Consider the following 56,800-nt stretch of genomic DNA (forward strand, 5'->3'; position numbering starts at 1 on the left):
TCTTAATTAAAAGGCAAAAATTTCTTGTAGCGGGTTGTCACCGGTGGAGCGTTGGTACTGGGGCCCCCGCCGCCGGCGACTTACCTCGAATACGAACTGGGTAATACTCCCCTGCAAACTGTAATTGGTAAAAAGTGCGTGGATAAATTTATAGAAGCCTCCATAAGGTAGATGAATCAATCTTATGGGGGCTTCTATCGTTTATGTCAATCGAAATATTGCCGTGCGGATCGTTGGTACTGCGGCCATTGTTGTCGGAAATTTGCCTATGGCAAATATAGAATAATGGCGTTATAATAAATAGATAACGGATTTTTAGATGGTAAAATGAGGTGAAACTTTTGCGCACTTATATAAAGAAGCTGGTGGCAGCGGGTTTGGCCATGACGTTTTGGTCGGCTCAGATTGCGCCCAGTATGGCGATGGACCCTATTATGACGCATGACCAAGTCAAAGAGGGGATGACGGGAACAGCGTATACCGTTATCGACAGTTCGGGGCAGCTTCGGGACTTTCAGGTCGATATTGTTGGAACCGTAGATAACGGCAAGGGCTCTGAGCCGATGATCATGGCTAAGGCTTCGGGGCCGGTTATTGCTCAGACCGGTGGTATTTTGCAGGGAATGAGCGGAAGTCCCGTGTATATTGATGGATATCTGGTCGGCGCGGTAGCGGCGGGCATCAAAGAAATGACCCCGTATACCTTCTTTATTACGCCGATTGACCGGATGACGCCGATTTGGCAGATGCCGGACCGCAAAAACAAGACCCGCCTGCATCCGATTGATATCAAGAAGGCTGCTGAGACAGCGGCTAAGAAAAAAGCCGATAAGGAAAAGCTGGCCAAAGAGCGGGCTGAAAAAAAGGACGGCAAAGTCTATGGTGATGAACTCATTGCCCGGGCTATGGAAGCGGTAAAGGCCGACAAGGAAAAGGCGGAAAAGGATAAACAGGCAAAAGCGGAAAAGAAACCGGTGGAGACGGCGGCGGATAAAGCCGTACCGAAAAACGTTATGTATTTTGCCGGGTTCAATCAGTCGAGCCTGGATTTCCTCAAACACCAGCTGGATCCCAAGGGGACTATGGAATTTTTGCCCATGGGGGCACCATCGGCAGCGGATGCCCATAAGACGGTGTATGACGCGACCTTGAAACCCGGTCAGGCTGTGGGCGTTGCCGTAGCTTATGGCGATTTTGCCATTGGTGCAACGGGAACGGTAACCGCGGTGGACGGCAAAAAGGTGCTGGGCTTTGGCCATCCCTTCCTGCATCGCGGCAATGTCAATTACTTTATGACCGATGCCCAGGTGGTGGGAACCATCAGCGGCCAGAGCAACGGCATGAAGATTGCCAATATCGGCAACATCATCGGCCGCATCAATCAGGACCGGGCCACGGGAATTGCTGGCGTCCTGGGAACTTTCCCCACTGTGGTGCCCATCAAGGTTAAGGTCACGGATAAATCCCTGGGCCGGGTGGAAGAATACGGCGCCCGCATTGCCTATGATGAGGACTTCCTGTCGCAGGTAAGTGGCGGTATTGCCTATGCGGCCCTGAGCAAGACGGCGGACGATGTCAGCGCTGGTACGGCGGAAGTGGGCTTCACCATTCGCACCAATGCCGTGCCCGGGGGCAAAGTTGAGCGTAAGAACATGTTCTACAACGCAACGGATGTCGGGCAGATTTCGATGGCGGAACTCATGCAGGCCATGAACGTCATTACGGCCAATAAAGAACAGGAATCGGATATCCTCGACGTGCAGGTAAACATCGACGTGGAGGCTGAACGCCGGACGGCTTCGCTGATTTCGGCAGTTCCAGACAAAAAGACGGCAAAACCGGGCGAGACGGTGCGGTTCACCACCATCATCAAGCCTTACCGCCGTCCGAAGGAAACGGTGATTATCCCCTATACGATTCCGGAAAACCAGCATTCGGGAACGCTGAACCTCGATATCCGCGGTGGCGGACTGGTTCCGGCAACGGCTCTGATGGTACTCCAGCAGTCGGGGGTTGATGTGGTCAACGAAGATGAAGCCAAACAGACTACTGCTGACAAGCTGAAGAAGCTGCAGGAAAGCGGCCGCAACAATGAAATCATCATTTCGCCGAGCCAGGTACAGAAACAGCTGACGCCGCGGGAGCAGCGCCGCATTCTGCGCGAGACCCGGGAACGCTTGAAAAACAAGGAACACAAAGTAGACCTGCTGGGTGAGAATGCCAAACGTCAGACGGGAAAAGCGAGATATACAACGAAGTATATTATCGAAAATGTGGTGCATTCGACACTTCAAATTGAGAGAAAGTAACCCAATACTATTGTCATAAAGCCGATATGATGGTAAACTATGTGTTGATGCTTTAAAAAAAGCATGACTATAGGAGGATAACGAACTTAATGGAAAAGTTGATTATACATGGGGGTAACCGACTGGAAGGCCGGGTTAAAATCAGCGGAGCCAAAAATGCTGTCCTGCCGATTATTGCGGCGACACTGCTTGGTCAGGATTCCCCAAGCCTGCTCGATGAAGTGCCGGCACTGGAAGATGTTCATACAATCACGGAAGTATTGAAAAAACTTGGCGTTAAGGCGGAATTTGATTCGTCTAAACACCAGCTCAAAGTTGACAGTACCGTTATTGGCAGCTGCGAAGCTCCCTATGACTTGGTGCGTAAGATGCGCGCCTCCTTCCTGATTATGGGGCCGCTGTTGGCTCGTTGTGGTCAGGCAAAGATTTCCCTGCCGGGGGGCTGTGCTATCGGCACACGCCCCATCGACCTGCACCTCAAGGGATTTGAGGCGCTGGGGGCGGAAATCAATATCGGTCATGGCTTTATTGAAGCTAAGGCACCAGAGGGCCTCAAGGGCGCAAAAATCTATTTGGATTTCCCCAGTGTTGGTGCTACGGAAAACATCTTGATGGCCGCTTCCATGGCTGAAGGTCAGACCATCTTGGAGAACCCGGCTCAGGAGCCGGAAATCGTGGATTTGGCAAATTACCTCAACGTCATGGGCGCAAAAATCCGTGGCGCAGGAACCAACGTCATCAAGATTGACGGTGTGCCAAAGCTCATGGGTTGTGATTATACCATCATCCCGGATCGCATCGAAGCGGGCACCTACATGGTGGCTGCGGCGATGACCAAGGGGGATGTCTACATTGAAAATGCCATCAGCGAGCATTTGAAACCGGTTATCGCGAAGCTTAAGGAAGCCGGCGTGACGATTGAAGAGGATGTCAATGGCATTCGCGTAGCTTGCGATAAGCGCACGAAGGCAGTGGATATCAAGACCATGCCGTATCCAGGTTTCCCGACGGACATGCAGGCGCAGTTCATGGCACTGCTCACGGTATCGGAGGGCTCGGGCCTAGTGACGGAAACAGTCTTTGAGAACCGCTTCATGCATGTGGATGAGCTCAAACGCATGGGCGCAAATATCAAGATTGATGGCCGTACTTCGGTGGTCGAAGGCGTGGAAACGCTGATGGGCTGCCAGGTTAAGGCAACCGATTTGCGGGCTGGTGCCGCAATGGTGCTGGCAGGTCTCGTGGCTGAAGGCGAGACCCAGGTGGGTTATATCCACCATATTGACCGCGGTTATGATAATCTCGTGGCGAAGCTCGTCGGGCTTGGTGCCGATATCTGCCGCGTAGATCAGTAAGTTATTTTTGGTTATCAAGTGTTGGATGCAGGCCATCCAACACTATTTTTATAACACTAAGTTAGAAAGACTTATGCAATTGTGTATTACAGGAGGCATTTTATGAGTACCAGATTTGAAGTTCCGCTGGAACTCGCACATATCCAGCTAAAGAACCGTGTAATCCGCTCGGCTGTGCACAGTTTCCTGGCTAGTCCTGACGGTTATATGACGGATGCTGAATATGGGATGTATGAGACCCTGGCCCAAAATCAGGTGGGCATGATTATCACGGGGCACTGCTGTGTGGATGAGCTGGGCAGAGCGAATCCTGAGCAGGTGAACATCTATGATGACTGCTATACAGACCAATTCCGCCGGGCGGTGGAAATCGCCCATCGGGAAGGGGCAAAATTTGTCCCGCAGATTTCCCATGCTGGCCCCCGGGCAATCGATAATGAGGATCTGGCTGATGTCGTCGCCCGACCTTTGAAAAAGGACCGGGAGGCCAGAGCCCTGACCTTGGAAGAAATCCATCATATCGAACAGTGCTTTGTGAAGGCGGCGAAGCGATTGCAGTCTGCAGGCGTGGACGGCGTCCAGCTCCATGCGGCCCATTCCTATCTCCTGTCGCGCTTTATTGACCCGACCTTTAATCAGCGCCAGGATGAGTATGGCGGCAGTGTTGCCAATCGCTTCCGCATGACGGAAACTATCATTCGCGGCATCAAAGATGCCTGCGGAGAAGCCTTCCCGGTGCTGATTAAAATTAACCTCGATACGAAGCATGAGGATGCGGCTGGCTATCATGATGACATGGTCTGGATTTTGAACCGCTGTCATGAGCTGGGGGTAGAGTTGGTGGAACTCTCCGGTGTGGATTTTATCAATCAGCCGAAGACGGCGACCCTCTACTACCTGGAAGAGGCGGCCCGCCTTAAATCCTTGGTTCCGCAGCAGCCCATGAGTTTAGTGGGTGGTGTACGTTCTCTGGCGGATATGGAAAAGGTTCTGGCAAAGGGGCTGGATGCTGTATCCTTGGGACGGGCGCTGATTGCCGAGCCGGATTTTTTGACGAAATCCCTGGATGGTGCCGAAAAGTCAATCTGCGTGTCCTGCAGCCGCTGCTTTGTTCTGCCTCATATGCACCCGGGAATTCGCTGCGTCTGGGCCTGGAAGGCGGCCAAGGCTCGTCAGAAGAAGCAGCAGGAAAAGTCTGCCGAGTAAGGACGAAAGTTAATATTATTTAGAAAATTACTTCTTAAAGTTTACAAGTTGACACATGAAATAGATGGTGTTAAGATACATTTCATAAGAAATGTCCCATTGCAATGGCGCAATGAACGTGGAATATGATTTTGTATCTTACTGAATATACAAATGTATCCCGTCTGCATCTTGCGATGCGGGCGGGATACATTTGTGTGTTATAGAAAGAGGGATTATGATGAATGGTTTGACTCTGGTGGGAATCGCCATCGTCGTATTTGTGGCAGCTTATGCTGGTTATGGACGTTGGCTGGTCAAGACCTGGGGGATCGATCCGAAGGCCAAGACGCCGGCGGTACAGTACGAAGATGGTCAGGATTACGCGCCGGCTTCCCGGTTTACGGTATTTTCACATCAGTTTTCGTCGATTACTGGTGCTGGCCCGGTGACTGGCCCGATTATCGCGGCAATGTTCGGCTGGGCGCCGGCCCTGTTGTGGCTGCTGATTGGCGGTGTATTCTTTGGAGCGGTTCAGGACTTTACCGCCCTTTACGCTTCGGTCAAGAATAAGGGAAAATCCATGGGCATGCTAATCGAGCAGTATGTTGGCAAGACGGGCCGCCGCCTGTTCCTGCTGTTCTGCTGGCTCTTTACCCTGTTGGTTCTGGCTGCCTTTGCGGATATCTTGGCTAACACCTTCAGTGCTGTTACGAAAACAGGCGCCCAGAATATGCCGGGGGCTCAGGCCGCATCTATTTCCATGCTCTACATTTTCGTCGCCATGGGGTTTGGCGAGTATATTCGCCGCTTCAATCCCTCCGGTGCTGTGAAATTCGTCATTGCCGTGGTGCTGGTTATCGCGATGTTTGCTGTTGGCATGAACTTTCCCCTTTACTTCGATGCTCAGACCTGGCGCTATGTGACCTTTGGTTATTGCTTTATCGCTTCGGTTTTGCCCATGTGGCTGCTCATGGAGCCCCGTGACTATCTGTCCTCCTTCCTGCTTTTGGGTATGGTGGCTGGCGGTGTCATCGGCGTGGTAGTTGCCAATCCCGCCATCAATATGCCGGCTTTCGTTGGCTTTGAGGTAAACGGCCAGTCGCTGTTCCCGATCCTCTTCATCACCATTGCCTGCGGTGCGGTTTCGGGCTTCCACAGTCTGGTTTCTTCGGGGACGTCCTCTAAGGCCGTAGCCAATGAGACGGATATGCTGCCGGTTGGTTATGGTTCGATGCTGGTTGAGTCGCTGCTCGGTGTGGTGGCGCTGGTTATCGCCTGTGCCGCTGCCAGCAATGGCGTTCTGCCCAAGGGAACGCCATTCCAGATTTTTGCTGATGCTGTCGGTGGTTTCTTCCAGATGTTTGGCTTGCCGGTGGGAGTATCTGCCTGTGTCATCACCATGTGTGTATCGGCGCTGGCTATGACCACCATCGACTCGGTGGCCCGCATTGGCCGCATGTCCTTCCAGGAACTCTTTACGCCCAGTGAAGGGGAGAAGCCCAATGCGCTGGAAAGTCTCTGCATGAATACCTATTTTTCGACGATTATCACGCTGGTATTGGCCTTTATGCTCTGCCTGGCTGGCTATATGAATATCTGGCCGCTGTTTGGTGCTGCCAATCAGCTGCTGTCCGCCCTGGTGCTGATTTCCCTTTCGGTATTCCTTCGCACTACGGGGCGCAAGGGCTGGATGCTCTATGTGCCGATGACCTTTATGTTCTTCGTAACCATGACGGCGCTGGTCATGAGTGTGATGGGCATTGTCACGAAGCTTCAGGCTGGTACCTTTGTGGTCATGGTTGACGGCTTGCAGCTGGTACTGGCGCTGGCACTTATGACGCTGGCAGTTCTGGTGGTCAAGCACTGCGGCAAAGAATTCATCAGTGGCAAGGCAGAGTGCCCGCAGACTGAGTTATAAATAAACTTACGATTATCCCTGTTGTTTATTCCCAAAAGTCAGAATCCCCCGAGTGTTTGCGAGGCGCTCGGGGGATTCTTTTGTTTGGGATGGGGACAGCCTTGCATATCTGGCGAGGGTCTGCTAAAATTATATTGTTGCGGTTGTAGCTCAGATGGATAGAGCGTCCGCCTCCTAAGCGGCAGGTCGTGAGTTCGACTCTCACCAATCGCACCATATCGCAAGCTGGTCCTGAGGATTTCCTCGGGACTTTTTTGTTGCTGGCAGGATTGGTTTGGAGTCATATGTCCTTTTCTTGGCGAAAAGATTTCTATACAATACTATACAGTAAGAAACGATAGAAAATCGGAGGGGGATTTATGGGAAAGACTCTGAAGGTGAACGCAGCCGATGTTATTATTGCTGGTCTGTCTGCTTTGGCAGGGCTGGGGGCTTTGCTTCATTTGCCCGTTTGGGCAATCTTTATCGGGTGGGCTTGGTATATCGCCTTGGGAAATAAAAAGAGCGCTATTCGGGATGGGGGCGTTACGGCGGTTATGGCCGCGGTGCTGGCTCTGTCCGCCATTGTGCTGACGGATGCGCTGCAATCCTTTATGCAGCCGATGGCGGCTTCGATGGCAGCGGTGTTTGTGGCGATTCTGCTGTTGATGATTTTCCTGAAACTGCCGGTGTTTACGTCATCGCTGGTGGCTTTCAATTCCTTTTCCTGCATCTTTGCAGGGTATTATCTTCAGGCCTTTCCAGTGCAGGAGTCCTATTTTTTGAGCCTATTGGTGGCCTTTGTATGGATCACTGGGGCAAATGTGCTGGGCCTGCTGCTGGGGCATATCAATGCCACGTTGATTGCCTGGGTGCAGCGGGGGTGGAAGTCCTCACCGGAGACAGCCTCGGAATAATGGGGGATTTTTTGCCGGGAATGCTTTCCATCCCTGGCAAAATGTAGTATAATATCGAAATCATACAGTGTTTTTCTGTGTGCATAAATTCGTTGATAACAGACAAAGTTTTCTTTGTCTGTTTTCTTTTTGCATCTTTAAGGATTTATTTTTTATTGTTTGGGAAGTGTTTTTAGGAGGCATGTATGGATTTCTTATTCCTGGCGCTGGTGCTCTATGTGATGGGCGCCATGACGATGCTTTGGCCGAAGCGGCTGGAGATGGCAGCCCATGCAATTGGCATGGTGCTGGCAGCTGCCGCTAGTGCATTGACGTTTCTGGCATCGGCGACGTATCTTGGTACTATGTGCGGGTGGGGAGTACCCGCGGGCCTTACTTTGGGACGGTTTGGCTCACTGATGAATATCGGCTGGAGCGGTTATACGCTGGTGGCTGATGGTTGGAGTGCAGCCTTCTTAGTCATCACGGGATTAGCTGGCACCATCATCAGTTTGTACGGCGTGGATTATGGCAAGGCTTATCGCGGTACGGGTATCCGGGCGCTTTCGGGGCTTTGGAACTTGTTCCTGGCTTCGATGGTGCTGGTGCTGATGGCTGGCGATGCATTTACCTTTATCCTGGCCTGGGAGGTCATGGCGTTGGTTTCTTTCCTGCTGGTTAATCACGAGAGCAAGAAGAAGGAGACGGTTCATGCGGCTTACCAGTATATGGTTATGACCCATCTGGGAACGGCGGCCATCCTCATCGCCTTCTATCTGATTGGCAGCCATTCCCCAAGCCTGCTGTTTTCGGACTTGGCCCATAATACGCTGGAAGGGCCACTGCGTCATGTGGCCTTTGCTGCGGCCTTTATCGGTTTTGCGTTGAAATCCGGTTTGATGCCGCTGCATGTCTGGCTGCCCAATGCCCATCCGGCAGCGCCGAGCCATGTGTCGGCGCTGATGAGTGGCGTTATGCTCAAGGTGGCAGTCTATGGCTTTGGCCGTTTTGTCTTTTATTTCCTCGGCATGGAGATTTTTGCCTATGGCCTTATCGTTATGCTGGTGGGACTTTTCTCGGCGTTCCTTGGCGTGCTCTATGCCTCCATGGAAAAGGATATGAAGCGAATCCTTGCCTATTCTTCGGTGGAGAATATGGGAATCATCTTTGCCACCTTTGGTTGTGGCATGCTGCTGGTGCAGACGGGGCATGGCACGATGGCCATGGTGGCCTTCACGGCAGTGCTGGTTCATTCCCTGAGCCACAGCATCATGAAGGGACTGCTGTTCATGAGTGCCGGAGCTGTCATGCATGCGGTTGGCAGTAAGAATGTGGAGCTTATGGGGGCTTTGGCGAAAAAGATGCCGGTTACGGCCCTCTTTACCCTTATCGGTGCCATGTCCCTTTCCTCGCTGCCCTTTACGACGGGCCTTGTCGGTGAATGGATGGCCCTGCAGAGCTTTGTCACCCTGGGCTGGCAGACGGGTACCCAGGAACTTAGACTGCTGGTCATCGGGGCCTTTGTGCTGCTGGGGCTTACTGGGGCCCTGGCATTGGGGTGTTTCGTCCGCCTTTACGGCGTGGTCTTCCTGGGCCGCCGCCGTTCGGCGCTGGTCTTGAAGGCGCATGAGATGCCGTTTTTCATGCTGCTGGGCATGGGGCTTGAGGCGCTCTTGATTCTCGTGTTGGGTATTTTCCCGATGCCGATGGTGCAGCTTATGCAGGCATCTCTTACCGGCGGCATGATGGCGTTGCCTATGGTCAGCACCGACGCGGTGGTCTGGAATGGTATCGGCGATTTTGCCAATGCGGCATCTTATTCGGCCTACAGCCCCTTTATGCTGCTGATGCTCGCCCTTATCGTTACGGCTGTCCTGGCTTTTGTCCTTGAGGGCAAGGGTCTCTACGTCCAGAAAGATGTGACCTGGAACTGCGGTACGGTGCCAACCCGCCGCCAGCAGTACACGGCAACGGGGTTTTCGAAACCTTTGCGCCGGGCCTTTGATTTTATCCTGAAACCGCGCAAGGAGCGCACCTTCCTCAAGAAGGAGCATGCGTATTTCGGCCGCTCGGTTCATTACAATTTGTTTATTCCGGATCAGTTCACCGAGAAACTTTATGTTCCGGTGCAGCATCTGATGGTCCGCCTGTCTTCGCTGCTGCATCTTTTGCAGCAGGGAAGCGTCCGCCTTTATATTGGCTATACGATGATTGCCATGGTGGCAGTTTTGATTTGGGGGGTGATGTAAGATGGTCTATATGGCACAGAGTTTAGGCGTTGGCCTTGCCCAGGCGCTGCTCTTGTTGGTGTTCGCACCCTTTATCGTTGGTCTTATCAATAAGACCAAGGCTATCTTGCAGAAACGGCGGGGGGCCAGCGTCCTCCAGGAGTACTTTGACCTCTGGAAATGGTGGCGCAAACCTGTTATCATCACGCCCTATACGAGTAAAATCTTTATCCTTGCCCCGGCGGTTTATTTCGGCACGACCCTGATGGCGGCGGCAATGGTTCCGGGGCTTTTGGTCAGCATGCTGCAGGCAGGCAGTGCCGGCCTCAGCATGGGGGATGCCTTTGTCTTTGTCTATCTGCTGGCACTGGGGCGCTTCTTCATGACGCTGGGGGCCATGGATTCGGCTACGGCCTTTGGCGGTATGGGATCCTCCCGTGAGGTGTATATTTCGGTATTGGTTGAGCCGGCGGTCATGCTGGCGATTCTCGTCAATGCCATGCGCTATCAGTCCACGACCCTTACCCGCATGGTCATTGATTTCGATACGTTCTACTTCACGGTTCCGGCGGTGCTGACCTGTGTGGCCTTCTTCCTGGTCATGCTGGCGGAGAACAGCCGCTTGCCAGTGGATAATCCCGACACCCATTTGGAGCTCACGATGATTCATGAGTGTATGACCCTGGAGTATTCGGGACGCTTGCTCGCGCTTATCCATTTGGGCAGTATGCTGAAAATCCTGATTTTCCTCGTGCTCTTTAGCACGTTATACCTGCCGCTGGCAATTCCCGTGGCCTTAAAAGTCCTCTTTGGGGCGCTGGTCATCGGCGTGGTAGAGACCCTCAATAATAAGATGCGTCTCTTCAAAGTCCGGGTCTATTTGTCGGCAGCGCTTATTTTGCTGATTGTTTCGCTAATTGCTGAGTAAGGAGGGAGACGCAATATGGAATATTTAGTAGTACTCTTGATTTTCGTCGTCTTCCTGCAGACGCGAATTATGGAGCTGAAGCGCTCCATCCTGTGCCTGGCGGCGCAGTCGGGCATCATTGCCGGTGCCTGCTTTGCCATTGGTCTGGGGGCCGGCAGCGGCCTTCATGCCTGGCTGCCGGGGCTCTTGACCATCTTCGTCAAGGTGCTCTTTATCCCCGGGGCGATTCTGCGGTTGGCGGGGAAAATCACCGATGAGCGGGAAATTGTTTCGGACATCAACGTCAATTATTCTACGATGGCGGCTGCTGCCTTTTTGGTCTTTGGCTATTTGCTGGTCGATCATCTGCTGCCGGGAACGCCGGGACGCAGTATCATTGCCGCATCCATTCTGATGATTATGACAGGACTGGCCCTCATGGTAATGCGTAAGCGGGCTATTTTGCAGATGATTGGCCTTATCACGCTGGAAAATGGCATCTATCTTTTGGGACTTTTGATTACGGAGGGACTGCCGCTCGTGGTTGAGCTGGGCGTTTTCCTCGATGTCCTCATTGCCGTGGTCGTACTGGTCATTTTGACGAATCGCATGAGCCTTTCGTTCATGACCACAGATACGACTGTCATGAAGAAACTGAAAGGATAAGACAGCAATATGGAACTCAATTTTACCATTCCGCAGCTGGTCTATATGCTGCTGGCCTTGCCGCCGCTTTTCAGCTTGATTGCGGCTGTCAATGTACTGGGCAAGGGGCTCCTGCATTGGCTCAACCGGTTGACGGCGGTGGCCGCAGGCGCTATTGTCATAAAGCTGGTCATGGAATTTGACCCGTCAAATCCGGTCTCTTTTGGCTATCTTTATCTGGATGCCCTGGCCCTTTGGATGCTCATTATCGTCACCATGCTTTATCTGGCCTTTGCCTGGACCAGTAAAGCCTATCTTGACCGCGACACCAATATCCGCTATGGGTATCTGCGCCGGTTCAGCCACTTGGAAGGCCGCTTCTATGCCCTTTCTCATCTCTTTGTCTGGACGATGATGATCGTGGTTCTCGTGAATAATCTGGGCCTTATGTGGGTGGCCATTGAGGCGACGACGCTGGTTTCGGCCCTGCTGGTAGCCTTTAAGTTCACCCGCACTTCCTTGGAGGCTGCCTGGAAATACGTTATGGTCTGCACCGTTGGCATCTGTTTGGCGCTGCTGGGTACGATTCTTGTCTATTATGCCCAGATTCTGGCCATGGGTGGGGCCCAGGCCCTTGATTGGCAGTATCTGGCTGCGCATGGTGGGGAACTCAATCCAGCCCTGGCTAAGGTGGCCTTCTGCTTCCTGTTTGTGGGCTATGGCACGAAGGTCGGTCTGGCACCTATGCATGCCTGGCTGCCGGATGCTCATTCTGAGGCACCGGCACTTACGAGTGGTTTGCTTTCCGGCGCGCTTTGCATCTGTGCCATCTATGTACTGCTGCGTAATGTTATCGTGATTATGCCGGCGGTAGGCATGGGCTTTATCAGCAGCCTGTTCCTGTTCTTTGGCTTGCTGACGATTGCTCTGGCCATTCCCTTTGTCGTCATTCAGCGCGACATCAAGCGCATGCTGGCGTATTCTTCCATGGAGAACTTCGGCTTGATGGCCGCTGGCTTTGGCTTGTTTATGCCGTTGGCCGTTGAGGCGTCCCTCTTGCACATGATGAACCATGCTCTGGTGAAATACGCGTTGTTCTACACCGCCGGTACGATAATGGAGGCCTATGGCACGAAGAATATGATGCGCATGCATGGCATGCTGCAGCAGGCTCCACGCACGTCACTGTTTTGGCTCTTGGGAATCGTCGGTATCCTCGGCATGCCGCCGATGGGTATCTTCTTCAGCAAGTTCTACATTATCGATAGTTTCTTTATGGCTGACCGGCCGTGGCTCGGCATGCTGGCACTGGTACTGTTGGCTGGCATGCTTATCGGTATTCTCTATCATGCCTTGCGCATGATGGGCGGCAAGCCAAAACGTAAATCGGCAGGGGAGCTCATGGGCCGTTTGGATACGGCAGTTCTCTTGGTGCTCCTGCTGGCAAGCGGCATTATCAGCGGCACGCTGCTGGAGCTCCCGTATCTTGGTGACCTTCTCGTAACTGCCGGCCAGATTATCTTAGGAGGGATGTCCTGATGGAAAATGTAAAAGAAATCAAAGTGGCAGACCTTCGGGCTGAGGCCGGGGCACTGTCCGAGGGGGGTAAGCACCCGCTGGCGGCGATGTTTGGCCGCGATGAGAGTGCGCAGGGAAAAGGTTATGCTCTCTATGTGGTATTTGAAATTCCCGAAGAAAAGCGCATGCAGGTTTTAAAAGCGGCGGTGCCGGCTGATGGCGACCTCTGCTATGAGTCGTTGACGCCAATCCTGCCTGCTGCCGCTTGGTATGAGCGGGAGATTCAGGATATGTTCGGCCTGGTGCCAGTGGGGCATCCAGACCCGCGTCCCTTGGTGCTTCATGAGACCTTCCCCAAGGATTTTCATCCTCTGCGCAAGCAGACTGATAGGGCGGCAAGCCCTCGGGCCAAGGCTGGTGAGGGGAGCGAAATCCGCATGAGTGTTGCCCATGGTGAGGGCATCTATGAAGTCCCAGTGGGGCCGATACATGCCGGCATCATCGAGCCGGGACATTTTAGGTTCAGCCAGGCTGGTGAGTCCATGCTCCAGCTTGATGCTAAATTGTTCTTTACCCATCGCGGTCTCGAAAAAATCATGGAGGGCAAGACGCCGCAGGAAGCACTGCCAATTGTTGAGCGCATTTGCGGTGCCTGCAGCATCGCCAATACTTGGAGTTTCTGCCAGGCGGTGGAAAAGATTGCCGGGGTTACGGTTCCCAAGCGGGCACAGATTATCCGCACGCTGCTCATGGAAATCGAGCGCATCACGAACCATATCGGTGACTGCGGCAACATTCCGGCTGGTGTGGGCTTTGCGCCGGCTATCAGCCTGGGGGGACGCACGAAGGAAATGATGATGCGCCTGCAGGAACGTCTGGCAGGCAACCGCTTCCTACGCGGGGTGATCGTCCCGGGCGGTGTGGCGATGGATATTGGTGCCAGCTTGCAGCAGGATATCCGTGAGACGCTGGCGAAAGCGGAGAAAAATATGGCTGACCTGGCAAAGATGTTTGCCGAGCAGGAAAACTTCCAGAACCGCATCAACACCACGGGCATTGTCCGCCATCAGACGGCGGTGGATTTGGCCATGGTCGGTGTGGGTGCCCGTGCTAGCAGCTTTGCCCATGACAGCCGCCGGGACTTTGCCTACGGCTGTTATCCAGGGCTGGAGTTTGCGGTGGTCACCCAGAAGAGCGGTGACGTAGCCGCAAGACTGGCGGTGCGCATCGAAGAATTCCAGGAGAGCCTGCGAATGGTTTCCCAGCTTTTGGATATGTTGGCCGTGGATGAAACACCCCTGTGGGTAGAAATCACGAAGGCGGCCGGCGAGGACTGGGGTATCAGTGAGTCGGCCCGGGGCAGCAATTTCCAGTATGTTGCCTTGGATAGCGACGGCCGTATCGACCGCATCTTCGTCCGCAGTGCCTCTTATCCCAACTGGCCGGCGCTGCCCATTGCGGTACAGGGCGATATCATCCCCGATTTTCCGCTTATCAATAAGAGCTTTGAGCTCTGCTATGCCTGCCTGGACCGCTAAAGGAGAGAGCTATGTTTAAAGTATTGGAACGATTGCTTCACGATAAGATTGCCACGGAAGATATCACCTTCTCCGGCAGTGAGCGTTTCCGTGGCAAAATCCAGGGCCAGTGCCCGGAATCGGCGCTGGAAACCTGTGCAAAGGCCTGCCCGGTGGGAGCCTTTTCGAAAGCAGGCATCGACTATCGCCGCTGCCTGTTCTGTGGCCGCTGCGTCGAGTCCTGTGTCAAGTCTGCTGGAGCTGAGGCGGGGATTGCCCATTCCTCGGAGGAGGCTATGCCGTATTTGTTGGAAAAAGCCCAGGAAGTAACGGCGGATATCATCCGCCAGAAGCTGGGGCGCAGCCTCCATGCCCGTCATCTCGATGCGGGCTCCTGCAACGCCTGCGATTTCGAGATGGGCGCCATGTCAAATCCCATCTATGACCTTCATCGCTATGGCGTTCATTTTGACGCTTCCCCGCGTCATGCCGATATGCTGGTGGTTACCGGGGTGGTAACCCGCAACTTGGAGCAGGCCTTGAAGATGTCCTATGAGGCGCTGCCGGAACCAAAGCTGGTCATGGCATGCGGGGCTTGTGCAGCTGGCGGTGCGACCTATGGCGAATCCTATGCCATCGTGGGCGCTGCTGATAAAGTTGTTCCGGTTGACATCTATGTACCGGGCTGCCCGCCGCGTCCGTCGGCTATGATTGCCGGTCTGTTGGCTGCGGCTGATATACTGGCGGAAAAATTGTAATTGCTCGAAGGACTCTTCGTTCGTTTGACGCCAAAATAGCAAATGTGATAAAGTTAGAGAGGTGTAGTTAAAAAACTACACCTCTTGTCGATAGAGAAGAAGTGTTTCTGATATTGCTTTCGAGAGGTGATTTTATTGAAGAAACAAATAATCCTTTCCTTGGTAGTTACGCTTATTCTTGTATGCTTGGCCTCGGTGGCTATGGCGGCATCGATTCTGGTAAAAGAAGGGGCCCGTGGTCATGCGGTGAAAACGGTACAGACCCTGCTGATTGAGCAGGGATACCTGATCGGTGAGGCCGATGGTGTCTGTGGCCCACAGACGGTAGAGGCGATAAAAAAGTTTCAAGAGGCCAACGGCCTTGAGGTAGATGGGATATGCGGGGATGGCACCTATTCGGCACTGTCGGGAGGCGCTGCTTATGAACCGCCAACGGTAGAAACTTATGGTGGCAGTGGCCGGCTGGTTTATGTTTCGGCTACGGCCTACAGTCCCCAGGACCCTGGCCTTTCGGCCTATACGGCCTCGGGAACGAAAGTGCGTTATGGCGTTATCGCTGTTGACCCCAACACGATTCCGCTGGGAACCCGGGTCTTCATTCCAGGGTATGGTGAGGCAATAGCCGAGGACGTCGGCGGCTTCAGCGGAAGTCACATTGACATCGCCTTTGAAACCCATGCCGAGGCCATAAATTTTGGCCGCCAGAATCTTGAAATCTATATTTTGGATTGAATTTCCAATCAGTCCGTCGACTCGAAAGAGCTGGCGGACTATTTTTTTGAGTGAAAAAGGGCTTGCAAGGGGACATTAAAGGATATTTATGAATGGGATATGGTACTATTTTGCATTTTTATATAAAAAATTTTATAAATATCCCCTAGGGGAGCTTGTAACAAATATCACATATATTTATAATATAGGGTAGAGATAATAGGTGATATATATAATTGAGAATTATTTGCAGGATAGGGAGGACGAAAGCTATGCCAAAATCTTATCAGGCGAATGAGCTCACCGGTATCATTAAAATCAATGAGGGGAATTGTAAGGGCTGTGACACTTGCAAATCCTTCTGCCCGGCAGACGCCATCACTGGCGCCTACGGTGCAACCCATCAGATTGATAATGAGCGCTGTCTGCAGTGCGGACAGTGTCTGGTGAATTGCCCATTCGGAGCAATCGAGGATACCGTCGACGTAGTCGATGAGGTCATCGCAAAATTGAAGGACAGCAACACGACGGTGGTGGCAACGGTCGCACCGGCTGTCCGTGTCGCACTGGGTGAGGAGTTCGGTATGGAACCGGGCAAGCTCATCACGGAGCAGATGTATGGAGCCCTGAAAAAAGCAGGCTTCAAGATTATGGATGTCAACTTTGCCGCTGACAACACGATTCTGGAAGAGGGAACGGAGCTCATCCACAAAATCCAGAAATACGTACTCAACCAGTCGGTGGAAGGGGAACTTGGACCTTTGCCCCAGTTCACTTCTTGCTGCCCGGCTTGGGTTCGCTATATGGAGCTCTATCATCCGAATCTGCGCCAGCATCTGTCGTCGGCTAAATCCCCCCAGGGAATGGCCGGCCCAGTAGCCAAGATTTACGGTGCTGAGGAAGTATGGAAAGTACAGCCGGAGCAGATTTTCTGTGTTGGTGTTTATCCCTGCACGGCGAAGAAACTCGAGGCATCCCGTCCGGAGTTCACGGCAGCTGCTGATTACTGGAAGAAGAAGGGCCACACGGCAACCTATCAGGATACCGATGTGGTGCTGACGACCCGTGACCTGGCACGGCTGCTGAAGAAGCTCAATATCGATGTCCGCAACGTGGAGCCGGCTGAGGAGAAAGACAATCCGCTGGCTGAATACACGGGTGCAGGTACGATTTTCGGTGCCACGGGCGGCGTTATGGAAGCAGCTTTGCGCACAGCTTACTTTGTCCTGACGGGCGAGGAACTCGGCGAGCTTCGCTATGAGCCGGTTCGCGGCCTCAAAGAGGTCAAGACGGCCGAAGTCCCGCTCAAGCTCAAGGACAATGGCCAGGAAATCACGCTGAAAATCGCGGTTGTCCATGGAACGAAAAACGTCGAGCCGCTGCTCGCAGAGATTGAGGCAGGTAACAGCCCGTATCATTTCATCGAAGTCATGAACTGTCCGGGCGGCTGTGTAAACGGCGGCGGCCAGCCAATCAACCCGATGGGAACGTCCTGGACCGGCAAGTTCAAGGCAATCTTGCCGTGGTAATAGGAGGTACGTTATGAGATATTCCTATAAAGAAAAAGAAGTGAAGATAAACCGCCGCGAATTCCTCGGCTTTGCCGGCGTCATTGCGGCATTCCTTTGGACCGGTGCCTATACGGTAACGGACCTCATTGTCGACCGCACGAAATACATCAAGATGCGTACGGCAGGCTTGTATCAGGATGATGAGAAACAGGCGAAACGCCAGAGCCATCATAACCAGAGTCTGCTCAACATGTATAAGAAGATGAACTTCCAGCCGCTCAGTCCGATGGCGGAAGAACTCTTCCATACGCATTATGTAGACCGCAGCGTCCTGTAAGAAAGGTGGGATTACGATGGATAATAACTTTAAAGGAAATGAACGAATCCTTCATCATAGCCTGCCGGTCCGCCTGTTCCACTGGTGCCTGGTCCTGGGCTTTCTGCCAGCCGGACTCACTGGTGTGATTCTGTTTTTCCGTCCCTTCGGTGAGGCGGCAATGCATCTGACCATGCAGGTTCATATCGTAGGTGCCTGGATTCTCATGATTGCCTGCACGCTGTTCTTCCTGCTCTGCCCAGGACGCGTAGTAGCGTTCTGGCGCGAGGCCTTCCACTGGACGAAGCAGGATATTGAGTGGATGAAGGTCGGTGGCGGCTATCCGCAGAAAATGATTTTCCTGCAGGAAATCGACGTACCGCCGATGGGCAAAATCAACTCGGGACAGAAAATGATGGGTATCATGGTATTTTTCGGTACGATTCTCATCATCCTTACGGGCGCAGTGCTTTACTTCGCCCTGCCGCTGGTACCGAAAGAGATTGCCTACTATGCAGACCGCATTCATCTGATTGTTGGCTTGGGCCTGTTCCTTTGCGTCTGCGGGGGACATATTCCCCTCGGCATCTACAACTGGCCGGAATTTCGTAGCATGTTCGGCGATGGCACCATCAACGCCAAACACGCCGCACATCATCATCCGCTCTGGACCCAGAATGAGATCGAAAAAGTCAAAGACTGATTGAAAGCGCTGGCCAACAAGCCAGCACTTTGGAATAGCTCCTATGGATTAGCTGTAATGGTTGATCCATAGGAGCTGTTTTTATAAGGCGGGTGGATGGATTGAAAAACTTTTTCATAAACCAAGGAATTATTTATTGAAACAAGAATAGTAATCCTGTAGTGTTCAAAAGGTTTTGATTTTAAAGGTGGATATTATACTTATATTGCATAAGGAGGGCTGGTCATGAAGGTTAATAATAATACCACGGTATCGGCAATCTTGCACAAGAACCCCACGGCCAATAAGGCAAAAGAGTTAGCGAAGTCATTGGTTACGGATGCAATAAAAACGACGATTAGTGATGAAGGAAAAGCCTTGAATCATAAATTGAATCGCGAGGGTGGCTTGACGGCTACCGAAAGTGTGCTAGCAGATCGGGACGCCAAGAAGAAAGATATTGAGGCCAAGAAAGAACGCATTAGTGATTTGATGGATAAATTGTCTTCGGATGATTTGACGGATAAGGATAAAAGTATTATTACGGAGGAGATTGAAAAGCTAAAAAAAGAATCCACGACGAACGAAGATAAGTTATATGCTCTGTATGATGGCAAAGCGGTCTGGGAAAAGCGAAAGGATTTATCCAGTGGCGATGCTTCTGTGGCATTAGGAGTTATTGATTTTTATCAAAAGGAAATCGATAAAACGAAGGATATCATGGATCAAGAGTCTATGGACAATAGTAAAAATCAGTTAAAGGCGGTGCAGGAGCGGGCCAAAAAAGATTCGGAGGAAAAGAGTCACGGAAGTAACGCTGCTGCGGAGGAGCAGTCATCGGAGGCGGAAATGAATGTCGATATTTTAACCATGAAAGCGAAGGATACCTTGTTTGAGGAGGGGGATGCAATTAATCGTTTTAATACAAATATCATAAAGTCTTGACCAGACTGGGGGTATGGCTTATAATTAAGGTGTAACAACAGATAACTTGATTATCTGTTAATTGGCGTTGATTCATGGGGGCGTGCTAGGATGCGTTGCCATGATGAGCCACGTTTCCGGGCTTGCACATTGCCACGACCTAGCTTATGCCATGAAATAGTTGGCTGACAGAAAATGTGTTAAAGGCTCTGCTACGGCAGGGCCTTTACTATTTTAGTGATAGGGAATGTTGTAGTATACTATGGAAAATAAAGTTGATTGGTTGCGGGAGGCGGCAAAAGGCTTCGCGAGGCTGAAGAATATAAGGTATGATTTGCTTATTGCCCACGCTGGCAAGACGTTGAATCTCTCTATTGGCTTCGACAACGCACACTTTCATCATATAGCAGGACTTCATAAGCTGAAGGATATTGACCAGCTACGGTTGAGGCGTAAGCGTTCAACTGCTATGATTTTCGAGGAAATCATGCGGGGGAAGATTTCTCTAGCTACAATAGAGAACAGTGCATTCTTGACCAGTAAGATAATAGAACGCATAAAACTGGCTGGGATGCTGGAAAGTATAATGGATGCGGATAATCTTCTGTTCAGCTTCGATGCACGATATGGGCAAGCAAGATTTTCTGCAATTCCAGCCCAATATGTTATCACGGATGCCGATAAGAGTATTGCGCTGTATATCTTTTTAGCAGCGGATGGTGAATCAGGCTATATCACACGCTCCTTGTTCCGTGATTCAAAGGACTATACGGAGGGGCAGCATCGATTTACGATACTGAGCAAAGACAAGGTAAATATCAGAACAAAGGAATGTGAACGGTTATTTACCTACGAGCGTAAATAATTTTTAATACTGGTACACTTGGTCATAAGTATATGACTATGTGTACCAGTATTTTTTGTAAAAATAGACCATGGCAGGAACCAGATAATATAGATTTCCAAGAAAAAAATCTGCAACTCTTAAAGACCTATCGAGAATTGATGAAGGAACGGGAAAGGGTCAAAGAGTTGGAACGTCATGTAAATGATTGGTGATCCAGTTGCCCCGCGTAAGCGGGCCGAGTTTTGAAAATCCCCTCTGGGGATTTTGATTACGTTTTAACTATTTCAAAAGGCGGTGCCAGTTGGCACCGCCTTTCATTATTAACCTGCTACAATCTCATTCATGTAATCCACGGCCTTTGGGGCTGTATTCGCTCCATTTATACGCCAGTCTGGAGTTACATTACGTGCAACAGCCACTTTCAAATAACTTAGTATTAGAAGCGGAAGTCGCGTTCGCCCTGCTCGATTTTCTGCAGGCGTTCAGCCAGGGTTTTGCGGGCGGCGGGATTGGTTACATCCGGGATGTTTTTCGCAATCAGTTTCTCGCCAGCAGCTTTGGTTTCTGGCGATGCGTAGTCCTCAAGATATTCCTTTAAGGTCATCAAGGCGTTGGGCAGGCAGCAGTTCTGGATTTGTTTGGCCTTGCAGAGGGCCATGAAGCGGTCGCCGGTGCGGCCTTCGCGATAGCAGGCCGTGCAGAAGGAAGGAACGTAGTCCATATCGATGAGCCATTTCATGACATCGTCGAGACTGCGGGTATCCGAGACGTCGAACTGTGCCGTTTCGTCAGGGCGTTCTTCCTGGGTGTAGCCGCCGACGGAGGTGCGGGATCCGCCAGAAATCTGGGAGATGCCCAGGTGCAGAACCCGTTCACGGGATTTTTGGGATTCGCGGGTCGAGACAATCATGCCTGTGTAAGGGACGGCAATTCTTATGCAGGCAACAATCTTGGCGAAGGTATCGTCGTCGATGGCGTTGCTGAAGGTATTCACGTCGATATCGTCAGCCGGGCAGATGCGCGGTACGGAAATCGTGTGGGGGCCAACGCCAAAGGTTGCTTCGAGATGTTCTGCATGCATCAAAAGGCCAGCGTATTCGTAGCGGTATTTGTCGAGGCCGAAGAGTACGCCTAGGCCAACATCGTCGATGCCGCCTTCCATGGCGCGGTCCATGGCTTCCGTGTGGTAGGCGTAGTCGTGTTTTGGCCCCGTGGGATGGAGTTTTTCATAGGAATCCTTGTGGTAGGTTTCCTGGAACAGGATGTAGGTGCCGATGCCAGCCTCGTGGAGTTTGCGATAATTCTCCACCGTGGTGGCGGCGATATTGACATTGACACGGCGGATGGCGCCGTTTTTGTGTTTGACGGAGTAAATCGTGTGGATGGATTCGAGGATATACTCAAGCGGGTTGTTGACGGGGTCTTCGCCGGCTTCGATGGCCAGGCGTTTGTGGCCCATATCCTGCAGGGCGATGACTTCGTCGCGAATCTGTTCCTGGGTGAGTTTTACGCGGGGAATGGTTTTGTTGACCCCGTGATACGGGCAGTAGATGCAGCCGTTGATGCAGTAGTTGGAAAGGTAAAGCGGTGCAAAGAGCACAATGCGGTTGCCGTAGAACTGCTTTTTGATATCCTCGGCGAGTTTGAAGATTTCCTCATTTTTCTCGGGAATCTCGCAGGCCAGCAGTACCGATGCTTCCCGATGGTTCAGGCCTTTGCATTCCTTGGCTTTCGCGATGATGGAATCGATGAGTTCGGCATTGTTTTTGTTTTGGTCAGCGTATTCAAGGGAGGCGAGGATTTCCTCGTGGTCGATGAATTCTGAGGCTTTGCTTGATTTTGGATTATACACAGTAAGGTTCCTCCTTCATTTTTGTATAGCGGACATTGTCGCCACGGTCGACGGCCAGCTCACGGCCGACGGATTCAATTCGCTTGGTTAGGCAGACAATGCATTCGGCAGCTTCTTCCCCGGTGCAGATCTTATTGTCGTAGAGCTGATATTTGGTTCGGACGCTCTTAGGGGAAAGGTTGGGCATGACTACGTTGGCGCCGGCCAGCAGGCCCTTCTCCCGGCCCCGGGGGTCGATGGTGCCCAAGGCCGTAGTGGCCGGCAACAGTACCTCGGGCATCATCAGGCGGATGATGCTCAGCAGGAACAAGGTATCGTCCAGTGTACCAGCTGGCTCTTGGGCAAAGGGAGTCCCTGCGGCCGGGATAAAGGGGCCGATGCCTACCATTTCCGGCTGGAGCTCCTGGAGAAAGATGAGGTCACGAGCCAGATCTTCCGGTGTTTGTCCTGGCGAACCTACCATAAAGCCGGCACCTGTCTGAAAGCCGAGTTCCTTGAGGCTGCGCAGGCAGCCGTAACGGTTTTCGGCACTCATAGCTGACGGGTGAAGGTGATGGTAATGGGCCGGTGTGGCGGTTTCATGACGTAATAAATACCGGTCGGCACCAGCCGCACGGTATCGCCGATAGCTTTCTTTGCTTTTTTCGCCAATGGAAAGGGTGACGGCACAATCGGGATGATTGTGTTTGAGCTGCTGCACCAGCTGGCAGATTTTGTCGTCGGTGTAGTAAGGGTCTTCCCCGCCTTGCAGGACGAAGGTGCGGAAGCCAAGCTCATAGCCGTTTTTCGCGCAAGCGAGAATCTCCTCGTCGCTGAGCCGGTAACGCTGGGCGCTGTTATTGCTGGCACGGATGCCGCAATAATAGCAGTCGTTTTTGCAGATGTTGGTGAATTCGATAAGTCCTCGGATGAAAACTTTTTTTCCATAATGCTTTTCCGCTGTCTCGCCTGCCAGGTCAGCAGCGTAGGCCTGCAGTTCCTCATCGCGATGGATCAGCAATTCCGTGAATTCCTCAAGAGAGAGGTTATGGGATTGACGCAACCGGTCAATCAGATGTTTATGCTTCATAGATTAGCCTCTGCTTTGGGTTTTATATTAGTAGGTCTCTGCTATTATTATACCATGGAAATAAGACGCCGTGCATCGTATAGATTAATAATAATTATACTGATGCACGGCGACCATATATTGCAGTAGACAAACGGGAAGTTATTCTCTGCAAATACATTCCCGCTAAGTCAGTTGAGCCTCTGAAGTAGCGAATGGAATATATCTAACTATCAACTCCATTATAAAAAATATTAATGGCGATATGCAAGCTCCCCGGGGGGATAAAATGACTGTAAATTTCGTATAAATATGAAAATATCCCCCCGGGGGGCTTACGGGAAGCACTCGTTTTCTACTAATATTATATTATTGTGTATCATATTTATGAGGAGGATAGGCAAGATGAATTATGCCTTGAGACGATTGGGGCAGTTAATACCAATTCTTTTTGGCATTACGTTCCTATCTTTTTTGCTGATATATTTGGCGGGCAGTGATGCGGTAACGGAGTTGTATACGAACCGTGGCGTTGAGGTGGCACAGGAAATTCTCGATGAGCGGCGGGCAGAACTGGGGCTTAATCTTCCGTTTTTCACGCAGTATGTGAATTGGCTTTGGGGGATGTTCCATGGGGATATGGGCATTAGCTATGTCACGGGAGAACCAGTGCTGGCGGCTTTTTTGCGCAAGCTGCCGGCAACGCTTTTACTTACGGCTCTTTCCATTGTGCTGACGGTGGTGATTGCCGTTCCAGCGGGGATTTACGCGGCGGTCCGCCGGGATAGGGCGGCGGATTTTATCCTGCGGTTTGGCAGTTTTATCGGCAATGCCATGCCAAACTTTTTTGTCGGTATGCTGTTGATGCAGTTTTTGGGAATACAGTTGGAGTTGCTGCCGGTTATTTCCAGCGGCGTGGGTCTCAAGAGTGCGATTATGCCGACGTTGACCCTGGCGATTGCCATGACGGCCAAATATATGCGGCAGGTGCGCTCCGCCGTGTTGGAGGAGCTCAACAAGGATTATGTGCAAGGGGCTATGGCCCGGGGGATAAGCGACCGGGTTATCCTTTGGAAAAATGTCATGAAGGCCTCCATGCTGACGATTATGACGCTGTTAGCGCTATCCATTGGCAGTCTGCTGGGCGGTACGGCCATTGTGGAAAGCATCTTCATGTGGGACGGTGTAGGAAAGCTGGCCGTTGATGCCATCAATATGCGCGATTATCCGCTGATTCAGGCCTATGTCATGTGGATGGCAGTTATCTATGTGGTGGTCAATCTGGTGGCAGATATTTTGTATCATCAGTTTGACCCGCGCATCCGCTTGGGAGGGAAGCAGCAATGAGTGAGATAAGTGTACGGGTTCCCCAAATCCGCCGGGACAGGCTGAAGCGAAAATTGTATTTCTTTTCCACGGTGGCCGGGCTTCTGATTGTGGCGGCATTCTTTAGTGAATATCTGTGTCCTTATGACCCTTATGAACAAAATATGTCCTTGGCGAAGGCTGCGCCGTCGGCAGAGCATCTCTTGGGGACGGACCGGTATGGCCGGGATATGTTTTCCCGGGTCATTGCCGGCAGTTTTACCAGTATTTTTTCCACCCTGGCGCTAGTGGGCTTTATCACTGGCTTTGGCACGATCATTGGCATTTTTTGTGCCTGGATGGGCAAATGGGTCGATACGGTGCTCATGCGGCTGGCGGATATGTTTTTGGCCTTCCCGGGCCTGGTATTTGCGCTGGCCGTGGCAGCGGTCTTAGGGGGCGGCGTTCATAACGCCATTTTTGCCTTGGCGGCTATCAGCTGGCCGAAGTATGCACGGCTCGCGCGCAGCCAGACGCTGGCGCAGCAGGAACTTCCCTATATGCAGGCTGTCCGGATGGCGGGAAGCAGTTCGCTGAAAATCATCGGCAAGCATGTTCTCCCCAATATTGCCGGACCGATTTTGGTGACGGCGATGCTCGATATTGGCACGATGATGATTGAGTTGGCGGGCCTGTCCTTCTTGGGGCTTGGGGCAAAGCCGCCGATTCCCGAGTGGGGCAGTATGATGAGTGATACGCGCAATCTGTTGGCGACGCAGCCATGGGTGACGCTGGCTCCAGGTGTGGCGATCTTTCTTTCGGTCATGATTTTCAATCTGTTGGGCGATACTGTGCGTGATTGGCTGGACCCGAAGAATCGGAGGTAATCATGAGGGAAATCATACGATATGAACAGGTAGATATCAGTTATTACGAGAAACGGGTCGTACAGGATATCAGCTTTGCACTGCAGCCAGGAGAAATACTCGGCATTGCGGGGGAAAGCGGCAGTGGCAAGTCGACGGTCTTGCGAGCGGCTATGGGGCTTCTAGGACGGGGCGGTGTTGTGACACGGGGGGATATCTGGTATGGGGATAAGGATTTACCCGATTTATCGGGAAAAGAATTGCGGGCACTTTGTGGCTCGGGAATCGCGATGATTTTCCAATCGGCAGGCAACTCCTTTTGCCCTATCCGCACGGTACGGGCGCAGCTCTGGGAAATGATGCAGGCCCATGGGGGAAAGGATGCCGCTGAGTTTGAGGAACAGGCCCAGGATATTCTGGCGAAGTTTGGTTTTGCAAATCCCCGCCGCATTTTAGATAGTTATCCGTTCGAGTTGTCGGGGGGCATGCAGCAGCGAGTTGGCGTGGCGGCAGCAATGCTCCTGCAGCCGAAGCTCCTGCTGGCCGATGAACCGACATCGGCACTGGATGTGACGGTGCAAAAACAGGTCATTGAGGAAATGCTTTTGGCACGCAAGCTGTTTGGCACGAGTATCCTGTTGGTCACGCATAATATCGGTGTCATCCGGGCAATGGCGGATAAAATCCTCATCATGAAGGATGGTTCCTGTGTGGAATACGGAAATACCCATGAGGTTATGGCAAAGCCACAGTCGGCATATACGAAGAAATTGCTGGCGGCAGTGCCATGTCTGCGGAGGTGAGTGAATGGAAACGATACTGGAGGTAAGACAGTTGCGGAAGGTCTTTCATGAAGGCAGCTGGGAAGATCTGCTGGCGGTGGATGATGTTAGTTTTACCGTTGGGGCTGGGGAAAAGGTGGCCATCATTGGGGAGAGCGGCAGTGGCAAAACCACGGTGGCGAAGCTGGTGACCCGGCTGCTGGATGTGACTGCGGGCCAGATTTTTCTCGATGGAGTGGAGATTACCAATGCCCGCGGGAAAGAATTAAAGCAGGCGTACCAGAAGATGCAGATGGTATTTCAATCTCCCATCGACAGTTTTGACCCGCGGTGTACGCTAGGGGATGGCATCGGGGAAAGCCTCCGGAATCATGGGTATACGAAGGGGGAGGCTAAAACGGAAACGGCTCGGCTGCTGGCCCTTTGCGGGCTTAGTCCGGATTTGGGGGATTGTTATCCCTATGAGGTCAGCGGCGGGCAGTGCCAGCGGGCGGCAATTGCCCGAGCCCTGGCGATTAAGCCGCAGCTGCTGATTCTCGACGAAGCTACCTCGGCGTTGGATGTGACTGTGCAGGCGGAGATACTGACGCTTTTAAATCACTTGCAGCAGGAGCTTTCTATGTCCTATTTGTTTATCTGCCATGACATTGCCTTGGTACAGGATTTTTGCGACCGGGTGTTGGTTATGCATAATGGCAGGATTGTCGAGGAGGGGACTGCAGACGCCGTAATCCGGCATCCGCAGATGGAATATACCCAAATGCTGATTGACAGTGTTTTGTAAGGCTTTCTTTTGGGAAGCGGAAGGAAAGGAGAACATGGTATGAAGTGGAAAAAACTTTTGGCGCTGGCCGTAAGTGCCAGCCTATGCATTGGGGCGCTGGCCGGCTGTGGCGGCAGTCAGACGGGGAAGTCTGATGCCGGCAAGGTGCTGACTATCGGCGATACGACTTTCAATAGTTCCAATGAGGAACCAGATATCAATCCCCATAATGCCTATGCTGGCTGGGCCTGCATTCGCTATGGCGTAGGAGAGACGCTGGTCAAATACTCCGATAATATGGAAATCCAGCCGTGGCTGGCAACCAAGTGGGAAAATACTGACCCGCTTACTTGGAAGATTACCCTGCGCGATGATGTCACCTATTCTTCTGGCCGTAAGATGGATGCTGCCTCGGTTAAACAGTGCCTCGAACATCTGATTGCAAACAACAAGCGGGCCAAGCAGGATTTGAAGGTGGCCTCCATTGAGGCAAATGGCCAGGAGATTACCATCAAAACGACGGAGCCCAAACCGGCGCTGCTCAATTACCTTGGCGACCCCTATGGCTGTATCATCGATGTGGATGCTGGGTTTGACAACGGTATTGTTGCTGGTACCGGCCCGTATATCGCCACGGACATGAAGACCGATGATCATCTGACCCTCAAGAAAAACGATAATTATTGGGGCGGCAAGCCAAAACTCGATAAGATTACCATCCGCACCATAACGGATGGCAATACGTTGGCCAATGCCCTGCAGTCTGGTGAGGTGCAGGCTGCCTATGGCATGGCGTATGAAAGTTATCCGCTGTTCAAAAATGACAAATATACCATCTCACAGATATCCACATCGCGCTGCTTCTTCGGCAAGATGAATTTCGACCCGGATTCGGTCTGTGCTGACCCGGCGGTCCGCAAGGCGATTTCCATGGGCATCGACAAGGATAACTTTGTGGAAAAATTGCTGGAGGGCAATGGCTTCCCGGCTAACGGGGTATTCCCAGCCGGTGCGGCCTTTGGCGGCGATAAGGTAAAAGCCGAGAAATACGACCCAGAAGGGGCTAAGGCTGTTTTGGAGCAGGCCGGCTGGGTGGATACCGATGGCGATGGTATTCGCGAGAAAAACGGCAAAAAACTCGTCGTTAAATGGCTGACCTACCCGAGCCGTCAGGAACTACCGCTGTTAGCGGAATCGGCCCAGGCTACGTTGAAGGCCATTGGCATAGCTGTGGATATCAACAATACGGCGGACAACAATCAGGTGGTAAAAAATCCGAAGAACTGGGACGTTTATGCGATGGCCAACGTCCAGGCGCCAACTGGCGACCCCGAATATTGGTTTACGGTATTTGCGACGGGCAATGCTACCAAGAATCAAGGCAAATATCAAAGCGCGAAACTCGATGCGCTCGAAGCAGAACTCAGCCAGACCTTTGACCCGGCCAAACGGGCTGAGCTGGCTGTGCAGATGCAACAGGTGGTTCTCGATGACCATGCGTTCGTATTCTGCTCCTTCCTCAAGATGAGCATGATTTCCAAGGCGAATGTCAAGAACTATACCTCCCATGCTTGTGACTATTATCAGATTACTGCCGACCTCGATGTCGAATAACGTAATCTTCCCATAGAAAAAGCCTAACGGCAACCAAAGTAGGTGCTGTTAGGCTTTTTTCGCCATTACGATTTTATTAAGAATCCTATATAGGCAATTGCACATAACAGAAATATCGAGCCGCCAAATAAACCAACAATTAAATTCACTATCTTTTTGTCTGCGTCATTACATTCATTCATTTTACTAATCAATACAGACGCAATGGCAAAAAATATCATCCAAAGGCCTACCATATTTTTTATCATGCCATCATATGGTGTGTCAGTTTGCCAGAAAAATTCAATCAAACAAGATGCGCCAAATAAGCCAAATGATAGAAGGATTATTTTTTGATGAAGTTTTTTCCAGCAATATACGGCTAAGCATATAAATAAAATTAAAAGGCATCCCCAAAGCAATTTCTCGTTAATATATTTATCCATTCCCTTAACCAAAGTCATCAACGAAATGGAAAAACAGACGAGAGGTTTACTTATTTTTAAATTAGTCATTTCCTAATACCGTTTCCTTTTCTTGTGATGTGGATGCATCCATTCGCACTTCTAATACAGTCGATTCGTATGCAGGGATGGAATTTGCTGGTGATTTTGTTAATTTAACGAAGTGGCTATGGAGAATTTGTATCTTATCTTTATAGTAGTTATTTTATCAAAATAGGAACATATACAAGTGCACATAGTAATAACAATGAACCGCCTGTGAAACAAATGATTAGTTTGAGTAACTTTTTGTCTGCTTCATTGCATTCGTTCATTTTGTTTACCACTATGGATGCAAGTGCCCCAAAAGCCGACCAAAGAATCAATGCACCTTTGGTTACGCCATCATAGGGGGTGTTAACTTGCCAAAAAAATCCAATCAAACACGCTATGCCAAATAAGCCAAACGATAGAAGGATTATTTTTTGATGAAGTTTTTTCCAGCAACATACGGCTAAGCATATAAATAAAATTAGAAGGCATCCCCAAAGCAATTTCTCGTTGATATATTTATCCATTCCCTTGACCAATGCCGTCAAGGAAATGGATAAAAACAAGATAGGTTTACTTATTTTTAGATTAGTCATTTCCTAATACCGCCTTCATTTCCGATGATGTGTACGTATATCCGCACTCCTAATACGGTCGATTCTCCTGTAGGGAGGGCATCAGCTGGTGATTTTGTCAATTTCACGAAGTGGTTATGGTGAAATTGCATCGCATCTTTTACTGCAAAAAAGCATATAAGCCTATTGCACAGAAACATAATAAAATTAATGTATTTACCCCAACTGCTTTTAGCATGAACTTCTTTTTCGCTTTATCTGATTCGCTTTTGCTTCGATATATAACGAAAATGTTTATTCCCATTATCATAAAAACGATACTTCCCATAAGCGATAGATAACGAATATCTTCCGAATATTGTTCTACACTCACTGGAATCAAACAAGCAATCGCAAAGACAATTAACACTATAATGCATTCTTGATGTTGCTTTTTCCAATAATAATAACAAGCTAAAAAAATACTAGCTGCTCCCATTACTACTAGTATCATGTCGGTATTTTCCAGAGAATGATTTAATATTTTCCCCAGTGCTAAGCCGATTATGTAAATAATAAATGATTTATAATTTATTTTTTGCATCACGATTTCATCCAAAAAATTAGACAGCCAATTGCACATAATAAAAATATCGAACCGCCGAATAGTCCAACAATTAACTTCACTACCTTTTTGTCTGCATCATTACATTCCTTCATTTTTATAACTAATACAGATGAAATGGCAAAAAACGATGACCAAAGGATTAATGCACCTTTGATTATGCCGTCATATGGCGTGTTAACCTGCCAAAAAAGCCCAATAAAACACGCTATGCCAAAGAAAGCAAACGACAGGATGATTATTTTTTGCTGAAGTTTTTTCCAGCAATATACCGTTAAGCCTATAAGTGCTAGCAAAAGGCATATCCAAATAAAATTTTCGTCGATATAGTTATCTATTCCTTTGACCAAAGTCATCAATGAAATAGAAAAACAGACGAGAGGTTTACTTATTTTTAAATTAGTCATTTGCTAATACCGCTTCCTTTTCATGCGATGTGAACACATCAGTCCCCATCCCTACTATAATCGAACCTACTGCAGCGGCAGTAATCGCTGGTGCACCCGTCAATCCCACGAAGCTTATCAAGGCGCCTATACCTACGCCGCCAAGTACAGTGACTATAACCCCTGCTGTATCGATAGTAGCAGTTGCAATTTTTTCGCTTGTCGTATAATTGGGATTGGTGAAATCATCATAGACATCCATAGCTCCTACCCCTATAGAGACAACGGAATTTTTGGCTACTGCTTTTGACGATATGGCAGCATATTTGGCGAAACCGGCTATATCCTTTATCCCGGCTTCTTTTATTGGTGTCATTGAAGCGTTTGTAAATACATGCTTTTCGGATAGTGCAGTATCTGCTGCCGTAGTCGTCGTGTTCTTAGCCAGTGAATTACCTCTTATGGTATTGATAGCACCCATCACTGCGTTCAGGCGTGCTTCGCTGTTTTGTCGGCCTATTTCGTAGCCGGTATAATTTTCTTCCTGCTCATGGGAGTATTCATCGTCTGCATAAGCAGAAATTTGACCTCGTTCTGCCCGGTCCTTCATTTCTTGGGCTGCTTGCTGTAGCGTTGGAGATGGATTGTTGATGCGGTTTGCTATGGCTTTTGCCCCTAGCGTCAATGCTTCAGCTACGGTAGAAATGAAGCCTTTACTATTGGGGGCAATATCATCGTCAGGATTTACTGGAGCCTCTTCTGCCGGCTGATCTTCGGGATAAGAGGATAAATCCCCCTTATTGACCGTTTCCTTCATTTCATTGGCGGCATCAATTAATTCCTGTGGGGGATGATTAAAATGGTCCGCCAAAGCAGTCAGGCCCATCGACAAAATTCCCGGATTGCCAGTCGGTACATCATCGGGCGCAGGCGTATAGGTGTTTTCGTCTGGATTGCCTAAATCGCTAAGGTAACTGCTGGTATTTTTGGAATCGTTCACTGTTGTTACAAAATCCGGCAGTTCTTCGGTTATCTCTTGTTGCCGTTGTGTTATGCCATCTGCTATGGCATCTACTGCCATGGCTATAATCCCCTTACTATCAGGCGCTATGTCATCGTCTGGGGTTCTGGAAGCATCAAGATAACCTTCGGGATCGTAAAGGTCTGTATAGGAAGGGGCTGTGCTGGGAAATTCGTTATTGGTGGATTCGTCCTTCGCGATAAGTCCCTCACAGAATTTGTTAAAACTATCCATGGCCTCACGCTCTACTGCACCCCAGCCAGAAGCGACATCGGAAAAATCCATTGTATCCGCCACTTCATCATCGCTGACGTAGGAATCACTACTGTAATCACTATAAGCCGAGCCCCAACCATAACTATCCCCATCATCGTCAGAGGAATATGAATCGTCACTGCTGTAATCGCTGTCTGAAGCGCCATCACTATCGCTGGAGTCGTCATTTGAACCGTCATTGCCATAGCTGTTGCTGGAATCGTCCTCGCCGTAGCCACCGGCAGAGTCCTCGCCACCATAGTCGCCATAGCCGCCACCATATCCAGAATCGCAGCCGCCGTAGCTGCTGCCACAAGTATTGTTATTATCGTCCCCCATGCGTTAAGCCTCCTCAAAAACATGCAATTGTCAATCGCTTTGTTTATACCATAGCGCGGCTTTTTTAGAAGAGATTAAGATCATTATTATAATGAGGGATACATTTTTTAAGGAATTATCATAACCCCCAGGGGGGCTTATCTGGTGGCAGAGAATCCTTTACAATAGAGACAGACAAGATCTACTGGAGGGACGCGTATGGATTCGAATAATGTTTGGCGTGACGGGGCGTTGGAGGATTATACGGCATTAAACCGGGAAATCGAATCGTATTGGGATGTACGAAGCCGTGCATTCAGCAAGGTTCGCTTACGGGAATTGGCTGGACCAAGCCGAGTGGCCTGGCAAGGTTTTTTGGCAGAAAGACTGCCCAAGAATCAGCCGCTTCGTGTGCTGGATGTGGGAACTGGCGCTGGTTTTTTTGCGATATTGTTGGCTGGAATGGGACATCAGGTGACGGGCATTGACATGTCAGGGGATATGCTTCATGAGGCGAAGCAGAATGCCATGGCCAGTGGTGTATCGGTGAAATTCCAGAAAATGGATGCTCAGGTTTTGTCCTTTGCGGATGACTCCTTTGACGTGGTAATCAGCCGTAATCTGACTTGGACGCTGCCGGATGTGATGGCTGCTTACCGGGAATGGCAGCGAGTGCTTAAGCCGGGTGGATTGCTTATGAATTTCGATTCTGATTATGGGATGGAAACTTTTTCCCAGAAAGAAGATCAAGCGAATGTCCATGCAGGCATCGATCAGGCAATGGTCGATACCTGTAATGCGATTAAAGATGCCGTACGCATCAGTACTCATCGGCGGCCGACGTGGGATGCCGCGTATTTGCAGGGATTGGATATGACCGTGGAGGTTGAGGCCGACATAGCCGATATCGTCCACAATGATCCAGCGATGCAATATGATTCGGTGCCGCTGTTTGCCATTTTGGCGCGAAAATAAAAAAGGGATTGTGAAAAATCCCTTCATATTGGCATAAAATATAAAAGCCTCCATAAGTTAGCTTGATTGATCTAACTTATGGAGGTTTTTATGAATTTATCAACGTATTTTTACAAATTACAGTTTGTAGGTTACACGAATCTCATTCGAAGCAACTCTTCGCCGCCGCTAGGGGCAGTGCCAACACTACGCGGGAGATGTTTTTCTAAACGAAATTTTTATCCGTAATTAAGCATCGAAAAAGTTGCAAAACGCGCTTCGCTTGAACGGTAGCAATTTTTCGACGAACGGTGAGGATAAAAATTTCGTTCTTCACGAAAAACATCAAACGCTTCGTTTATGGCACTGCCCCTAGCGGCGGCTGAGGATGTGGCGAGTTTCCCCGAGCTTCACCCTCCGAGGGCGCAGCAATTCGTGCCGGCTCTAACCGAGGCGGCGGGGGACCCAGTACCATAAGCGGAGCCTTGACGTTCCGCGTGAAGCAAGAAATTTTTGCCTGCGTTCTCGTTGGAAAAGCAGTTTCGTCCAAGCGAAGCGCGTTTAACTGTTTTCCAACTCTTAATTAAAAGGCAAAAATTTCTTGTAGCGGGTTGTCACCGGTGGAGCGTTGGTACTGGGGCCCCCGCCGCCGGCGACTTACCTCGAATACGAACTGGGTACTACTCCCTACAAACTGTAATTTTACAGCCTCTTTTTCTTTTCAGGCAGGACTTTTATGGTTAAGTGTCTAATATAGATAAACAAAACAACAAATATCATCATCATAACAATATTGTACTTTTAATCCATGTATACCGTATAAATGATACATAATAGAAGATTTTCCCAGACCAGTTTTTGAGTGGAGGACAAATGGGTAAATAATATGGCTGAATTTTACATGTATACATTGACTTTTGTAAACATGTAAACTATAATTAGTTCCATCGTTGATTGTTTTACGGACAACGAATGAGAGACAAGGGAGGAATTCATATGAATTTCAGCAAGAAAAGCTTGAAACTCATGAGCGTAGTCGCTGGTACGATGCTCATGGGCAGTGTATTTGCCGGTTGTGGTGATGAAGGCAGTGCAGATGAAATCAAGGTTGGTGCCAACTTCGAGTGTACGGGCAATGTTGCTAACTATGGCCAGGCAACGCTGGATGGCTTCAATCTGGCCATCAAGGAAATCAATGATGCTGGCGGCGTCAATGGCAAGAAAATCAAAGTCGTTTCCGCTGACAATAAATCCGAGGCCTCTGAGGCAGTCAATGCTGCAACGAAGCTGATTTCTGATGACAAGGTAAAGGTTATCGTTGGACCGGCGGTAACGGCAAACGTCATCGCTGAGTCGCAGGTGGCAACGGATAATAAGATTCCTATCATTGCACCGGATGCGACGAGCCCGGATGTAACGGTGGAAAATGGCCAGGTAAAACCTTTCGTATTCCGCAGCTGCTTTATCGACCCGCAGCAGGGCTCGGTTATGGCAAAATTTGCGGCAGAGAAACTCAAGGCTAAGACGGCTGTCATCTATGTGGATAACAGCTCCGATTATTCCAAGAGCCTGGGCAAAGTGTTCAAGGAGAAATTCGAGGCTGCTGGCGGCAAGGTTTTGATGGAAGAAGCTTTCCTCGCAAAGGATCAGGATTTCAAAGCTGCTTTGACGAAACTCAAAACGGCCAATGCGGATGTGGTATTCGTTCCGGCTTACTATGAGGAAGTTGGTAAAATCGTAAAACAGGCGCGTGAGCTTGGCTTTAAACAGCCGTTCCTCGGTACGGATGGCTGGGATGATTCGAAGGTAGCTGATATTGCTGGTGCGGATGCCTTGAACAACACGTTCTTTAGCACGCACTATTCGGATAAAGATGCTGAGGTAAAAGATTTTGTCGATGCCTTCACGAAAGAGTATGGCCATGCACCAAATGTATTTGCAGCCCTTGGCTATGATGCCGGTAAGATGCTGGCTGATGCCATCAAACGGGCAGGCAGCGATGATCCGGAGAAGATCCGCGAGGCACTGGAGCAGACCAAGGATCTCAAGGTTGGTACAGGTACCATCACGATGGATAAACACCATAACCCAATCAAGCAGGCAGTTATCCTGGAGAATAAGAACGGCGACCGCGTCATGGTTGCTAAGATCATGCCGGATGCTGAGTGATTGAGCAAATAAGGCAGATGCAGGGGGCCGCAGTGATGCGGCCCTTTGTACTATCGTAGGATGTCCTTCAAGGATGGACTCTATGATAATAAGGAGGAAAATTATGGAAGTTACGCACCAGGTCCTGCAGCAGCTCGTCAATGGCATTTCGCTGGGCAGCATTTATGCGCTGATTGCGTTAGGCTATACGATGATTTACGGTATCATCAAGCTCATCAACTTCGCCCATGGCGATATTTATATGGTGGGCGCTTATATCGGATTTTATGCGATTACGCAGGCACATTTATCAATCGTACCCGCGCTGATTATCTCGTTTGTGGTTACTGGTATTCTCGGTATGGTGGTGGAGAAGCTGGCCTATAAGCCCCTTCGCCATGCACCGCGTATTTCGGTGCTCATTACGGCCATCGGTGTTTCGTTTTTCTTGGAGTACACGAGCATGTACTTCGTATCGCCGACGCCGCGCACCTTCCCAGCTCTTTTCGGCGATGTGGCCATCGAGCTGGGGGGCATTGTCATCAATGGCCAGCAGATGTTGATTCTCGGCATTACCACCATCTTAATGATTGTACTTACTTATGTGGTTCACAGAACCAAAACCGGTAAGGCGATGCGGGCGGCTTCCTTTGATACGGAGACAGCTCAGCTTATGGGGATTGATTCGGACCGCATTATCTCTATTACTTTTGGCATCGGTTCGGCACTGGCGGCCGTGGCTGGCGTGCTGGTCGGTGTCTACTATAATTCCATCGACCCGCTCATGGGCATCATGCCGGGCCTCAAGGCCTTCGTTGCCGCCGTCCTCGGTGGTATCGGTATTTTGCCGGGAGCTGTGGTCGGTGGTTTGATTCTCGGTATTGTCGAAGCCTTTGTGTCGGGATTTGTGTCCTCGACCTTCCGTGATGCGGCTGCCTTTGCCATCTTGATTCTCGTGCTGCTGTTCAAGCCAACGGGCATCTTTGGCAAGAATACGAAAGAAAAAGTCTAAGGGGGGAGCTTCATGAAATATTTACGCAAAAATGACTTTATCATGATTGGCTTCGCCGTAGTTCTCTTCGCGGTACTTCAAGGTCTTATCGCAGGCCGTATCCTGAGTTCCTTCTGGCAGCTCAATCTGTTGATTGTAGGCATCAATGTTATTATGGCGGTGAGCCTCAATCTTATCAATGGCTATACGGGCCAATTTTCCTTGGGACATGCGGGCTTTATGGCTGTCGGTGCCTATGTGGGCGTTGTGCTCACGACGAATTTCCATCTACCGTTCTTGGCGGCATTAGTGGCAGGAGCTGTGGCGGCTGGTATCCTTGGTTTCCTCATCGGTATTCCGACCTTGCGGCTGCGCGGTGACTATCTGGCTATCGCTACGCTGGGACTCGGGGAGATTATTCGCATCGTTATCATGAATATCGATTATGTGGGTGGTGCAGCTGGTTTTAAGGGCATTCCCCATCACACCACCTTTGCCTGGGTGTTTTTCCTCATGCTGTTTGCTTTGTTCTTCATCAAGAATTTCGTGAACTCGAATCAGGGGCGTGCCTGTCTCGCTATTCGCGAGAATGAGATAGCGGCGGAATCGATGGGTGTCAATACGACGAAATATAAGATTATGGCCTTTACTATCGGTGCTGCTTTTGCCGGTGTGGCCGGGGTCTTGTTTGCCCACAGTTTTTATCTCATCAGTCCGAATTCCTTTACCTTCATGCAGTCCTTTAACTATCTTATCATGGTAGTTATGGGCGGTTTGGGGTCGATTACGGGGTCCATTGCTGGTGCCTTTGTGGTTACTTTCATTTCGGCGGCACTGGCCAGCTGGCCAGAATTCCGCATGATTATCTATGCACTGGCATTGATCCTGATGATGTTCTATCGCCCGCAGGGCCTGTTTGGTTATATGGAAGTTACCAATATGCGTATCTTCCGCAAAATCTTCAAGAAAGGGGGCCGCGCTGATGGCTAAGGAATTACTTAAAGCAACCGATGTGTCGGAGGTATTTGGCGGCCTCAAGGCAGTTTCAGATTTCAATTTCCATATCAATAAAGGTGAACTGGTGGGCCTCATCGGGCCGAATGGTGCTGGCAAGACTACGGCCTTCAATTTGATTACTGGCGTTTATCAGCCGACTACAGGTGAGATCCACTTCGATGGCAAGAGCATTGTGGGCTTGAAGCCCTATCAGATTACCCAGCGCGGCATTGCCCGTACCTTCCAGAATATCCGGTTGTTTTCCGAGCTTACAGTTCTTGAGAACGTCAAGATTGCCTTCCATTTTCATGTCAAATATGGTCTGTTGGAGTCGGTGTTCCGCATGGGCCGTTACTTTAAAGAAGAGGAAAAGATTGAAGAAGAAGCCCTGAAGCTTTTGAAAATCTTCCATCTGGAAGATAAAGCCGGTGAGCTGGCAAAGAATCTTCCCTATGGCGCCCAGCGGCGGCTGGAGATTGCGCGGGCGCTGGCCGCTAAGCCGAAACTCTTGTTGCTGGACGAACCGGCGGCTGGCATGAATCCCCAGGAGACGAAAGAACTCATGGAGATGATTTCTTGGATTCGTAAAGAATTTGGCTTGACGATTCTCTTGATTGAGCATGACATGAGTCTGGTCATGGGGATTTGTGAACGCATCTACGTATTGGAGTATGGCATGATTATCGCACAGGGAACGCCAGAGGTTATCAAGAACGACCCGGAGGTTATCCGGGCATATTTGGGAGGCGAGGCATAATGGGCAAACTGCTGGAATTGAAGGACTTAAATGTCTATTATGGTGCCATCCATGCGATTAAGGGAATCAGTCTGGAAGTCAATCAGGGAGAGATTGTCACTCTTATCGGAGCCAACGGCGCGGGTAAATCGACGACGCTCCGCACGATTTCGGGGCTGTTGAAGCCAAAGTCTGGTACGATAACGTTTGAGGGAAAAGATATAGCGGGTATCAAGGCGCATGAAATCGTCCGCAGTGGCATCAGTCAGGTGCCGGAGGGACGCCGCATTTTCGCGGAGATGTCTGTTATGGAGAATCTCGACCTGGGAGCCTTCACGCGCAAGGATAAAGATGGGATCAAAGCGGACATCAAGCATGTATTTGAACTGTTTCCGCGGTTGGAGGAACGCAAGAATCAGATTGCGGGAACGCTCTCGGGCGGTGAACAGCAGATGCTGGCTATGGGGCGTGCGCTGATGAGCCGGCCGCGGCTGCTGCTGCTTGATGAGCCGTCCATGGGGCTTGCGCCGCTGCTCATAAAAGAAATCTTCAATATTATCGTCGATATCAACAAGGCTGGGACAACGGTGCTGCTGGTAGAGCAGAATGCCAATATGGCTTTGTCGATAGCCAATCGGGCCTATGTCCTGGAAACGGGACGCATAACCCTGTCTGGCGATGCCAAGGAGCTGGCGGCCAGTGAAGAAGTGCGCAAAGCTTATCTGGGCGGTTGATTGCTGGAAAGGAGAAGGGATTCGCCAGACTTTGGCGAATCCTTTTGTATATATCAAAATCCCGGGGCAGCAGCACCGGGGGCAGAAATGGAGGTTATCCTTATGTTCGTAGCTAATCGTATGACGAAAAATCCTGTGACCATTGCACCGGATGCATCTCTAGATGATGCGTTCCTGGCGATGAAAAAGGGAAATTTCCGCCGGCTGCCGGTTGTGGAAGATGGCAAGCTGGTCGGTTTTTTCAGTGATAAAGACCTTATGCGGGTGGCGCCTTCCCCGGCGACGACGTTATCCCGGTATGAGGAAAAGTCCCTGCTGGATAAGCTAAAAGTGGCGGAAATCATGAACAAAAATGTGATTTCGGTTCAGGAGGATGCGACGATTGAAGAGGCGGCGCTCATTATGTACGACAAGAAAATCGGCGGGCTGCCGGTTATCTCTGAGGTCGGTGCAGTGGTGGGCGTTATTACCGAGACGGACATCTTCAAGACCTTTGTCGACGTCATGGCTCTTTCCGGAGGCAAGACACGGCTGACCGTACTGGTGGACAATAAGGTCGGCGTGGTCAATGAGATTTCTGGTATCTTTGCGGCAGAAGGCTTGTCCATTGACAGTCTGGTGACCTGCAAGCAGGAAGATGGCAGTTATGAGATTGTTATCCGCGGTATAATCCCCGATGTGGAAAGTATCAAGAAATCCATAGAGGAAAAGGGATATAAGGTAATTCACTCCGTCAAATTTGAGTGAAAAATAACTTGGCAGACGAGCAAAAATATGCTTGATTTTTGACGCGTTACCGTCGATAATATAAATAGGAATACTTTACTCTGATATGTAAGTGTAAGTGAATAGCATTAAGGAGGAAGCTAACATGGATGTCAAAGGAATTGCTTCGCTCTCCCAGCAAACCGCTGCTTTGAGTGCAAGCTACAAGAAAACCACAACGTCGACCACAACGGATGATGCGCAAAAGCTGACGACGACGACCTCGACCACAGAGGCCTTCAGTCTGAACATCACTGCTTCGGCAGAGAAGGCATCAGGGGCTCTCAAAGGCATGACAACCGAGCAGGTGGATGCACTGAAAGAGGGAATCCAGAAGAGCTATCAGCTCATGATCAAAACGATGACGGAGCAGAATGCAAAACTGCAGGGATGGCTGGACCAAGGCATTGGCCAGCTGAACTTTGAAGGGATTCTCTTCGGTACGGATAAATTTGCTTTGCCGCCGGTGGGAACGACACCGGAAGAAGCGCAGGCGGCCATCAGCGAAGGCGGTGCTTACTCGGTGGATGCGGTCGCAACGCGTATCTTTGATATGGCTTCGACGATTGCTGGCGGTGATCCGGAGAAACTCAAGGCAATGCAGGCTGCAGTGGAGGAAGGTTTCAAGCAGGCTGGTCTGGTCTGGAAAGATGAAATTGGTCAGGATGAGATGCCGCAGATTACGAAAGATACCCATGCGGAAATCAACAAGCGCTTTGAAGAGCTTTTCGCCAAGCTGGCAAAACCGGCGGACGAGTGATTGGGTAACGCAAGATAACAATAGTGTCAAAACCGTAGCAGCAGTTCTTGCTGCTGCGGTTTTTTGCTGGGGCGGTAAAATGTGCGGCAGAGAGGAAAGGCTACTATACAGGTATTTTTTTTTGTAGTATGATAAAAATAGATAATATGGCTGGAGAAACAGGATGGATTCCAGTCAGCTGTGCTTGGATGATTGTGGGGATATAACATCAAGTCAACTGATAAAGGAGGTCAAGTGAGATGGCCGATGAAACTGTCCTATTCCAGACGGATGATATACTTCATGCGATTTTGGGGCGTATCCGTGAGGGCGTGTGCCTTCTCAACGAATCCGGTGAGATTATCGATATCAATCCTTCTGGCCTTGATATTATGGAGACAACGCGGGAAGAATGTATGGACCTTCAATTTGGTGATGCGTTTCACTGTGAGAACAGTTTGGAACACGGTTGTGGTCATGGGCGGAACTGCCGTCACTGCCCGGTCCGCAAAAATCTTGAGGCGGCCATTATGGAGGATTCCTTCAGCAGCGAATTCACCGTGAAAATGCATAGTGTGCGCCGTAACCGCGGCGTTTGGCTGAAACTGAGGGTATCCCAGGTCAAGGTCTCGGAGGGCAACCGAATTGTGGTCGTTTTGGAAGATGATACGGCCAGTAAAGATTTTGAACGCCAGTTGGAGGCGGCGCGAACAGCGGCAGGTAAAGCAAAACAGGTAAATTTGCAGGTATTGACCAAGTTGAGCTGTCAAATCCGCACCGCGGTCAATGGATTGGCTGGGATGATGGAACTTGCCGCTAAGGAACCGCTGACAGAGAATCAGCAGAGCTGCTTGGAAAATGCCCAGCAGTGTGCTGATGGCTTGCTGCGCTGCCTGGATGAGGCTCTCGACGCCGTGAAAGGCGAAAGTGGCGGCAGGATAGAGCCCGCTAGCGCATCCGGCTTGCCGGCGCTGCATGATGATGAGGATGAGGTGGCAAGGCTTATGCAGTATTGCCTGCATAAGCTGGAGGATGTTCCCAGGGTGGAGGAATGACCATGAAGATACTGATTGCGGAAGATGACCGGCTCAGTCGGAGCTTTCTGGAAGAATTCATGAAGGATTATGGGGCTTGTGATTCGGCGGCAGATGGCATGGAGACGCTGGATTTGATACTGGAAGCCATGAAGCAGAAGAAGCCATACGATTTGCTCTGCCTGGACATCATGATGCCAAAAGTCGACGGATTCAAGGTGCTGAAGGTTATCCGTGGCCTCGAGCAGCAGTATAAAATTCCGCCGGAACAGCGCATGAAAATCATCATGATGACGGCTATTGCCGATGTGGATTATGTGGATCAAGCCTTTACGTGTGGTTGTGATGCCTACGCATCAAAGCCGATCAATATGGAAAAAGTGCAGGAAGTCATGCAGCAGCTGGGGCTGCTATCCCTGCCGGAAGAGTGAGAAAAGGAGCCTGCCGTGGTTTTACGCGGCAGGCTCCTTTTTCGGTTAGAATTTGTGTTTTGTCATGAGATTGGAAATGGCACCGAGCAGGTTGGCGTCGTTTCCGTGTTGACAGGCAAGGATATGGGGACGGATGCGAGCCACTTCGGCTTCGCGGATGATGGTATCGAGGTGTTTCTCGATATTGGGAATCAAATCCGGGCGGGTGCTGATGGCGCCACCAAGCAGGAAGGCTTCCGGGTCGAAGATGTACTGGATATCGTAGATGGCCCGGGCCAGGTATTTATACATGTTCTCGATATAGTGCTGGGCGTCTTGGTCGCCGGCTGCGGCCATTGCGTAAATTTTTTCTCCGTCCAGTTCGTCGGGAGAAATTTGCCGGTGGTTGGCCAATTGGCGAACCAGGGCACCAGAACAGCCGCTTTCACTTAGGATGTTTTTGCGTTCGCTGACGTATATGTAGCCGAATTCGCCGCCGTGAAGGTGGGCGCCATGGATGATTTCCTTATTGTGGACCAGGGCACCGCCAACGCCGGTGCCGAGAACGAAAAAGGCTACATCTTGGTAGTCTTTGCCCGCACCAGTCCAAACTTCGCCTAAGGCGGCACAGTTGGCATCGTTTTCCATAGCTGCTGGCAGGCCCAGCCGCGCTTCCAATGCCTGAAGAATGGGGAAGTCATGGATATAGGGCAAGGCACTGCTGCCGCCGATTACGCCGGATTTTCCGTTTACGGCACCAGGCATGGAAAAGCCGATGCCGGCGAGAGTATACCTTTCGGAAAGTTTGTTTTTGGCAATCGACAGCTGGGTGTAGAAGTCGTCCAGTGTTTCCGGAGTCCGGAAAGAACCGCGGTCATAAAATTTGCCGCCTTCATCGAGGACGGCAAACTTTACACTGCTGCCGCCAACATCAAAACCGAGAAAATACATCATGACATCTCCTTTTATTGTTGTTGCGTTCAGCCTATCATAGGAGATGCCAGGGTTCAATAGTTTTTAGCCAGCTTGGTCGAATGCTTCAGAAGAAACAAGAAAAAACAATTATTTTTTGAGACAAGCTTCCATGATGAACTGGTTGGCAAGGACATTCATGTTGGCCGAATTGATGGCTGCGGCTTCGCCGAAGTCCTTCCAGGCATCGGCATATTTCTTTTGCTGGATATGGGCAACGCCAATCAGGTTGCGGGCGTCAGCGGAACGGTCCTCAATCTGCAGCAGCTGTTCCATATCGGCGATGGCGCCGTCGTAATCCTTGGCTTCAAAGCGCATCAGACCGCGGTTGAACCAGCCTTGGTTGAGGTTGGGCGCAAGTTCCAGCAGGGTGTCATAATCCTTGCGGGCTAGTTTCTTGTTGCCCATCTGGGTGGCCGTGATAGCATGATCGTAGCGTGCTTCACTGGACTGGGGGGCAAAGACCAGCGCTTGGGAGAAGTCTTTGAGGGCGGCGTTGTAATCGCCGCGGTTGTACCAGACAATGCCGCGATAAATATAGGAGGACGCTTCATCCGGAGCACTCTTTACTTTGCGATTACCGGCATCGAGGGCGGCATCGGAGGCGTCCGGGGCCTGCGCCTGGCGCCAGAGACTCAGGATTTCCTGGCCGTAGTTTTTGCCGGGAACAGCCCAGGCACCATTGAGACCGGTCCATTTCATGACTTTGCCGTGGAGATCCGGACGGTTGCGGACTACATGCCAATAGCGGGGGTCGACAATCGTGATGGATGGTTTTTCCACGCGGGTGTAGGCCAGCAGGTGCTGGATATGGGCGCGGACACCAAGCTGGGCGGTGGCAAAACTATGGCCGGGTTCGTGGTTCCCTGTGGCCCCTAGGCCGCAGAAGTTGTTCTGCTTGGGGGAAACGTCACCGCCATAGCCGAAGAAGCCCGTTTCTTTGATGGCCTGGCATAAAGCAACATCCGGGCGGATGCCTTCACGGCCGGCTTCCTGATAATAGTAATTTACGATATCCTCGACACTGCAGGTGAGTTTCGGCTTGGCATTGTGTTTTTTGATGAAGCTAATCATCTGCTCCTGCGTGGCTTCGGCAGGGCCCATAATGGAGATGCTGTCAGGAGCGGCATCCACCGTCATCATGGGGGAATCGAAGGCTGGGGCCAGTTTCCACTGCACCTGGGTAATGGCCTTCTTGTTGATGCTCCGGGGCATTTCCTGGGAAAAGTCCGGGCGTCCCGGCAGCGTGCGATTGGCTACCGGCGTGTTAGCAACCTGAGGCGAAGCGGATGCTGCTTCGGTGGCAGAAGGTTGGAAACTGACAGCCAATAGGCTGCAGGTAATCGAAGCAGCCAAAAGGGAACGACGAAAATGCATAATAGTACCTCCAAAAATGGCAACAAAAAACTCCATGGCGAACGCCATGGAGCTAACATTTCGATTTGGAGCGGGTAATGGGAATCGAACCCACCTCTCTAGCTTGGGAAGCTGGCATTCTACCGATGAACTATACCCGCATCGACTTCTATAGTTTAGCATTTTTAGGACAGAAATGCAAGAATTTGCGAATAATATTTTTACGATATTGCAGGGGGGATAGGTTTTCCGATATAATGTAAGTGGGAGAGATTACGCCGAAATCGGCAGCTCTCGGATAAGGTTTTGGGAATATGAAGAGAAAGGAGAATGCTTATGAGCATTACCGGCATTATGAATGGGCTTAACAGCTCACTCAATTCGCTGAATAAGGTTCATGGTGCGCAGAGCAGCAGCATCCAAAAGATTGCTACGGGTTCTTCGCATCCTAGTGCGTCTTACGGTCCATCCGATTACGCGATTATTCAGCGCACGTACTCCAATATCGGGGCAGTATCTCAGTCCAATAGCAATTCGCAGACGGCAAATTCCATGCTGTCCACGGCTGCAGGGGCAGTCAATGAGACGGTCAGCAACCTGACTTCTCTTCGCTCCACACTGCTAGAAGCAGCTAACGGCACCAATGCGAACACCGACCGCGCTGCTTTGCAGAAATCGGTGGAGCAGACCATTGCTTCTATTGATGACAATGCCTCGGTAACTTACAACGGCAAGCGTTTGCTTGATGGCACGCAGTCGTTGACCGTAGCTGGCGAGAACGGCTACAACACAGTGAATCTTGGTAACATGACGTCCCATGGTCTTGGCCTTACGGACAGTGAGGGAAAGAGCACCATTGATTTGACGGACGCTTCGTCCATCAGCGATGCGCTGGACAAAGTCGACAGTGCCCTCAATGCTGCTACGGACCAGGCAACCAGCATCGGTGCTGCCCAGCAGGGACTTACCTATCAGTCGTCGAATTATACGACGACCCAGGAAAATCTTGAAGCTACGGCAACGACGATGGATGGCACGGATATTGCAAAAGAATCGGTCAATCTGGCCAGTGCCAATACCCAGGAGCAGATGGCAATGTTTGCCATCAAACAGGGCTTGCAGAGCCTCAGCCAGCAGACAGTTGGCGCCTTGGGCGGGCTTAACAACCACAGCCGTGGTGCGGCCGTTGGCATGCTGATGTAATCTTGATAAAAGAGAGGTCGTAAACGGCCTCTTTTTTAGTGCAGCAATTCCTGAATATCCTGCATGATTTTGACATGGGGATAGTTTTGGAATTCTTTGGCGCTGGTGGTGCCGGTGGTTACGGCGGCGAAGTCTACGCCGGCATTTTGGGCGGCGCCGGCATCGACGTAGCTGTCACCGGTGTAGAGTACCTGGTCTTTGGGAAGCTGGAAGTAGTCTAGGGCCTTTTGGATTCCCTCTGGGGCTGGCTTGTGGGCCGTGACGTCATCGCTGCCAATTATGCGGTCGATGAGTTCCGGGACACCGTCGGCCGTAAATTTTTCCTGAATGCGGTGGCGGGTTTTACTGGAGATAATGCCAATCTTGGCACCTTTATCACGCAGAGCCCGCAGGACGGCAAGGGTGTGAGGGAAGAAGTGGGTGCCGGCAGTCATATAGCGGTCCGCTTCCCCTTTGTAGATCTCCAAGAAGGCCAGGGCTTTTTCCTCATCTTGGGATTGGATGACTTCCTTTATGGCATCCATCATGGGCAGGCCGATGGTGCGACGGATGTCATCATCTTCGCGCTGGGGCCAGCCGGTTTTATCCAGGGTGATATGAAAACATTTCAAGATGGCGGATTCGGAGTTGACCAGGGTATAGTCGAAATCAAATAAGTATAAGCGATAATTTTTCATGGGTGTTCCTTTCTGCTAACGGGAAATCTCTTTTATGATAGCATAGAATCCTATTGAAGAAAACGAAGGAATCACGTAGAATAAAAGGGAAGAAGTAATCGACAGAAAGTACGGGGGATACAGATGAAATACGTGGTCGTAGACTTGGAAATGAATCCAGTAAGCCGGGAATTCCGCGATGTGCGCCGCAAGATGAATGAAGAAGTCATCGAGTTTGGCGCCGTGCGTCTCGATGAAAATTTTGAGCAGGAAGCAGAATTTCAGTGTTATGTAGCTCCCGCCTATGGCCCTATAAAAAAACATATCACCAATCTTACTGGCATTACCCAGGCGATGGTGGAGGGGAAGGAGGCCTATGCGGTCTGCTTCCAGAATTTCGTGGATTGGATTGGGGAGGCAGAAACCAAAATCTATTCCTGGAGCATGTCCGATATCAAGCAGCTGAAAAAAGAATGCCGCTTTAAGATGCCGGAGTTCGATGTGACATGGCTGGATGACCGCTGGGTCGACTTGCAGCAGGAGTTTGATAATCGCTTGGGGCTGCATAACAGTTTGGCACTCAAACACGCTTTGGGGGCCATGGATCACCAATTTGAAGGTACCCAGCATACGGCGCTGGCGGATGCCATCAATACCAGTGCCATTCTGGTACTCATGCAGGATGATGAGAAGTTCCGGGCGACGATGCAGCCCGTATTGGACATTCTCCAGCCCAAGGAAGATTTGGCCAGCTCCATTGGGGATTTGTGTCCGGATCTGTTGAAATTAAAAGATAATTTGTAATACAATTGTGCTTTGCTGGCATACAAATGGTGTAACTGTTTATTTTTCTCTTGCTGATTGATGGGTATTATGTTATGATATTATCAATTTTAAAGGAAATGACGATACATCAAGCTCCGTCCTTTAGAGGATGGAGCTTTTTTTATACGCTGACCAGTCAGGAGGAGATGGAATGAGCAAAATAATGGGGGTGCTTGGCCCAAAGGGGACGCATAGCGAGGCGGCAGCCAGTTATTTGAACGGGCGGCTGGACACGCCGTATGAGCTGGTGACGGTTCCGGACCTCTTTGAATGCCTTCAGGATGTGGACGAAGGGCGATTGGATACGGCCCTGGTTCCCGTGGAAAATTCGCTGGAGGGGGCAATCAATATAACGTTGGACACGCTGGCTCGCAGTGAGACGTTGGAGGTGGCTAGGGAACTCATTTGGCCGGTTCACAATCAGCTCATGGCTAAATGTGGGGCGGATGAAATTCGCCGCGTTTATTCGCATCCCCAGCCTATTTCCCAGTGCCGGGCCTATCTGCAGCAGCATTATCCCCAGGCGGAGATTGTCAAGGTTTCCAGTACGGCTCGGGCGGCAGAGTTGGTGGCGGCAGAATCGGCGTCCTCTGGCTGGGCGGCCATTTGCACGGAGCGGGCTGGTGAATTAAACGGCCTGCACACGATTGCGGCGGAGATTCAGGACAATATGGCGAACTGCACCAGATTTTTCCAGGTTCGCCGCCGCGGAACGGGCAATCCATTTTTGCCGAAGGAAAAGGTGTTAATTATCTGCCAGATTGATGGCCAGAAGGCCGGTGCCCTTTACGATGTGCTCAAGGAGTTTGCCGAGCGGGGCATCAACATGACCCGCATTGAATCCAGACCGGCGCGTACGGAACTGGGGGCGTATATCTTCTTTTTCGATTTGGAGTACACGCCGGATGAAAAAGCGTTGCAGGAGTCCATTGACGCCGTGGCGAAGAAGAGTATTTGGCTCAAGAATTTGGGGACGTTTCCTGTTTATACAGTAGAATAAAGACGAGAAGGGGTATATCTATGGTAATTATCATGAATGTCGATGCGACGGCAGCGGAAATCAAGGGAGTTATTGAGGCGGTCAATGAAGCGGGGCTTGAAGCCAAGGTTATGGAGGGCAGCCAGCAGAAAATTGTCGGGGTTATCGGCGATAAGACCAGGCTGGCCAGTGTGGCCATTGATGCACTGCCGGGGGTGGAAAAGACGGTATCCATTTCGAAGAGCTATAAATTGGCCAGCCGCGAGTTTCATCCCCAGAGCAGCGTTATCGATGTGGCTGGGGTGAAGATTGGCGATGGAACACCGGTAGTCATGGCAGGCCCCTGTGCCGTCGAGTCGAAGGAGCAGCTCTTTGAGGCTGCGGAAATCGTTAAGGCCGCCGGAGCACAGTTCCTGCGCGGCGGCGCTTATAAGCCGCGTACTTCGCCGTATTCCTTCCAGGGGTTGGAGGAACAGGGCCTTAAGTATTTGGCGGAAGCCCGTGAGCGCACTGGTCTGCGGGTGGTTACCGAGGTGACTACGGTAGAGGCCATTGACGGCGTAGCGGAATATGCCGATATGCTTCAGGTCGGTGCCCGCAATATGCAGAATTTTGGCCTGCTTAAGGAAGTTGGCCGCTGTGGCAAACCGGTTCTGTTGAAACGCGGTTTGGCCGCCACCATTGATGAGTGGCTCAATGCTGCTGAGTATATTATGAATGAAGGCAACCCTAATGTTGTCTTGTGCGAGCGGGGCATTCGCACCTATGAGACCTATACGCGCAATACCCTTGATCTCAGTGCGGTGGCGGCAGTAAAGCATCTCTCCCACTTGCCCATCATCGTCGATCCGAGCCATGGAACGGGTAAGTGGCGCATGGTAAAACCGATGGCCTTTGCGGCTGTTGCTGCTGGTGCTGATGGTCTCATGATGGAAGTTCATCCGAATCCGGCCAAAGCCCTTTCTGACGGACCGCAGTCCCTGACGCCGGAGAACTATCAGGAAGTCATGGCTGGCATCCAGAAACTGTCCCAGTTCATGAAACAGGAAAATATCGTGCCGATGGATATTTAAAGGCGGATATCCCGGTATAAAAAAGAGCCGCTGACTCCGGGAAGTCAGCGGCTCTTTCACAATCAATTATTTATCAAGTTTTACTACGTCAGGTTTAGCACCGTTTTCAATGCAGTCTTTGGTGATAATGACCTTGCGGGGCTCATCGGATTTGGGAATATCAAACATGATGTCGAGCATGACATCTTCGATGATACCCTTGAGGCTGCGGGCGCCAGTCTTGCGCTCAATGGCTTTTTTCGCAACGGCGCGCAGGGCGTCTTCTTCGAACTCGAGCTGCACGTGGTCCATAGCCAGCAGTTTTTCGTACTGCTTGACCGGCGCGTTCTTGGGTTCGGTCAGAATGCGCAGCAGGGCGTCTTCGTCGAGGGTTTCAAGGGTGCAGATAACCGGCAGACGGCCGATGATTTCTGGAATGATACCGTACTGCATGAGGTCTTCCGGACGAACCTTGTGAATGAGCTCATCAAATTTCGGTTTGTCGTCTTTACCCTGTACGTCGGCGCCAAAGCCGATGGAGCTGGTCTTGGACAGGCGCTTGCCGATGACATCGTCAATGCCTACAAAGGCACCGCCGACGATGAATAGGATGTTGCGGGTGTCGACTTTGATGGTGGGCGCTTCCGGGTGCTTGCGCTGTCCGCGGGAGGTGAATTCGACGACACTGCCTTCCAGCATTTTTAACAGTGCCTGCTGGACGCCTTCGTGTCCCGGGTCGGCCGTAATCGAGTTGTTAGCACCGGATTTGCGGGCAATCTTATCGAATTCGTCCAGGTAGATGATGCCGTGCTCGGCTTTTTCGATGTCCTTGTCGGCGGCATAGTAAAGATTGCGGACGGCAACCTCTACGTCAGCACCGACAAAGCCTGCCTCGGTGAGGCTCGATGCATCTGTTACGGCAAAGGGGATATCGAGCAGCTTGGAGAGGTGGGAGAGCAGGGCCGTTTTGCCGCAGCCCGAGGGGCCCAGCATGATGACGTTGGATTTTTCGATTTCGGTGCCATCGTCATTTAGATAGCCGTACTTCATGCGCTTGTAATGGTTGTAGACGGCGACGGAGAGGATTTTCTTGGCTCGATCCTGGTTGATGATGTATTCATCCAGGTACTCTTTGATGATATGGGGCTTGTTCTTGGCCAGTATATCGTCAAGCTGGCCGGCAAAAGCCTTCGACTCCTCCTGCTGGGCAGCTTCTTCGTGCTCATCCAGGAAGTGATTGATTTCCCGCACGCAGTTTTTGCAGATGGCAAAACCGGTGCTGGGGTCGTATATTGGCATATCGTATTGGTCACGGACTTTGATGGTGCGCTTGCAGAAGCTGCACTGATGGGTGATAACTTTCTTTTCCATGGGAAACGTCCTTTCCGGCTCATTGATTTCTATTTGTAGTATTATTATCTTATATAAGAGAGCTTTTTTCAAGGAGTAGCGTCAGCCACTTGCAATTTTCTGCTGATGTGAGACAATAGGGTTGAGATTTTATCCCCAGTATTGAGGAGGAAAGAAATGTCAATCAAGCTTTTTGTGACAGATTTGGATGGTACGCTGCTGCCAAGCGGTCAGCAGGTATCGGATGAAAATATAGCAGCTGCCCAGGCGGCGGTAAAAGCCGGTGTTACCGTGACGATTGCCACCGGTCGTATGTACAAGGCAGCATTGCCGGTGGCTAAGGCACTGGGGGTGGATGTTCCGATTATCACCTATAATGGGGCCTTGATTAAAACTGTGGCTGGCGAGGTGCTGTATAGCAATTATCTGGCGCCGGAGCTGGTGTGCCGGGTGATCGATTACTGCCGGGAGCGGGACTGGTACCTGCAGATTTACAGTCAGGATGAACTGTATTATGCTGAGTTCAACCAGTATGCCCAGGCCTATGAAGCGGATCAGCAAATCAAGGGCCATGCCGTTGGCTGGGAGGGCCTCAAGGAACATACGGCGGAAGTATGCAAACTGCTCTCCATTACCGATGGGGCAGCGGAGACCGATGCCCGCATTGCCGAGCTGCGGTCGGTTTTTGGTGACGTGCTTTCGCCGGTGCGTTCCAAGGCACAGTATGCAGAAATCATCAACCCGGGGGTCAGCAAGGCAGCGGGGATTCGCAAGCTGGCAGAGCGGCTGGGGATTTCCATTGCGGATACCATGGCCATTGGCGATGCGGAGAACGATTTGCCCATGTTAAAGGCCGCTGGCCATTCGGTGGCTATGGGAAATGCCGTGGCTGCGGTCAAAAAGGTCTGCGAGTACGAGACCGGGAACTGCCTGGAAAACGGCTGGGCCGATGCGGTGTTCCGCTATGTTTTGGAACAGGAATAATTATCGGATTCAATCTTTGGGTTAGAAGGTGAAATGATGGATAAAGAATTAGAGGCTGTTGAAGAACAGGTGAAGAAAGAAGATAAATTTCGGCTGGTCATTGTTACCGGCATGTCGGGGGGCGGCAAAACCCAGGCCTGCCGCTATATGGAGGACCTCGGTTATTTTGTGGTGGATAATCTGCCGGCGGTGTTCATTCCCAAATTCGTCGAACTTTGCAAACATGCCGGCGGCCATGTGGGCAAGGTGGTATTGGTGGTGGATACGCGGAGCCGCGAGTTTTTTGACACCTTTATCCACACGTTGGATGATATGGATCGGGATGATGTTCCCTATGAGATGCTCTTCATGGATGCATCCGACCCGGTGATTATCCGCCGTTATAAGGAGACGCGCCGCCGTCATCCCATGGCGCCATCCTCCCGCATTTCCGATGGCATTGCCAAGGAGCGCGAGCGGTTGGCACTGGCCCGGGCCAAGGCAACCTATATTATTGATACCTCAGAACTCAAGAAGGTTGAGCTGCGGGATAAGATTCATCGTTTGTTTGGCACCAACGAAGGGGAGCAGATGAGTATCAATGTGCTGTCCTTTGGCTTCAAGTTTGGCATGCCGCTGGATGCTGATTTGGTGCTGGATGTGCGCTTCCTGCCGAATCCCTTCTATATTGAATCCATGCGCCATAAGAGCGGTGCTGTTCCTGAGGTGGCCGAATACATTGCCAAGTGGCCGGTAACCCAGGAGTTTCTCAAGCATTTGGACGGGATGCTTGATTTTTTGGTGCCGCAGTATGTCAAAGAGGGTAAGAGCCAGCTAGTAGTGGCTGTGGGCTGCACAGGGGGCATGCATCGCAGTGTCTTTACGGCCAAACACATCTATGACCGGCTGGCAGCCAAGGGGTACCCCGTCAAGGTAGAGCATCGCGACCTCATGAAAAATGACGTCCGCGAACATGTGCGTGAGGAGTGTTAAAGGGATATGCATTTATTGAAATGGCTTTACCCCGGCATGAAATTCAAGCGATGGCTGCTGCTCTTTTCTGCTGGCGTCATGCTGGTCAGCTTGGGGTTGGCACTGATTTTTAACTATAAATATCTGGATTATATCGAAGAGGCGATTTTCCGGGCTGTGTATCTGTGGAAGGGCAGTTATAACTACATGTTTTCCACCCTTATCGGTATCGCCGTGGTAATCCTGGGGGCTGTACTAATGCTGGTGGCAACCCGCTTTGTCATTCGGTCGGTTATCACGGTGCTGCTGCCAGACAACTCGGAACGGTTGGTGGATATTATCTACGAAAAACGTCGCCTGGGCAAAGGCCCCTCCGTTACCGTGGTGGGGGGCGGTCATGGTCTGTCGGTGCTGCTGCGGGGGATTAAGTCTGCCACCAGCAATGTGACGGCGGTGGTTACTGTGGCCGATGATGGCGGTTCTTCCGGGCGTTTACGTGAGGAGCTGGGCATCATTCCGCCGGGGGATTTACGCAACTGCCTGGTGGCGCTGGCCGATACAGAGCCCCTGATGGAAAAGCTGTTCCAGTACCGTTTCCGTGGCGAAAGTGAACTGGCAGGCCATAGTTTCGGCAATCTCTTCATTGCGGCGATGAACGAAGTCACGGGAGATGTGGAGCAGGCTTTGAAGGAGTCCTCCAAAGTTTTGGCGGTTAAAGGTCAAGTGCTGCCGGCATCGAAAGACCATGTGCGATTAGATGCCGTTATGGAGGACGGTACCGTAGTCGAAGGTGAGTCGAATATCCCGGAGGTTCACAAGCGGATTCATCGGGTACGGCTTTTCCCGGAGCATGTCCAGCCGGTACAGTCGGCACTAGATGCGCTGACTTCGGCGGATGCCATCATTCTAGGGCCGGGAAGTCTCTACACGAGCATTATGCCGAATTTGCTGGTGGACGGTGTGGCAGAAGCCCTGCGCAAAAGCAAGGCGGTGAAAATCTATATCTGCAATGTCATGACTCAGCCAGGAGAGACGGATGGTTATACAGCTTCCATGCATGCCAAGGCGATTATTGAGCATGGTGGCAAGGGAGTTATTGATTACATGCTGGTCAACAGCACCCCGATTTCTTCGGATATGCAGGCTTTTTATGCCAAGAAAGGCGCTTATCCGGTGGAAGTGGATGAAGAGGCCATCAATGCCCTGGGGGTAGGTTTTGTCAAAGCGGATATCATTAATGAGACGGACGTCATTCGCCATGACCCGGACAAATTGTCCCGAAGCGTCATGCAGATGGTTTATCGGCTTCAGCCCAGTGCCTTGAAGGGCTTCGATGTCAAAAATCATTGAGAGCAAACGAACGATAATATAGGAGTGAGCTGCTATGCCGTCATTTGCGACGGAGGTAAAAAATGAGCTGGCCCGCTTGAATTACGAGCAGAGCTGCTGCCGTACGGCAGAATTGGCGGCGCTATTGCGCATGGGGGCAACAATCACCTTTGGCTTGCGCCGCACTTTTGGCTTGAACTTCACCACGAAGAATGCTGCTGTCGCGCGGAAGACGCTGCAGCTGCTGAAAAGCGAAGGCGGCAATATCCGGACGGAGATAACTGTGCGCCGTTCCCGCCAGTTGAATAAAAACAACAACTATACGGTGCGAGTAGTGCCAGCCCCCCCCGTGGCGGAACTGTTGGAAAAACTGGGATTCTTGCAGGACGAAAGCCTCAATATGACAACGGATATGGCACTGCTGAAGAAAGCCTGCTGCCGCGTTGCTTATCTGCGCGGTGCCTTTCAGGGCGGCGGCAGTGTGAACCGGCCCGAGGCCAGCTATCATTTGGAACTGGTGACGGGAAGTTATGGTTTGGGGAATCTCTTAAATACGCTGTTAAAGCGCATGGGCTTTCCCGTTGGCTTTACCGACCGGAAGGAGGACTATGTCGTTTATCTAAAGGAAGGCGATGCAGTCATGGACTTTTTGGCGATGATTCAGGCTGACGAGGCGGTAGAGGCCTTTGAAGTGGCCCGGAACGTTAAGGAGGTTCGCGAACAGGTCAACCGGCTGGTAAATTGTGAAACGGCCAATCTGCAAAAAACCGTGGATGCCGCTGGACGGCAGCTGGAGTATATAAAGCGGCTGCAGGAAGCGGCGGTTAAGCTGCCGGCAAAATTGCGGGCGACGGCGGAAATGCGATTAAAACATCCGGATGCCAGTTTGACCGAACTGGCGGAGATGCTGGGAGTAAGCAAGTCGGGAATGAATCACCGCATGCGGAAACTGCGCGAATTGGCAGAGGAATTGCCGGAGGGGTAATAGTATATTAGGAAGAAGGATTTTTGTTGCATTCAATCAAACGGATTATATTGGCAGCGGCGGTAATGCTGCTGCTGTTCTTGGGCTGGCTGCTGTTGGGGCCGATGCCGACGGGAGTACCTATTTTGGAATATCATATGGTAGCAGAAGTTGACCCGGAAGAAGGGTGGACTTACAATGTGCCGCCAGAGGATTTTCGCCAGCAGCTGGATTATCTTCAGCAACAGGGGTATACAACCATCACGCCCTTGGAATTCATGAAGGCGAAAAAAGGCAAGCTGGATTTACCGGAGAAACCGATTATCCTGTCCTTTGATGACGGTTACGAAAACAACTACACCACCATGCTTCCTATATTGGAAGATCACAATATGAAGGCTGTTGTCTATATGGCGACCAACAGTATTGGCCGGCCGAATTATCTGACCTGGGATGAGCTCCGGGCGTTGCAGGACCATGGGGTAGAAATCGGCAGCCATACAGCCAATCATCAGCCTTTGACCCATTTGGATCGCGAAAAACAAATGGAAGAGATGAAACTTTCCAAATTACTTATGGAGTGGAACGGCATACGGACGGTATTCTCCTTCTCGTACCCCAATGGCGAATTTTCGCCGGAGATGCCGGAGATGCTCAAGGAGAATGAATATCTTACGGCGGTGACAGGGGATGCTGGCCTGAATACCTTCGAGACGAATCCCTATCTGTTGCAGCGGACGAATATTCCGCATCCGCGCTTTGGCTTGATGGAATTCAAGCTGCGGCTGCTCAAGGCCGAGGTTATGACAAAGCTGGGAATCCATCAGCATTAATTGAAGGGCGTGAAGAAAATTTACCAGGCAAGAAAAATAATGTGGGGAACATTGGTGACGGCATTGTTATGCTGTATCCCGTTGACGGCGATGGCTTCGGAGCGTACCGCTAACCATAAGGGAACAACGGTGGTCCATACGCAGTCCGTCAAGGAAAATAGTAGGACGACAAAAAACGTGAACATCAAAGAGAGAATACAAGCCATATTGAACAGCCAGAATAAACCGGCAAAGAAAGCTTGGGTAAAACCCTCCAACGTTATGCATGAAATACCAATGGTATCAAAAGACGAGGGCGGGACGCTGCTCTTTTCGGATAGTCCGGAGTATGTGGAGCGGAATGGCATTTTGTATCAGGATACCGTAAGCGGTGATGTACGGGTTCTCTATTATCATCTTAACAATACGAGTGAGCCGAAAAAAATCGCGGTGGTATTGGAGAATAAATACGAAGGGACAAATGTCATTCATATTACCCGCGGTGGTAGTGGTACTCCTAGCGACCACTATATGAAAGTGGGCAAAGCCGTGCAAATGCAGTATTTTGGCCAGCCTATGGACCAAAAAATTGTTTTGGGCGAGGGCGTAGCAAAACTCCTGCAGGAGGAAATGAACGCTATTTTGTTGCAGCCGGGAGAATTGGTGTCGGGGATGTATGATTTCTATGCTGACCACCCGGTGAAGGTAAGTGTGTTGATGCTTGATGTTTATGGTGACCCGGTTACCGAAGCGCGGAATTTGCCGGTATTGCCAAAAGATGCCGTATGTCTGAGAGGGACTTTTACTGGAATGAATCGGGTTATGACTTCGACTCGGGAATATCATCCGGAGACCGATGGCATTATGTATTTTCCCGTAGCCGATGACAGGCGGGATAAATACCGGCAGGGAATCGATGCAACCGATGGAAGCGTGGTAAAAGATGAGGGGAACTATGGAATCGTCTATCGGATTCAGGTTCCAACGGCTGGCGATTGCAAAGTGCAGTATTACTTGTGCCCGTTAGGCGGTGTATATGCTGGTGCGGTGCGAATGAAGTATGGCGAAGTCGGCCCGGATATGTTGCCAACGCCGCAAGGGCAGGTTTATTTTGGTGATAAAACCCCAGCAGAAACCCAAGAGCAGGAAGAGTTGCGTGAAAAAGGAATTGTTGTGTTGACGAAATCGGCGGAATTGGCAGATTTGGGAGTATACCGCGCCGATAAATCCGTATGGATTGAGTATTCCCCGCCAGGAGCATCGAATCTGCCCATAAGTATCATTATGGTTCCCGTACAATAAAAATTTACGAATAACAAAGACCTGTTGCTTCTGTAGAGACCAACAGGTCTTTGTTGTAAATTATAGGCTATCGGTTAGAGCTGGTAGGAGGAGCTGCTCCCGAAAAAAGGCCTTCCCCTCTGGGGAAGGTGGGCGCGAAGCGCTCGGATGAGGTATTGGCTGCTCACCACCGGAGAAATACTTCGACATCAAATGACCTAACTGGAAAGATTTTTTCAAAAAGTGTTGACAAATGATAAAAGAGCGTGTATCATAGTACAAGTCGCTGAGAGATACGGCGAAAACAAAAACAACGATAAGCCTTGACTGGCAAGCGGTTGTGGGCGTTTTCACCGAAAAGCTTCAAAAAAGAATTTTAAAAAGTTCTTGACAGAAACAAATCGATGCGATATAATAAATGAGTCGCTGAAATGAGCGACAGAGATTGTTCTCTGAAAACTAAACAATGTAAAATGAAATCATGCAACATGATTTAAGCCAGATGTTA

The 56,800-nt window shown here is 50.7% G+C and carries 53 protein-coding genes and 2 tRNA genes; 43 read left to right on the forward strand and 12 right to left on the reverse strand.

Going from position 1 to position 56,800, the window contains the following annotated elements:
* Nucleotides 1–332: 332 nt before the first annotated feature.
* The 18 genes from BLQ36_RS10955 to BLQ36_RS11040 all read left to right on the forward strand — a co-directional run bounded on the left by BLQ36_RS10955 (nt 333) and on the right by BLQ36_RS11040 (nt 20,227).
* Nucleotides 333–2,309 carry a SpoIVB peptidase S55 domain-containing protein gene (locus BLQ36_RS10955; protein WP_318260980.1) on the forward strand — a complete coding sequence of 659 codons (1,977 nt, stop codon included), beginning with the start codon at nt 333–335 and terminating at the stop codon, nt 2,307–2,309.
* Between the two features lie 89 nt (nt 2,310–2,398).
* Complete coding sequence (murA, locus tag BLQ36_RS10960) at nt 2,399–3,664, forward strand: UDP-N-acetylglucosamine 1-carboxyvinyltransferase (protein WP_074515628.1); 1,266 nt, start codon at nt 2,399–2,401, stop codon at nt 3,662–3,664.
* Between the two features lie 102 nt (nt 3,665–3,766).
* Nucleotides 3,767–4,870: an NADH:flavin oxidoreductase gene (locus BLQ36_RS10965; protein WP_074515629.1), complete on the forward strand. Its 1,104-nt coding sequence runs from the start codon at nt 3,767–3,769 to the stop codon at nt 4,868–4,870.
* 220 nt (nt 4,871–5,090) lie between these two features.
* Nucleotides 5,091–6,770, forward strand: coding sequence for a carbon starvation protein A (locus tag BLQ36_RS10970; protein WP_074515630.1), 1,680 nt, complete (start codon nt 5,091–5,093; stop codon nt 6,768–6,770).
* Nucleotides 6,771–6,909: 139 nt separating this feature from the next.
* A tRNA-Arg gene (locus tag BLQ36_RS10975) sits at nt 6,910–6,986 on the forward strand.
* Between the two features lie 143 nt (nt 6,987–7,129).
* Nucleotides 7,130–7,666: a DUF1097 domain-containing protein gene (locus BLQ36_RS10980; RefSeq protein ID WP_074515631.1), complete on the forward strand. Its 537-nt coding sequence runs from the start codon at nt 7,130–7,132 to the stop codon at nt 7,664–7,666.
* Between the two features lie 185 nt (nt 7,667–7,851).
* Nucleotides 7,852–9,894 carry a proton-conducting transporter membrane subunit gene (locus BLQ36_RS10985; RefSeq protein WP_074515632.1) on the forward strand — a complete coding sequence of 681 codons (2,043 nt, stop codon included), beginning with the start codon at nt 7,852–7,854 and terminating at the stop codon, nt 9,892–9,894.
* 1 nt (nt 9,895) lies between these two features.
* On the forward strand, nt 9,896–10,801 hold the full coding sequence (locus BLQ36_RS10990) for a respiratory chain complex I subunit 1 family protein (protein ID WP_318260981.1): 906 nt from the start codon (nt 9,896–9,898) through the stop codon (nt 10,799–10,801).
* 15 nt (nt 10,802–10,816) lie between these two features.
* A complete protein-coding gene (locus BLQ36_RS10995; protein WP_033171026.1) occupies nt 10,817–11,446 on the forward strand; it encodes a hydrogenase in 630 nt (209 codons plus the stop codon).
* 9 nt (nt 11,447–11,455) lie between these two features.
* Nucleotides 11,456–12,964, forward strand: coding sequence for a proton-conducting transporter membrane subunit (locus BLQ36_RS11000; protein ID WP_081342336.1), 1,509 nt, complete (start codon nt 11,456–11,458; stop codon nt 12,962–12,964).
* The gene (locus BLQ36_RS11005; protein ID WP_074515633.1) at nt 12,964–14,481 is read left to right on the forward strand and encodes an NADH-quinone oxidoreductase subunit C; all 1,518 of its coding nucleotides are present in this window, start codon (nt 12,964–12,966) and stop codon (nt 14,479–14,481) included. Before BLQ36_RS11000 ends, BLQ36_RS11005 begins: the two co-directional genes overlap by 1 nt.
* An 11-nt stretch (nt 14,482–14,492) precedes the next feature.
* Nucleotides 14,493–15,218, forward strand: a complete 726-nt coding sequence (nuoB, locus tag BLQ36_RS11010) for an NADH-quinone oxidoreductase subunit NuoB (RefSeq protein ID WP_074515634.1) — start codon at nt 14,493–14,495, stop codon at nt 15,216–15,218.
* Between the two features lie 201 nt (nt 15,219–15,419).
* The gene (locus BLQ36_RS11015; RefSeq protein WP_081342342.1) at nt 15,420–15,950 is read left to right on the forward strand and encodes a peptidoglycan-binding protein; all 531 of its coding nucleotides are present in this window, start codon (nt 15,420–15,422) and stop codon (nt 15,948–15,950) included.
* 251 nt (nt 15,951–16,201) lie between these two features.
* The gene (locus BLQ36_RS11020) at nt 16,202–17,458 is read left to right on the forward strand and encodes a [FeFe] hydrogenase, group A (RefSeq protein ID WP_074515636.1); all 1,257 of its coding nucleotides are present in this window, start codon (nt 16,202–16,204) and stop codon (nt 17,456–17,458) included.
* A gap of 13 nt (nt 17,459–17,471) precedes the next feature.
* On the forward strand, nt 17,472–17,777 hold the full coding sequence (locus BLQ36_RS11025) for an iron hydrogenase small subunit (RefSeq protein ID WP_074515637.1): 306 nt from the start codon (nt 17,472–17,474) through the stop codon (nt 17,775–17,777).
* Nucleotides 17,778–17,793: 16 nt separating this feature from the next.
* A complete protein-coding gene (locus BLQ36_RS11030; RefSeq protein ID WP_074515638.1) occupies nt 17,794–18,459 on the forward strand; it encodes a cytochrome b/b6 domain-containing protein in 666 nt (221 codons plus the stop codon).
* 225 nt (nt 18,460–18,684) lie between these two features.
* Nucleotides 18,685–19,383: a hypothetical protein gene (locus tag BLQ36_RS11035; RefSeq protein WP_074515639.1), complete on the forward strand. Its 699-nt coding sequence runs from the start codon at nt 18,685–18,687 to the stop codon at nt 19,381–19,383.
* Between the two features lie 241 nt (nt 19,384–19,624).
* On the forward strand, nt 19,625–20,227 hold the full coding sequence (locus tag BLQ36_RS11040) for a PBECR4 domain-containing protein (RefSeq protein ID WP_074515640.1): 603 nt from the start codon (nt 19,625–19,627) through the stop codon (nt 20,225–20,227).
* Nucleotides 20,228–20,645: 418 nt separating this feature from the next.
* On the opposite strand, the gene hydG is transcribed toward BLQ36_RS11040, so the two are convergent.
* Nucleotides 20,646–22,061: a [FeFe] hydrogenase H-cluster radical SAM maturase HydG gene (hydG, locus tag BLQ36_RS11045; protein ID WP_074515641.1), complete on the reverse strand. Its 1,416-nt coding sequence runs from the start codon at nt 22,059–22,061 to the stop codon at nt 20,646–20,648.
* Nucleotides 22,054–23,130: a [FeFe] hydrogenase H-cluster radical SAM maturase HydE gene (gene hydE / locus BLQ36_RS11050; protein ID WP_074515642.1), complete on the reverse strand. Its 1,077-nt coding sequence runs from the start codon at nt 23,128–23,130 to the stop codon at nt 22,054–22,056. Before hydE ends, hydG begins: the two co-directional genes overlap by 8 nt.
* Nucleotides 23,131–23,514: 384 nt before the next feature.
* Here hydE and BLQ36_RS11055 point away from each other — a divergent pair, with 384 nt between their 5' ends.
* From BLQ36_RS11055 to BLQ36_RS11075, 5 genes are read left to right on the forward strand one after another with little or no spacing between them, the layout of a single operon-like run.
* On the forward strand, nt 23,515–24,456 hold the full coding sequence (locus BLQ36_RS11055) for an ABC transporter permease (protein ID WP_074515643.1): 942 nt from the start codon (nt 23,515–23,517) through the stop codon (nt 24,454–24,456).
* Complete coding sequence (locus BLQ36_RS11060) at nt 24,453–25,301, forward strand: ABC transporter permease (RefSeq protein ID WP_074515644.1); 849 nt, start codon at nt 24,453–24,455, stop codon at nt 25,299–25,301. The genes BLQ36_RS11055 and BLQ36_RS11060 overlap by 4 nt, the downstream gene beginning before the upstream one ends.
* Before the next feature lie 2 nt (nt 25,302–25,303).
* The gene (locus BLQ36_RS11065) at nt 25,304–26,083 is read left to right on the forward strand and encodes an ABC transporter ATP-binding protein (protein ID WP_081342337.1); all 780 of its coding nucleotides are present in this window, start codon (nt 25,304–25,306) and stop codon (nt 26,081–26,083) included.
* Nucleotides 26,084–26,087: 4 nt separating this feature from the next.
* Complete coding sequence (locus BLQ36_RS11070; protein WP_074515645.1) at nt 26,088–26,846, forward strand: ABC transporter ATP-binding protein; 759 nt, start codon at nt 26,088–26,090, stop codon at nt 26,844–26,846.
* Between the two features lie 39 nt (nt 26,847–26,885).
* Complete coding sequence (locus tag BLQ36_RS11075; protein WP_074515646.1) at nt 26,886–28,439, forward strand: ABC transporter substrate-binding protein; 1,554 nt, start codon at nt 26,886–26,888, stop codon at nt 28,437–28,439.
* A gap of 65 nt (nt 28,440–28,504) precedes the next feature.
* Here BLQ36_RS11075 and BLQ36_RS11080 read toward each other — a convergent pair whose 3' ends face one another.
* The 5 genes from BLQ36_RS11080 to BLQ36_RS11100 form a co-directional block, all read right to left on the reverse strand.
* The gene (locus tag BLQ36_RS11080; protein WP_074515647.1) at nt 28,505–28,933 is read right to left on the reverse strand and encodes a hypothetical protein; all 429 of its coding nucleotides are present in this window, start codon (nt 28,931–28,933) and stop codon (nt 28,505–28,507) included.
* Nucleotides 28,934–29,082: 149 nt separating this feature from the next.
* Entirely contained in the window at nt 29,083–29,508 is a 426-nt protein-coding gene (locus BLQ36_RS11085) for a hypothetical protein (RefSeq protein ID WP_074515648.1), read from the reverse strand.
* Nucleotides 29,509–29,647: 139 nt separating this feature from the next.
* Nucleotides 29,648–30,070, reverse strand: a complete 423-nt coding sequence (locus BLQ36_RS11090; RefSeq protein ID WP_074515649.1) for a hypothetical protein — start codon at nt 30,068–30,070, stop codon at nt 29,648–29,650.
* On the reverse strand, nt 30,070–30,498 hold the full coding sequence (locus BLQ36_RS11095) for a hypothetical protein (RefSeq protein WP_074515650.1): 429 nt from the start codon (nt 30,496–30,498) through the stop codon (nt 30,070–30,072). The genes BLQ36_RS11090 and BLQ36_RS11095 overlap by 1 nt, the downstream gene beginning before the upstream one ends.
* Nucleotides 30,491–32,092: a hypothetical protein gene (locus BLQ36_RS11100; protein ID WP_074515651.1), complete on the reverse strand. Its 1,602-nt coding sequence runs from the start codon at nt 32,090–32,092 to the stop codon at nt 30,491–30,493. Before BLQ36_RS11100 ends, BLQ36_RS11095 begins: the two co-directional genes overlap by 8 nt.
* A gap of 198 nt (nt 32,093–32,290) precedes the next feature.
* Between BLQ36_RS11100 and BLQ36_RS11105 the strand changes: the two genes are divergently transcribed.
* The 10 genes from BLQ36_RS11105 to BLQ36_RS11150 all read left to right on the forward strand — a co-directional run bounded on the left by BLQ36_RS11105 (nt 32,291) and on the right by BLQ36_RS11150 (nt 41,599).
* Nucleotides 32,291–33,046: a class I SAM-dependent methyltransferase gene (locus tag BLQ36_RS11105; RefSeq protein ID WP_074515652.1), complete on the forward strand. Its 756-nt coding sequence runs from the start codon at nt 32,291–32,293 to the stop codon at nt 33,044–33,046.
* Nucleotides 33,047–34,021: 975 nt separating this feature from the next.
* Nucleotides 34,022–35,194, forward strand: a complete 1,173-nt coding sequence (locus tag BLQ36_RS11110; RefSeq protein WP_074515653.1) for an ABC transporter substrate-binding protein — start codon at nt 34,022–34,024, stop codon at nt 35,192–35,194.
* 103 nt (nt 35,195–35,297) lie between these two features.
* Nucleotides 35,298–36,185 (forward strand): branched-chain amino acid ABC transporter permease, encoded by an 888-nt coding sequence (locus tag BLQ36_RS11115; RefSeq protein WP_033170965.1) that lies wholly within the window; start codon nt 35,298–35,300, stop codon nt 36,183–36,185.
* 12 nt (nt 36,186–36,197) lie between these two features.
* Nucleotides 36,198–37,154, forward strand: a complete 957-nt coding sequence (locus BLQ36_RS11120; RefSeq protein WP_074515654.1) for a branched-chain amino acid ABC transporter permease — start codon at nt 36,198–36,200, stop codon at nt 37,152–37,154.
* Nucleotides 37,147–37,917: an ABC transporter ATP-binding protein gene (locus BLQ36_RS11125; RefSeq protein WP_074515655.1), complete on the forward strand. Its 771-nt coding sequence runs from the start codon at nt 37,147–37,149 to the stop codon at nt 37,915–37,917. The genes BLQ36_RS11120 and BLQ36_RS11125 overlap by 8 nt, the downstream gene beginning before the upstream one ends.
* Complete coding sequence (locus BLQ36_RS11130; RefSeq protein ID WP_074515656.1) at nt 37,917–38,630, forward strand: ABC transporter ATP-binding protein; 714 nt, start codon at nt 37,917–37,919, stop codon at nt 38,628–38,630. The genes BLQ36_RS11125 and BLQ36_RS11130 overlap by 1 nt, the downstream gene beginning before the upstream one ends.
* A gap of 102 nt (nt 38,631–38,732) precedes the next feature.
* The gene (locus BLQ36_RS11135) at nt 38,733–39,377 is read left to right on the forward strand and encodes a CBS and ACT domain-containing protein (RefSeq protein WP_074515657.1); all 645 of its coding nucleotides are present in this window, start codon (nt 38,733–38,735) and stop codon (nt 39,375–39,377) included.
* 124 nt (nt 39,378–39,501) lie between these two features.
* On the forward strand, nt 39,502–40,155 hold the full coding sequence (locus BLQ36_RS11140) for a hypothetical protein (protein ID WP_074515658.1): 654 nt from the start codon (nt 39,502–39,504) through the stop codon (nt 40,153–40,155).
* A 239-nt stretch (nt 40,156–40,394) separates the two neighbouring features.
* Nucleotides 40,395–41,189 (forward strand): histidine kinase dimerization/phospho-acceptor domain-containing protein, encoded by a 795-nt coding sequence (locus tag BLQ36_RS11145; RefSeq protein WP_074515659.1) that lies wholly within the window; start codon nt 40,395–40,397, stop codon nt 41,187–41,189.
* Nucleotides 41,190–41,191: 2 nt separating this feature from the next.
* The gene (locus BLQ36_RS11150) at nt 41,192–41,599 is read left to right on the forward strand and encodes a response regulator (protein WP_074515660.1); all 408 of its coding nucleotides are present in this window, start codon (nt 41,192–41,194) and stop codon (nt 41,597–41,599) included.
* Nucleotides 41,600–41,644: 45 nt separating this feature from the next.
* On the opposite strand, the gene BLQ36_RS11155 is transcribed toward BLQ36_RS11150, so the two are convergent.
* The 3 genes from BLQ36_RS11155 to BLQ36_RS11165 form a co-directional block, all read right to left on the reverse strand.
* Complete coding sequence (locus BLQ36_RS11155; RefSeq protein ID WP_074515661.1) at nt 41,645–42,532, reverse strand: ROK family protein; 888 nt, start codon at nt 42,530–42,532, stop codon at nt 41,645–41,647.
* 108 nt (nt 42,533–42,640) lie between these two features.
* Nucleotides 42,641–43,927, reverse strand: a complete 1,287-nt coding sequence (locus BLQ36_RS11160) for a glucosaminidase domain-containing protein (protein WP_074515662.1) — start codon at nt 43,925–43,927, stop codon at nt 42,641–42,643.
* Nucleotides 43,928–43,993: 66 nt separating this feature from the next.
* Nucleotides 43,994–44,067, reverse strand: a tRNA-Gly gene (locus BLQ36_RS11165).
* Between the two features lie 175 nt (nt 44,068–44,242).
* Between BLQ36_RS11165 and BLQ36_RS11170 the strand changes: the two genes are divergently transcribed.
* A complete protein-coding gene (locus BLQ36_RS11170) occupies nt 44,243–45,109 on the forward strand; it encodes a flagellin (protein WP_074515663.1) in 867 nt (288 codons plus the stop codon).
* 35 nt (nt 45,110–45,144) lie between these two features.
* Here the strand turns inward: BLQ36_RS11170 and BLQ36_RS11175 are convergent, their stop codons facing one another.
* Nucleotides 45,145–45,786 carry an HAD family hydrolase gene (locus BLQ36_RS11175; RefSeq protein WP_074515664.1) on the reverse strand — a complete coding sequence of 214 codons (642 nt, stop codon included), beginning with the start codon at nt 45,784–45,786 and terminating at the stop codon, nt 45,145–45,147.
* Between the two features lie 123 nt (nt 45,787–45,909).
* Here BLQ36_RS11175 and BLQ36_RS11180 point away from each other — a divergent pair, with 123 nt between their 5' ends.
* From BLQ36_RS11180 to aroF, 3 genes are all read left to right on the forward strand, one after another.
* Nucleotides 45,910–46,569, forward strand: coding sequence for a 3'-5' exonuclease (locus BLQ36_RS11180; RefSeq protein WP_074515665.1), 660 nt, complete (start codon nt 45,910–45,912; stop codon nt 46,567–46,569).
* Between the two features lie 172 nt (nt 46,570–46,741).
* Entirely contained in the window at nt 46,742–47,590 is an 849-nt protein-coding gene (gene pheA / locus BLQ36_RS11185; RefSeq protein WP_074515666.1) for a prephenate dehydratase, read from the forward strand.
* A 20-nt stretch (nt 47,591–47,610) separates the two neighbouring features.
* Nucleotides 47,611–48,642 carry a 3-deoxy-7-phosphoheptulonate synthase gene (gene aroF / locus BLQ36_RS11190; RefSeq protein WP_074515667.1) on the forward strand — a complete coding sequence of 344 codons (1,032 nt, stop codon included), beginning with the start codon at nt 47,611–47,613 and terminating at the stop codon, nt 48,640–48,642.
* Between the two features lie 66 nt (nt 48,643–48,708).
* Here the strand turns inward: aroF and clpX are convergent, their stop codons facing one another.
* Entirely contained in the window at nt 48,709–49,992 is a 1,284-nt protein-coding gene (clpX, locus tag BLQ36_RS11195) for an ATP-dependent Clp protease ATP-binding subunit ClpX (RefSeq protein ID WP_074515668.1), read from the reverse strand.
* Nucleotides 49,993–50,148: 156 nt separating this feature from the next.
* Between clpX and BLQ36_RS11200 the strand changes: the two genes are divergently transcribed.
* Genes BLQ36_RS11200 through BLQ36_RS11225 form a run of 6 tightly spaced genes read left to right on the forward strand, consistent with a single transcriptional unit; the run spans nt 50,149 to nt 56,313 of the window.
* Nucleotides 50,149–50,955: a Cof-type HAD-IIB family hydrolase gene (locus tag BLQ36_RS11200; protein WP_074515669.1), complete on the forward strand. Its 807-nt coding sequence runs from the start codon at nt 50,149–50,151 to the stop codon at nt 50,953–50,955.
* 36 nt (nt 50,956–50,991) lie between these two features.
* Complete coding sequence (gene rapZ, locus BLQ36_RS11205; RefSeq protein ID WP_180364874.1) at nt 50,992–51,927, forward strand: RNase adapter RapZ; 936 nt, start codon at nt 50,992–50,994, stop codon at nt 51,925–51,927.
* A 6-nt stretch (nt 51,928–51,933) separates the two neighbouring features.
* Nucleotides 51,934–53,256 carry a gluconeogenesis factor YvcK family protein gene (locus BLQ36_RS11210; protein ID WP_074515670.1) on the forward strand — a complete coding sequence of 441 codons (1,323 nt, stop codon included), beginning with the start codon at nt 51,934–51,936 and terminating at the stop codon, nt 53,254–53,256.
* Between the two features lie 34 nt (nt 53,257–53,290).
* A complete protein-coding gene (gene whiA / locus BLQ36_RS11215; protein WP_074515671.1) occupies nt 53,291–54,220 on the forward strand; it encodes a DNA-binding protein WhiA in 930 nt (309 codons plus the stop codon).
* A gap of 26 nt (nt 54,221–54,246) precedes the next feature.
* Nucleotides 54,247–55,032 (forward strand): polysaccharide deacetylase family protein, encoded by a 786-nt coding sequence (locus BLQ36_RS11220; RefSeq protein ID WP_412583094.1) that lies wholly within the window; start codon nt 54,247–54,249, stop codon nt 55,030–55,032.
* A 54-nt stretch (nt 55,033–55,086) separates the two neighbouring features.
* Entirely contained in the window at nt 55,087–56,313 is a 1,227-nt protein-coding gene (locus BLQ36_RS11225) for a copper amine oxidase (RefSeq protein ID WP_143558752.1), read from the forward strand.
* Nucleotides 56,314–56,800: the final 487 nt, after the last annotated feature.

Origin of the sequence: Selenomonas sp. WCT3 (assembly GCA_900100835.1) — a bacterium.
In the GTDB taxonomy this organism is placed as follows: Bacteria; Bacillota; Negativicutes; order Selenomonadales; family Selenomonadaceae; genus Selenomonas_A; species Selenomonas_A ruminantium_E.

What these genes read in the sequence shown, in the direction of transcription:
- clpX (WP_074515668.1), bottom strand. Translation starts at nt 49,992, where the DNA reads ATGGAAAAGAAAGTTATCACCCATCAGTGCAGCTTCTGCAAGCGCACC.
- nuoB (WP_074515634.1), top strand. Translation starts at nt 14,493, where the DNA reads ATGTTTAAAGTATTGGAACGATTGCTTCACGATAAGATTGCCACGGAA.
- BLQ36_RS11040 (WP_074515640.1), top strand. Translation starts at nt 19,625, where the DNA reads ATGGAAAATAAAGTTGATTGGTTGCGGGAGGCGGCAAAAGGCTTCGCG.
- BLQ36_RS11080 (WP_074515647.1), bottom strand. Translation starts at nt 28,933, where the DNA reads ATGACTAATTTAAAAATAAGTAAACCTCTCGTCTGTTTTTCCATTTCG.
- rapZ (WP_180364874.1), top strand. Translation starts at nt 50,992, where the DNA reads ATGGATAAAGAATTAGAGGCTGTTGAAGAACAGGTGAAGAAAGAAGAT.
- BLQ36_RS11030 (WP_074515638.1), top strand. Translation starts at nt 17,794, where the DNA reads ATGGATAATAACTTTAAAGGAAATGAACGAATCCTTCATCATAGCCTG.
- BLQ36_RS10970 (WP_074515630.1), top strand. Translation starts at nt 5,091, where the DNA reads ATGAATGGTTTGACTCTGGTGGGAATCGCCATCGTCGTATTTGTGGCA.
- BLQ36_RS11155 (WP_074515661.1), bottom strand. Translation starts at nt 42,532, where the DNA reads ATGATGTATTTTCTCGGTTTTGATGTTGGCGGCAGCAGTGTAAAGTTT.
- BLQ36_RS11125 (WP_074515655.1), top strand. Translation starts at nt 37,147, where the DNA reads ATGGCTAAGGAATTACTTAAAGCAACCGATGTGTCGGAGGTATTTGGC.
- BLQ36_RS11175 (WP_074515664.1), bottom strand. Translation starts at nt 45,786, where the DNA reads ATGAAAAATTATCGCTTATACTTATTTGATTTCGACTATACCCTGGTC.
- BLQ36_RS11200 (WP_074515669.1), top strand. Translation starts at nt 50,149, where the DNA reads ATGTCAATCAAGCTTTTTGTGACAGATTTGGATGGTACGCTGCTGCCA.
- BLQ36_RS11025 (WP_074515637.1), top strand. Translation starts at nt 17,472, where the DNA reads ATGAGATATTCCTATAAAGAAAAAGAAGTGAAGATAAACCGCCGCGAA.
- aroF (WP_074515667.1), top strand. Translation starts at nt 47,611, where the DNA reads ATGGTAATTATCATGAATGTCGATGCGACGGCAGCGGAAATCAAGGGA.
- BLQ36_RS11135 (WP_074515657.1), top strand. Translation starts at nt 38,733, where the DNA reads ATGTTCGTAGCTAATCGTATGACGAAAAATCCTGTGACCATTGCACCG.
- BLQ36_RS11060 (WP_074515644.1), top strand. Translation starts at nt 24,453, where the DNA reads ATGAGTGAGATAAGTGTACGGGTTCCCCAAATCCGCCGGGACAGGCTG.
- BLQ36_RS11180 (WP_074515665.1), top strand. Translation starts at nt 45,910, where the DNA reads ATGAAATACGTGGTCGTAGACTTGGAAATGAATCCAGTAAGCCGGGAA.
- BLQ36_RS11140 (WP_074515658.1), top strand. Translation starts at nt 39,502, where the DNA reads ATGGATGTCAAAGGAATTGCTTCGCTCTCCCAGCAAACCGCTGCTTTG.
- BLQ36_RS11095 (WP_074515650.1), bottom strand. Translation starts at nt 30,498, where the DNA reads ATGACTAATTTAAAAATAAGTAAACCTCTCGTCTGTTTTTCTATTTCA.
- BLQ36_RS11005 (WP_074515633.1), top strand. Translation starts at nt 12,964, where the DNA reads ATGGAAAATGTAAAAGAAATCAAAGTGGCAGACCTTCGGGCTGAGGCC.
- BLQ36_RS11065 (WP_081342337.1), top strand. Translation starts at nt 25,304, where the DNA reads ATGAGGGAAATCATACGATATGAACAGGTAGATATCAGTTATTACGAG.
- BLQ36_RS11000 (WP_081342336.1), top strand. Translation starts at nt 11,456, where the DNA reads ATGGAACTCAATTTTACCATTCCGCAGCTGGTCTATATGCTGCTGGCC.
- pheA (WP_074515666.1), top strand. Translation starts at nt 46,742, where the DNA reads ATGAGCAAAATAATGGGGGTGCTTGGCCCAAAGGGGACGCATAGCGAG.
- BLQ36_RS11160 (WP_074515662.1), bottom strand. Translation starts at nt 43,927, where the DNA reads ATGCATTTTCGTCGTTCCCTTTTGGCTGCTTCGATTACCTGCAGCCTA.
- BLQ36_RS11015 (WP_081342342.1), top strand. Translation starts at nt 15,420, where the DNA reads ATGGCGGCATCGATTCTGGTAAAAGAAGGGGCCCGTGGTCATGCGGTG.
- murA (WP_074515628.1), top strand. Translation starts at nt 2,399, where the DNA reads ATGGAAAAGTTGATTATACATGGGGGTAACCGACTGGAAGGCCGGGTT.
- BLQ36_RS11035 (WP_074515639.1), top strand. Translation starts at nt 18,685, where the DNA reads ATGAAGGTTAATAATAATACCACGGTATCGGCAATCTTGCACAAGAAC.
- whiA (WP_074515671.1), top strand. Translation starts at nt 53,291, where the DNA reads ATGCCGTCATTTGCGACGGAGGTAAAAAATGAGCTGGCCCGCTTGAAT.
- BLQ36_RS11115 (WP_033170965.1), top strand. Translation starts at nt 35,298, where the DNA reads ATGGAAGTTACGCACCAGGTCCTGCAGCAGCTCGTCAATGGCATTTCG.
- BLQ36_RS11210 (WP_074515670.1), top strand. Translation starts at nt 51,934, where the DNA reads ATGCATTTATTGAAATGGCTTTACCCCGGCATGAAATTCAAGCGATGG.
- BLQ36_RS11120 (WP_074515654.1), top strand. Translation starts at nt 36,198, where the DNA reads ATGAAATATTTACGCAAAAATGACTTTATCATGATTGGCTTCGCCGTA.
- BLQ36_RS11085 (WP_074515648.1), bottom strand. Translation starts at nt 29,508, where the DNA reads ATGACTAATCTAAAAATAAGTAAACCTATCTTGTTTTTATCCATTTCC.
- BLQ36_RS11100 (WP_074515651.1), bottom strand. Translation starts at nt 32,092, where the DNA reads ATGGGGGACGATAATAACAATACTTGTGGCAGCAGCTACGGCGGCTGC.
- hydE (WP_074515642.1), bottom strand. Translation starts at nt 23,130, where the DNA reads ATGAAGCATAAACATCTGATTGACCGGTTGCGTCAATCCCATAACCTC.
- BLQ36_RS11110 (WP_074515653.1), top strand. Translation starts at nt 34,022, where the DNA reads ATGAATTTCAGCAAGAAAAGCTTGAAACTCATGAGCGTAGTCGCTGGT.
- BLQ36_RS11130 (WP_074515656.1), top strand. Translation starts at nt 37,917, where the DNA reads ATGGGCAAACTGCTGGAATTGAAGGACTTAAATGTCTATTATGGTGCC.
- BLQ36_RS11075 (WP_074515646.1), top strand. Translation starts at nt 26,886, where the DNA reads ATGAAGTGGAAAAAACTTTTGGCGCTGGCCGTAAGTGCCAGCCTATGC.
- BLQ36_RS11055 (WP_074515643.1), top strand. Translation starts at nt 23,515, where the DNA reads ATGAATTATGCCTTGAGACGATTGGGGCAGTTAATACCAATTCTTTTT.
- BLQ36_RS10980 (WP_074515631.1), top strand. Translation starts at nt 7,130, where the DNA reads ATGGGAAAGACTCTGAAGGTGAACGCAGCCGATGTTATTATTGCTGGT.
- BLQ36_RS10965 (WP_074515629.1), top strand. Translation starts at nt 3,767, where the DNA reads ATGAGTACCAGATTTGAAGTTCCGCTGGAACTCGCACATATCCAGCTA.
- BLQ36_RS10990 (WP_318260981.1), top strand. Translation starts at nt 9,896, where the DNA reads ATGGTCTATATGGCACAGAGTTTAGGCGTTGGCCTTGCCCAGGCGCTG.
- BLQ36_RS11020 (WP_074515636.1), top strand. Translation starts at nt 16,202, where the DNA reads ATGCCAAAATCTTATCAGGCGAATGAGCTCACCGGTATCATTAAAATC.
- BLQ36_RS11070 (WP_074515645.1), top strand. Translation starts at nt 26,088, where the DNA reads ATGGAAACGATACTGGAGGTAAGACAGTTGCGGAAGGTCTTTCATGAA.
- BLQ36_RS10995 (WP_033171026.1), top strand. Translation starts at nt 10,817, where the DNA reads ATGGAATATTTAGTAGTACTCTTGATTTTCGTCGTCTTCCTGCAGACG.
- BLQ36_RS10985 (WP_074515632.1), top strand. Translation starts at nt 7,852, where the DNA reads ATGGATTTCTTATTCCTGGCGCTGGTGCTCTATGTGATGGGCGCCATG.
- BLQ36_RS11170 (WP_074515663.1), top strand. Translation starts at nt 44,243, where the DNA reads ATGAGCATTACCGGCATTATGAATGGGCTTAACAGCTCACTCAATTCG.
- BLQ36_RS11090 (WP_074515649.1), bottom strand. Translation starts at nt 30,070, where the DNA reads ATGCAAAAAATAAATTATAAATCATTTATTATTTACATAATCGGCTTA.
- BLQ36_RS11145 (WP_074515659.1), top strand. Translation starts at nt 40,395, where the DNA reads ATGGCCGATGAAACTGTCCTATTCCAGACGGATGATATACTTCATGCG.
- BLQ36_RS11150 (WP_074515660.1), top strand. Translation starts at nt 41,192, where the DNA reads ATGAAGATACTGATTGCGGAAGATGACCGGCTCAGTCGGAGCTTTCTG.
- BLQ36_RS11105 (WP_074515652.1), top strand. Translation starts at nt 32,291, where the DNA reads ATGGATTCGAATAATGTTTGGCGTGACGGGGCGTTGGAGGATTATACG.